Source organism: Kitasatospora sp. NPDC003701 (genome assembly GCF_053587085.1).
The window spans coordinates 1-56074 of the sequence record NZ_JBSFNM010000054.1 but is presented as its reverse complement, the minus strand read 5'-3'; the positions used below and the strand labels follow the sequence as shown (position 1 = coordinate 56074).

54 protein-coding genes (1 of these 54 cut by a window edge) are annotated in these 56074 nt (G+C 75.3%); 28 read left to right on the top strand and 26 right to left on the bottom strand.

Annotation, left to right across the window (positions count from 1 at the left end; genetic code table 11):
- A protein-coding gene (locus ACWDRR_RS34525; protein ID WP_449776212.1) for an acyltransferase crosses the window boundary here: on the top strand, positions 1-1234 show its 3' portion. It extends 116 nt beyond the left edge of the window; 1234 of the gene's 1350 nt are visible here — the last part of the coding sequence; its start codon lies off the left edge, out of view; its stop codon occupies positions 1232-1234.
- 81 nt (positions 1235-1315) lie between these two features.
- On the opposite strand, the gene ACWDRR_RS34520 is transcribed toward ACWDRR_RS34525, so the two are convergent.
- From ACWDRR_RS34520 to ACWDRR_RS34465, 12 genes are all read right to left on the bottom strand, one after another.
- Positions 1316-2107 carry a DUF3050 domain-containing protein gene (locus ACWDRR_RS34520; protein ID WP_449776211.1) on the bottom strand — a complete coding sequence of 264 codons (792 nt, stop codon included), beginning with the start codon at positions 2105-2107 and terminating at the stop codon, positions 1316-1318.
- Positions 2108-2201: 94 nt separating this feature from the next.
- Positions 2202-3182, bottom strand: coding sequence for an alpha-ketoacid dehydrogenase subunit beta (locus ACWDRR_RS34515; protein WP_449776210.1), 981 nt, complete (start codon positions 3180-3182; stop codon positions 2202-2204).
- Positions 3179-4189, bottom strand: coding sequence for a thiamine pyrophosphate-dependent dehydrogenase E1 component subunit alpha (locus ACWDRR_RS34510; RefSeq protein WP_449776209.1), 1011 nt, complete (start codon positions 4187-4189; stop codon positions 3179-3181). The genes ACWDRR_RS34515 and ACWDRR_RS34510 overlap by 4 nt, the downstream gene beginning before the upstream one ends.
- Positions 4186-5100, bottom strand: a complete 915-nt coding sequence (locus tag ACWDRR_RS34505) for a phytanoyl-CoA dioxygenase family protein (protein WP_449776208.1) — start codon at positions 5098-5100, stop codon at positions 4186-4188. The genes ACWDRR_RS34510 and ACWDRR_RS34505 overlap by 4 nt, the downstream gene beginning before the upstream one ends.
- A gap of 32 nt (positions 5101-5132) precedes the next feature.
- Positions 5133-6221, bottom strand: coding sequence for a VOC family protein (locus ACWDRR_RS34500; protein ID WP_449776207.1), 1089 nt, complete (start codon positions 6219-6221; stop codon positions 5133-5135).
- A gap of 130 nt (positions 6222-6351) precedes the next feature.
- Positions 6352-7617, bottom strand: coding sequence for a beta-ketoacyl-[acyl-carrier-protein] synthase family protein (locus ACWDRR_RS34495; RefSeq protein WP_449776206.1), 1266 nt, complete (start codon positions 7615-7617; stop codon positions 6352-6354).
- Complete coding sequence (locus tag ACWDRR_RS34490; RefSeq protein ID WP_449776205.1) at positions 7614-9233, bottom strand: AMP-binding protein; 1620 nt, start codon at positions 9231-9233, stop codon at positions 7614-7616. The genes ACWDRR_RS34495 and ACWDRR_RS34490 overlap by 4 nt, the downstream gene beginning before the upstream one ends.
- Positions 9234-9416: 183 nt before the next feature.
- Positions 9417-9926, bottom strand: a complete 510-nt coding sequence (locus ACWDRR_RS34485; RefSeq protein ID WP_449776204.1) for a beta-ketoacyl synthase N-terminal-like domain-containing protein — start codon at positions 9924-9926, stop codon at positions 9417-9419.
- Positions 9923-11107, bottom strand: coding sequence for a beta-ketoacyl synthase N-terminal-like domain-containing protein (locus ACWDRR_RS34480; protein WP_449776203.1), 1185 nt, complete (start codon positions 11105-11107; stop codon positions 9923-9925). Before ACWDRR_RS34480 ends, ACWDRR_RS34485 begins: the two co-directional genes overlap by 4 nt.
- Positions 11104-11388 carry an acyl carrier protein gene (locus tag ACWDRR_RS34475; RefSeq protein ID WP_449776202.1) on the bottom strand — a complete coding sequence of 95 codons (285 nt, stop codon included), beginning with the start codon at positions 11386-11388 and terminating at the stop codon, positions 11104-11106. The genes ACWDRR_RS34480 and ACWDRR_RS34475 overlap by 4 nt, the downstream gene beginning before the upstream one ends.
- Complete coding sequence (locus tag ACWDRR_RS34470) at positions 11385-11657, bottom strand: phosphopantetheine-binding protein (RefSeq protein ID WP_449776201.1); 273 nt, start codon at positions 11655-11657, stop codon at positions 11385-11387. Before ACWDRR_RS34470 ends, ACWDRR_RS34475 begins: the two co-directional genes overlap by 4 nt.
- 112 nt (positions 11658-11769) lie before the next feature.
- Complete coding sequence (locus tag ACWDRR_RS34465; RefSeq protein ID WP_449776200.1) at positions 11770-13206, bottom strand: class I adenylate-forming enzyme family protein; 1437 nt, start codon at positions 13204-13206, stop codon at positions 11770-11772.
- A 175-nt stretch (positions 13207-13381) separates the two neighbouring features.
- Between ACWDRR_RS34465 and ACWDRR_RS34460 the strand changes: the two genes are divergently transcribed.
- From ACWDRR_RS34460 to ACWDRR_RS34445, 4 genes are all read left to right on the top strand, one after another.
- A complete protein-coding gene (locus tag ACWDRR_RS34460) occupies positions 13382-14497 on the top strand; it encodes an alpha-hydroxy acid oxidase (RefSeq protein WP_449776199.1) in 1116 nt (371 codons plus the stop codon).
- A 113-nt stretch (positions 14498-14610) separates the two neighbouring features.
- Positions 14611-15384, top strand: a complete 774-nt coding sequence (locus tag ACWDRR_RS34455) for a class I SAM-dependent methyltransferase (protein ID WP_449776198.1) — start codon at positions 14611-14613, stop codon at positions 15382-15384.
- A 38-nt stretch (positions 15385-15422) separates the two neighbouring features.
- The gene (locus ACWDRR_RS34450; protein WP_449776197.1) at positions 15423-16361 is read left to right on the top strand and encodes an alpha/beta hydrolase; all 939 of its coding nucleotides are present in this window, start codon (positions 15423-15425) and stop codon (positions 16359-16361) included.
- On the top strand, positions 16358-17728 hold the full coding sequence (locus tag ACWDRR_RS34445; RefSeq protein WP_449776196.1) for an aminotransferase-like domain-containing protein: 1371 nt from the start codon (positions 16358-16360) through the stop codon (positions 17726-17728). The genes ACWDRR_RS34450 and ACWDRR_RS34445 overlap by 4 nt, the downstream gene beginning before the upstream one ends.
- A gap of 76 nt (positions 17729-17804) precedes the next feature.
- Here ACWDRR_RS34445 and ACWDRR_RS34440 read toward each other — a convergent pair whose 3' ends face one another.
- From ACWDRR_RS34440 to ACWDRR_RS34425, 4 genes are all read right to left on the bottom strand, one after another.
- Positions 17805-18569 (bottom strand): ABC transporter permease, encoded by a 765-nt coding sequence (locus ACWDRR_RS34440; RefSeq protein ID WP_449776195.1) that lies wholly within the window; start codon positions 18567-18569, stop codon positions 17805-17807.
- Between the two features lie 23 nt (positions 18570-18592).
- The gene (locus ACWDRR_RS34435) at positions 18593-19549 is read right to left on the bottom strand and encodes an ATP-binding cassette domain-containing protein (RefSeq protein ID WP_449776194.1); all 957 of its coding nucleotides are present in this window, start codon (positions 19547-19549) and stop codon (positions 18593-18595) included.
- 148 nt (positions 19550-19697) lie between these two features.
- Complete coding sequence (locus ACWDRR_RS34430) at positions 19698-20879, bottom strand: glycosyltransferase (protein WP_449776193.1); 1182 nt, start codon at positions 20877-20879, stop codon at positions 19698-19700.
- The gene (locus ACWDRR_RS34425) at positions 20876-21178 is read right to left on the bottom strand and encodes a hypothetical protein (RefSeq protein ID WP_449776192.1); all 303 of its coding nucleotides are present in this window, start codon (positions 21176-21178) and stop codon (positions 20876-20878) included. The genes ACWDRR_RS34430 and ACWDRR_RS34425 overlap by 4 nt, the downstream gene beginning before the upstream one ends.
- 96 nt (positions 21179-21274) lie before the next feature.
- On the opposite strand from ACWDRR_RS34425, the gene ACWDRR_RS34420 reads away from it, so the two are divergent.
- From ACWDRR_RS34420 to ACWDRR_RS34400, 5 genes are all read left to right on the top strand, one after another.
- Complete coding sequence (locus tag ACWDRR_RS34420) at positions 21275-22207, top strand: 3-oxoacyl-[acyl-carrier-protein] synthase III C-terminal domain-containing protein (protein ID WP_449776191.1); 933 nt, start codon at positions 21275-21277, stop codon at positions 22205-22207.
- A gap of 110 nt (positions 22208-22317) precedes the next feature.
- Positions 22318-22608: an acyl carrier protein gene (locus ACWDRR_RS34415; RefSeq protein ID WP_449776190.1), complete on the top strand. Its 291-nt coding sequence runs from the start codon at positions 22318-22320 to the stop codon at positions 22606-22608.
- Between the two features lie 4 nt (positions 22609-22612).
- On the top strand, positions 22613-23446 hold the full coding sequence (locus ACWDRR_RS34410) for a hypothetical protein (protein WP_449776189.1): 834 nt from the start codon (positions 22613-22615) through the stop codon (positions 23444-23446).
- Positions 23443-24210: a 4'-phosphopantetheinyl transferase family protein gene (locus tag ACWDRR_RS34405; RefSeq protein ID WP_449776188.1), complete on the top strand. Its 768-nt coding sequence runs from the start codon at positions 23443-23445 to the stop codon at positions 24208-24210. The genes ACWDRR_RS34410 and ACWDRR_RS34405 overlap by 4 nt, the downstream gene beginning before the upstream one ends.
- Positions 24211-24321: 111 nt before the next feature.
- Complete coding sequence (locus ACWDRR_RS34400; protein ID WP_449776187.1) at positions 24322-26064, top strand: condensation domain-containing protein; 1743 nt, start codon at positions 24322-24324, stop codon at positions 26062-26064.
- Positions 26065-26175: 111 nt separating this feature from the next.
- Here ACWDRR_RS34400 and ACWDRR_RS34395 read toward each other — a convergent pair whose 3' ends face one another.
- The gene (locus tag ACWDRR_RS34395; RefSeq protein WP_449776186.1) at positions 26176-26922 is read right to left on the bottom strand and encodes a hypothetical protein; all 747 of its coding nucleotides are present in this window, start codon (positions 26920-26922) and stop codon (positions 26176-26178) included.
- Positions 26919-27596, bottom strand: a complete 678-nt coding sequence (locus ACWDRR_RS34390; RefSeq protein ID WP_449776185.1) for an RNA polymerase sigma factor — start codon at positions 27594-27596, stop codon at positions 26919-26921. The genes ACWDRR_RS34395 and ACWDRR_RS34390 overlap by 4 nt, the downstream gene beginning before the upstream one ends.
- A gap of 232 nt (positions 27597-27828) precedes the next feature.
- Between ACWDRR_RS34390 and ACWDRR_RS34385 the strand changes: the two genes are divergently transcribed.
- From ACWDRR_RS34385 to ACWDRR_RS34370, 4 genes are all read left to right on the top strand, one after another.
- Positions 27829-28701, top strand: coding sequence for an SAM-dependent methyltransferase (locus ACWDRR_RS34385; RefSeq protein WP_449776184.1), 873 nt, complete (start codon positions 27829-27831; stop codon positions 28699-28701).
- A gap of 99 nt (positions 28702-28800) precedes the next feature.
- Positions 28801-29688 (top strand): hypothetical protein, encoded by an 888-nt coding sequence (locus ACWDRR_RS34380; protein WP_449776183.1) that lies wholly within the window; start codon positions 28801-28803, stop codon positions 29686-29688.
- Positions 29689-29762: 74 nt separating this feature from the next.
- The gene (locus tag ACWDRR_RS34375) at positions 29763-30566 is read left to right on the top strand and encodes an SDR family NAD(P)-dependent oxidoreductase (RefSeq protein WP_449776182.1); all 804 of its coding nucleotides are present in this window, start codon (positions 29763-29765) and stop codon (positions 30564-30566) included.
- A gap of 16 nt (positions 30567-30582) precedes the next feature.
- Complete coding sequence (locus ACWDRR_RS34370) at positions 30583-31332, top strand: polysaccharide deacetylase family protein (RefSeq protein WP_449776181.1); 750 nt, start codon at positions 30583-30585, stop codon at positions 31330-31332.
- 50 nt (positions 31333-31382) lie between these two features.
- On the opposite strand, the gene ACWDRR_RS34365 is transcribed toward ACWDRR_RS34370, so the two are convergent.
- The 3 genes from ACWDRR_RS34365 to ACWDRR_RS34355 all read right to left on the bottom strand — a co-directional run bounded on the left by ACWDRR_RS34365 (position 31383) and on the right by ACWDRR_RS34355 (position 34735).
- Positions 31383-32474 carry an MGDG synthase family glycosyltransferase gene (locus ACWDRR_RS34365; protein ID WP_449776180.1) on the bottom strand — a complete coding sequence of 364 codons (1092 nt, stop codon included), beginning with the start codon at positions 32472-32474 and terminating at the stop codon, positions 31383-31385.
- Between the two features lie 13 nt (positions 32475-32487).
- On the bottom strand, positions 32488-33447 hold the full coding sequence (locus ACWDRR_RS34360) for an NAD-dependent epimerase/dehydratase family protein (RefSeq protein ID WP_449776179.1): 960 nt from the start codon (positions 33445-33447) through the stop codon (positions 32488-32490).
- A gap of 163 nt (positions 33448-33610) precedes the next feature.
- Positions 33611-34735 carry a DegT/DnrJ/EryC1/StrS family aminotransferase gene (locus tag ACWDRR_RS34355; RefSeq protein WP_449776178.1) on the bottom strand — a complete coding sequence of 375 codons (1125 nt, stop codon included), beginning with the start codon at positions 34733-34735 and terminating at the stop codon, positions 33611-33613.
- Positions 34736-35112: 377 nt separating this feature from the next.
- Between ACWDRR_RS34355 and ACWDRR_RS34350 the strand changes: the two genes are divergently transcribed.
- From ACWDRR_RS34350 to ACWDRR_RS34330, 5 genes are all read left to right on the top strand, one after another.
- Entirely contained in the window at positions 35113-37398 is a 2286-nt protein-coding gene (locus ACWDRR_RS34350) for an MMPL family transporter (RefSeq protein ID WP_449776177.1), read from the top strand.
- Positions 37399-37543: 145 nt separating this feature from the next.
- On the top strand, positions 37544-38770 hold the full coding sequence (locus ACWDRR_RS34345) for a sensor histidine kinase (protein ID WP_449776176.1): 1227 nt from the start codon (positions 37544-37546) through the stop codon (positions 38768-38770).
- On the top strand, positions 38767-39444 hold the full coding sequence (locus tag ACWDRR_RS34340; protein ID WP_449776175.1) for a response regulator transcription factor: 678 nt from the start codon (positions 38767-38769) through the stop codon (positions 39442-39444). The genes ACWDRR_RS34345 and ACWDRR_RS34340 overlap by 4 nt, the downstream gene beginning before the upstream one ends.
- 374 nt (positions 39445-39818) lie before the next feature.
- Complete coding sequence (locus ACWDRR_RS34335; protein WP_449776174.1) at positions 39819-40664, top strand: SAM-dependent methyltransferase; 846 nt, start codon at positions 39819-39821, stop codon at positions 40662-40664.
- A gap of 389 nt (positions 40665-41053) precedes the next feature.
- A complete protein-coding gene (locus ACWDRR_RS34330; protein ID WP_449776173.1) occupies positions 41054-42073 on the top strand; it encodes an N-acetylglucosamine kinase in 1020 nt (339 codons plus the stop codon).
- 37 nt (positions 42074-42110) lie between these two features.
- On the opposite strand, the gene ACWDRR_RS34325 is transcribed toward ACWDRR_RS34330, so the two are convergent.
- Positions 42111-42833, bottom strand: coding sequence for a DUF4097 family beta strand repeat-containing protein (locus ACWDRR_RS34325; protein ID WP_449776172.1), 723 nt, complete (start codon positions 42831-42833; stop codon positions 42111-42113).
- A gap of 354 nt (positions 42834-43187) precedes the next feature.
- Between ACWDRR_RS34325 and ACWDRR_RS34320 the strand changes: the two genes are divergently transcribed.
- The 6 genes from ACWDRR_RS34320 to ACWDRR_RS34295 all read left to right on the top strand — a co-directional run bounded on the left by ACWDRR_RS34320 (position 43188) and on the right by ACWDRR_RS34295 (position 49797).
- Positions 43188-44966 (top strand): serine/threonine-protein kinase, encoded by a 1779-nt coding sequence (locus ACWDRR_RS34320; protein ID WP_449776171.1) that lies wholly within the window; start codon positions 43188-43190, stop codon positions 44964-44966.
- A gap of 442 nt (positions 44967-45408) precedes the next feature.
- A complete protein-coding gene (locus tag ACWDRR_RS34315) occupies positions 45409-45756 on the top strand; it encodes a PRC-barrel domain-containing protein (RefSeq protein ID WP_449776170.1) in 348 nt (115 codons plus the stop codon).
- A gap of 96 nt (positions 45757-45852) precedes the next feature.
- The gene (locus tag ACWDRR_RS34310) at positions 45853-46119 is read left to right on the top strand and encodes a metal-sensitive transcriptional regulator (protein WP_449776169.1); all 267 of its coding nucleotides are present in this window, start codon (positions 45853-45855) and stop codon (positions 46117-46119) included.
- A gap of 124 nt (positions 46120-46243) precedes the next feature.
- A complete protein-coding gene (locus ACWDRR_RS34305; protein ID WP_449776168.1) occupies positions 46244-47521 on the top strand; it encodes a PP2C family protein-serine/threonine phosphatase in 1278 nt (425 codons plus the stop codon).
- Positions 47522-47880: 359 nt separating this feature from the next.
- Positions 47881-49209 (top strand): cryptochrome/photolyase family protein, encoded by a 1329-nt coding sequence (locus ACWDRR_RS34300; protein ID WP_449776167.1) that lies wholly within the window; start codon positions 47881-47883, stop codon positions 49207-49209.
- A 174-nt stretch (positions 49210-49383) separates the two neighbouring features.
- Positions 49384-49797 (top strand): SsgA family sporulation/cell division regulator, encoded by a 414-nt coding sequence (locus tag ACWDRR_RS34295; protein WP_449776166.1) that lies wholly within the window; start codon positions 49384-49386, stop codon positions 49795-49797.
- A 205-nt stretch (positions 49798-50002) separates the two neighbouring features.
- Here ACWDRR_RS34295 and ACWDRR_RS34290 read toward each other — a convergent pair whose 3' ends face one another.
- From ACWDRR_RS34290 to ACWDRR_RS34275, 4 genes are all read right to left on the bottom strand, one after another.
- A complete protein-coding gene (locus ACWDRR_RS34290) occupies positions 50003-50479 on the bottom strand; it encodes an ATP-binding protein (RefSeq protein WP_449776165.1) in 477 nt (158 codons plus the stop codon).
- A gap of 143 nt (positions 50480-50622) precedes the next feature.
- Positions 50623-51015, bottom strand: coding sequence for an STAS domain-containing protein (locus ACWDRR_RS34285; protein ID WP_449776164.1), 393 nt, complete (start codon positions 51013-51015; stop codon positions 50623-50625).
- A gap of 114 nt (positions 51016-51129) precedes the next feature.
- Positions 51130-52122: a SigB/SigF/SigG family RNA polymerase sigma factor gene (locus ACWDRR_RS34280; RefSeq protein ID WP_449776163.1), complete on the bottom strand. Its 993-nt coding sequence runs from the start codon at positions 52120-52122 to the stop codon at positions 51130-51132.
- A 137-nt stretch (positions 52123-52259) separates the two neighbouring features.
- Positions 52260-53324 carry a mechanosensitive ion channel family protein gene (locus ACWDRR_RS34275; RefSeq protein ID WP_449776162.1) on the bottom strand — a complete coding sequence of 355 codons (1065 nt, stop codon included), beginning with the start codon at positions 53322-53324 and terminating at the stop codon, positions 52260-52262.
- Between the two features lie 265 nt (positions 53325-53589).
- Here ACWDRR_RS34275 and ACWDRR_RS34270 point away from each other — a divergent pair, with 265 nt between their 5' ends.
- The 3 genes from ACWDRR_RS34270 to ACWDRR_RS34260 form a co-directional block, all read left to right on the top strand.
- A complete protein-coding gene (locus ACWDRR_RS34270; protein ID WP_449776161.1) occupies positions 53590-54075 on the top strand; it encodes an SRPBCC family protein in 486 nt (161 codons plus the stop codon).
- A 290-nt stretch (positions 54076-54365) separates the two neighbouring features.
- Positions 54366-55811, top strand: a complete 1446-nt coding sequence (locus ACWDRR_RS34265; protein WP_449776160.1) for an endonuclease/exonuclease/phosphatase family protein — start codon at positions 54366-54368, stop codon at positions 55809-55811.
- Positions 55812-55864: 53 nt separating this feature from the next.
- A partial coding sequence (locus ACWDRR_RS34260) for an alkaline phosphatase family protein (RefSeq protein WP_449776159.1) occupies positions 55865-56074 on the top strand: 210 nt, incomplete at its 3' end.

Here is a 56074-nt window from a genome sequence, read left to right as displayed (position 1 = left end):
GGTCCTCTTCTTCGAGCGGACCCTGGACGAGGACCGGCTCGCCGCCGGCCTCGCCCGGGCGCTGGCGCAGGTCCCGGTCTTCGCCGGCCGACTGCGCACCGTCGGCGACGAGTTGACCGCCGTCTGCGACGACTCCGGTGTGCCGATGGACAGTTACGACGTCGACGGCACGCTCGCGGAGGCGATGGGCCGGGTCACCTCGGCCGGCGCCGCCCTGGTCGACCCGGTGGACGCCCCGGCCGCCCGCACCGGCGGCGTCCCGCTGCTCACCGTCCGGATCACCCGGCCCTCGGCCGGCGGCACGGTGCTGGGCTGCTCCTGGCACCACGCGATCGGGGACCTGCAGAGCTTCATGCTGCTGATGCGGGCCTGGTCCGCCGCGGTGGAGGGCGAGGAGCTGCCCGAGGCCGAACTGGTCGAGGACCAGGACGCCCTGCTGGACAAAGTGCTGCCCGCCGAGGACTGCGGGCGGCCCGGGTTCCGGCTGCCCGGCCCGGGCGAGGCCGCCGTGCTGGCCCGCGAGGTGGCGGCCGGGCCGCGCGCCAACCGGACCGTCCAGCTGTACTTCGGCGAGGCCGAGCTCGCCCGGATGCGCGAGGAGTTCAGCGCGCAGGCGGGCCGAAGACTCTCCGCCGGCGATGTGCTCTGCGCCCATGTCGTCGGCACCATCAGGGCGTTGGACGAGGACGGCGAGACCCGCTGGCTGACCGTCCCGGTCAACGCGCGCCGCCCGCTCGGCCTGCCGCCGACCCTGGTCGGCAACCTGCTGGGGGACATCCACCTGCCGCACGCACCGCAGGACGGCCCGGCGGCCCTGGCGGCCGCGCTCCGGTCGGCGCTGGAGGGCTTCGCGGGCGAACACCTCAACCTCCGCTCCAACCTGGGCTTCCTGGAGGCGATCGGGCGGGCCCGGCTGCGCGACTGCGTACCGCTCGGCTTCGACCCGGAGCACCGCCGGTTCAGCTTCTCCAACTGGAGCCGGTTCGGCGCGTACGAGGTCTCCTTCCAGGGGCACCGGCCGGTGTTCTTCAGCCCGGCCGCCAACTACCCGCTGCCGTGGGTCTCCTGGACGGTCGAGGGCTTCCACGGGGCCGGCTCGCTCACCACCGTGGTGCTGCCGGCGCGGCTGGCCGCCCGGCTGCGCGGCGCCGAGGGGCGGGCGGCGCTGCACCGCTTCCGCGACCCGGCCGACGTCCTGCCCGCGCTGGCCGCCGCCGTTCCGAAGGTGCTCTGAGGCACCGGCCGCACGGCGTGCCCACGCCGATGGGGGAGAGGGCCGTCGGGCCGTCTCCCCCGGATCGCCGCGCGGTGCCGGTCAGACCGGGAAGGCCTCCTCGATCGCCGTCCAGAGCTGCACCCGGGCCTGCAGCGCGAGCCGGACGGTGTCGGCGCAGGCGGTCCACTTGGCGTCGTCCTCGCCGCAGAGGTCGATCAGCATCTGCATCGCCATCGGGGTGTGCTGCTCGCCGTCGACCTCGATGTGCCGGGCCAGGTAGTCCTTGAAGACGGTGAGCGCGCCGTCCGGGTCGTCGATCTTGATGACCTGGGCGAACATGTCGGGGATGAGGTCCTCGCGGCCGAAGGCGAACGCGGCCGCGCGGCAGTGCACCGGCGCGTTCTCGATGATCTCCCAGGTGGTCGTCGTGAAGTCGACGGCGGCCTGCGGCACCCCGGCGGTCTTCAGTGCCTCGGGCACCGGGGTGCCCGCGCGGAGCAGCTCCAGGAAGGCCTCGACCGGTGCCGGGTCGGCGCCGGCCTGCCGCATGCCCTCGACGTACAGCTCGAAGTGGCTGGTGAAGCCCTCGCCGAGCTCGTCGCTCTCCTCCACCAGCACGATGTCGTTGATCAGCCGGCGGCTGGCGGTCGGTCCGTTCGGGACCCAGGGCACGTCGACGCAGGTCAGCTCGCGCTGCAGGCTCTTCAGCAGCGACATGAAGTCCCACACGGCGAAGACGTGCCGGTCCAGGAAGGTGCGCACGTGCCCGATGCTGGTCAGGCCGCCGTAGACGGTGTGGCCGACCACCTCGCGGCGCAGCGGGTCGATGGCCTCCTGCAGACCGGTCAGGCCGGGGTGCGAACGGTCCCAGTGGTAACGGTTGTTGGACATGTGAAGCTCCTTCACGGGGGGAACGGGATTCTGCCACGAGGGGTGCGCGCCGGACAGGGGTCGCGCAGTCGCGGGGCAGCTTCCTGACAGGGGGTTACTTCGTGGTACCGGGCTGCTTCATGACGGCGCGCAGGGCGTGCCGCAGCTGCTCCCGGCCGGGCTGGAGGGCGCGGTCGAGGGCGGGGGCGAAGGGCAGCACCGCGCCGTCGGGGCGGGTGATCCGCCGGGGCGGGGCGATCAGCCGCATCTCCTCGGCGGCGGTGGCCAGCACCTCGGCGCCGATGCCGCAGCTGCGGTTGGAGTCGTCGACGACCACCAGCCGGCCGGTGCGCTCCAACGAGGCGGCGAGTGCCGCCCAGTCGAAGGGGTGCAGCGTGCGCGGGTCCAGGACCTCGACCGAGATCTCGTCGGCGAGCTCCGCCGCGACGGCCAGCGCGTCGTGCACCAGGTGGCCCACGGCGACCAGGGTGACGTCGGTGCCGGGCCGGTGCACGCGCGCCGAGCCGAGCGGGATCGGCTCCAGCGCCCAGGTCACGGTCTCGCGCACCGGCAGTGCGGCGGCCGGCGCGAACACCACCACCGGATCCGGGTCGCGCACGGCCGAACGCAGCAGGCCGTACGCGTCGGTCGGCGTGGCGGGCACCACGGTCTTCACCCCGGCGTGCGCGAACAGGCTGTACGGGTGGTCGGAGTGCTGGCCCGCCCAGCCGTCCCGGGAGCCGGAGCCGGGGACGACGCAGGTCAGCGGGACACCCGCCTGGCCGCCGGTCATCAGGGAGAACTTGTGGGCCTGGTTGACGAGTTGCTCGAAGACCAGGAACAGCAGCGAGGGGATCTGGAACTCGATGACCGGCCGCCGCCCGGACAGGGCCGCGCCGATCGCCATCGCGGTGAAGGCCTGCTCGGAGAGCGGGGTGTCGACGATCCGCTCCGGCCCGAACCGGTCGAGCAGCCCGAGGGTCGGGCCGGCCAGGCCGGCGCCGATGTCCTCGCCGAACACGCAGACGGCGGGGTCGGCGGCCAACTCATCGGCCAGCGCCCGGTTGAGCGCCTTGGTGTAGGAGAGCCTGGTCACAGCGTGGCCCCCGCCCGCGGTCGCCGTCCGTCGGCGTACAGGTAGTTCAACGCGCCCTCCGGGTCCGGGAGTTCGGAGGCGAGTGCGAATCGCTCGGCCTCCGCCAGCTCGGCCGCCACCGCCGCGTCGAGCTCGGCGGCGCCGGCCTCGCCGATCGCCGCGGCGGCGCGCGGCAGCGGGTCGCGGGCCCGCCAGTCGGCCACCTCCTCCGGGGTGCGGTAGCGCAGCTTCATCCGGCGCTCCATGGTGTGGTGGCCCTCGAAACGGTAGGTGCGGCACTCCAGGAAGCCCGGACCGCCGCCGGACCGCGCCCGGGCGACGGCCTCCTCCGCCGCGGTCCGGACGGCCTCGGTGTCCATCCCGTCGACGGTGACGGCGGGGATGCCGAAGGCGGCCGCCCGGCCGACCGCGGTGCCCGCGACGGCGGTGGCGGCGGGCAGCGTGGTCGCGTAGCCGTTGTTCTCGCAGACGAAGACCACCGGCAGCCGCCACATCGCGGCCAGGTTGAACGACTCCAGCAGGACGCCCTGGTTGAGCGCGCCGTCCCCGAAGAAGGAGACCGCCACCCGGTCGTCGCCGGCCTGCCGGGCGGCCCAGGCGGCGCCGACCGCGATCGGCGCACCGGCGCCGACGATGCCGTTGGCGCCCAGGATGCCCAGCGAGAGGTCGGCGGCGTGCATCGAGCCGCCCCGGCCGCGGTTCAACCCGTCGACGCGGCCGGCCAGTTCGGCGAGCAGCCGGCGGGGGTCGACGCCCCGGGCGAGCACGTGGCCGTGCCCGCGGTGGGTGGAGGTGAGCCGGTCGCCCGGGCCCAGCGCGGCGCACACGCCGACCGCGACCGCCTCCTGGCCGATGTAGGGGTGGATACCGCCGGTGATCACTCCGGACTTCACCAGGCCGAGCGCCAGCTCCTCGAAACCGCGGATCAGCCGGAGCATCCGGTACCGCTGCGCGGGCGTGCCGAGCGGAGCGGCCGCGGCGGCGTCGGTGCCGGCCGCCGCCGTCACGGGGCGCCCCGCCAGAGCGTCGGGCAGATCTCCGGGTCGGCGTAGTCCGGCCGGTCGTCGGCGGTGCGGCGGACCACCACGTCGTGGTTGTAGACCACCGTGCCGCCGTCCGGCCTGATGTGGCGGCGGTACTCGTTCGCCCCGTCCTGCAGGTGCAGCGAGACGGCGCGGCGCGGGGCGTCCGACAGGTTGGCGCCGCTGCCGTGGTAGGTGCGGCAGTGGTGGAAGCTGACGTGCCCGCGCGGGATCTCCATCGGGACCTTGCGCACCTGCTGCCCGTTGTGGTGCGCGTTGGCGGTCAGGATCGACTCCAGCTCGGAGCGGTCCCGGTGCGCGAAGTGGCGGGTGGAGTCCTCGCCGGAGTCCAGCTCGCGCCAGCGGTGGCTGCCGTCGATCATGGTGATGGTGCCGTTCTCCTCCCGGCAGTCGTGGAACGGGAGGAAGGCGGTGAGCATCCGGTCGGAGCTGGACGTCTGCCAGTAGTGCTTGTCGAAGTGCCAGGGCACCTGGTTGGTCGGCTCCCCGGGCACCGGCGGCTTGTAGATCAGTGTCGCCTGGAAGACCCGGATCTCCTCGGCCTCGGCGAGCAGCGCGGCGACGGCGCCCAGCAGCGGCTTGCGCAGGATCGCGCCGATGGCGTCGCTCTCGTAGTGCACGTAGTCGTTGTGCCGCTGGACCGGCCCGTGCGCGGGCTCCCAGGCGGCGAGGTTCGGCGGGCGGACGGGCAGTTCGCGGTCCCGGTGGCCCTCGTAGTACTTCTCGGTGGCGGCCTGCAGGGTGTCCAGCTCCTCGTCGCTGAACAGCCGGCGGGAGAGGTACCAGCCGTGTTCGAGGTAGCCGGCCACCTCCTCGGGGGTGGGCAGCAGTGCGCGCTCGGCGTCGGTCAGTCGGAACTCGGGTGCGGTGGTCATACCGTGGCCTCCTTCTGCGGGGCGGGAGTTGCTCAGACGGAGGCGGTGGAGTTCTGCCGCTCGACGGCCTCGTACAGGGCCTTGATGTTGGCGGTCCCGAAGGTGCCCGCGCCCTGGCGCTCGATCAGCTCCAGGAAGTAGGTGCGGCGCAGGTGGGTCGAGCGGAGGAAGATCTGGAACAGCTGCCCGCCGTGGTCCTGGTCGACCAGGACGTCGAGTTCGCGCAGCGTGTCCACCGGGATGGCCGTCCCGCCGAACCGCTCGGCCAGCGCGTCGTAGTAGGCGCCCGGGGTGGTGAGGAACTCCACCCCGCGGCCGCGGATGGTGCGCACGGCGGTGGCGATGTCGCCGGTGCGGAAGGCCAGGTGCTGGACGCCCGCGCCCTGGTTGTCGGCCAGGAAGGTGTCGATCTGGCCGGGGCGGCGGGTGGTGTCGGGCTCGATCAGGGTGAAGGTGACCTCGCCGGAGGCGCTCTGCACCACGCTGGAGTCCATCGCCTGCTCGCCGACCTCGATGTACTCGCCGAAGATCCGGTGGAGGCCGAGCGCGGCCTCGCAGAACTTGACGGCGGGGGCGAGCTCCCCGGCCGGGACGCAGATCGCGGCGTGGTCGAGGGCGTCCAGCAGGGCGCCGGCGGCGGGCGCCGCGGCGCTCTGCGCGGAGGTGTCGCGGACGAACCGCAGGGCGACGTCGCCGAAGCCGGCCACCAGCCCGCCGGCCCGGTCGAGGACCCGGGCGCCGTGCCGCTCGGCGCGCTCCAGCGAGGCCTGCGGGTCGGTGCAGCCGAGTGCGATGACCCCGACGCCGTCGCCGTGCACGGCCACGAACCGGGCGACCGGGTGGGCGGGGTCGGCGGCGGAGACGAGGTGCAGCCGGATGGCGCCCTGGCGCAGCCGGACGGTGCGCACGCCGTGCGGGCCGGCGAGCGCCCGGTCCCCGAGCGCCTGGTCTCCGAGCGGCCGTTCTCCGAACGCCCGTTCCTCGGGGCCCTGTTCGTCGGGGCCCTGTTCCTCGGGCTGCTGTTCCTCGGGGACGAAGCCGAAGTCGGCGCGGAGGCCGGCCGCAGTCGTGTCGGCGTCCGCGCAGTGGAACTCGACATGGGTGATGGACTGGATGGACAACGGGTACTCCCCGGGGGTGGCGAATGGTGGGTGGCCGGGGCTCGGCCCGGCCCGGGCGCCCCGCCGGTCCGGTCCGGCTCCGGCGGGGCGCCGCGTGGCAGGCGGGGGCGAGACCCCCGGCGGCCGGCCGCTACTTGGCGGACCGGGTGGATGCCGGGCCGAAGACCAGGCTGAGGTTGTGTCCGCCGAAGGCGAAGGCATTGCTCAGCGCGGCGCCCAGCGGTGCGGACCGGGCCGCGCCGCGCACGTGGTCGAGCGCGCAGGCCGGGTCGGGGTCGGTCAGGTTGAGCGTCGGCGGCAGCGTCCCCCGGGCCACCGCGAGTGCGGTCACCGCTGCCTCCAACGCCCCTGCAGCGCCGAGCAGATGGCCGGTCGCCCCCTTGGTCGAGCTGACCGCCGGCCCCTGCTCGCCGAAGACGGCGCGCAGGGCGGCGGTCTCGGCCACGTCGCCCAGTTTGGTACCGGTGCCGTGGGCGTTGACGTAGCCGATGTCGGACGGCGCCAGGCCCGCGTTGGCGATCGCGGCGCGCATCGCGTCGGCCGCGCCCGAGCCGTCCGGGCGGGGCATGGTCGGGTGGTGGGCGTCGGTCGAGGCGCCCCAGCCGGTCAGGTCGGCGTAGCCGGCCGCGCCGCGGGCGTCCGCGTGCTCGGCCCGCTCCAGCACCAGGACGGCGCTGCCCTCGCCGAGCACGAAGCCGTTGCGGCGGGCGTCGAACGGCCGGCTGGCCTGCGCCGGATCGTCCCAACCCTGCGCCAGGGCGCGGGCGTTGGTGAAGGCGGCGGCGATCGTCGGGTGCAGCGAGGACTCGCTGCCGCCACAGACCACCACATCGGCGTCGCCGGCCCGGATCAGCCGCAGCCCCTCGGCGACGGCCTGGGCGCCGGCCGCGCAGGCGGTCACGATCGCCGAACTGAAGCCCCGGATCCCGTGCTTGATGGCGATCCGGGCGGTGGCCATGTTGGAGAGCATGCCAGGCAGCAGATACGGGCTGACGCCGGGCCGGCCGCGCTCCAGCCGCTTGTGCGACTGCTGCTCGAAGGTCTCCAGCCCGCCGCCGCCGGTGGCCAGCACCACGGCGGTGCGGTGCGGGTCGGCGTCCCGCCCGACCACCAGGCCCGCGTCGGCGAGCGCGTCGTCGGCGGCGGCCAGGGCGAGCAGGACGAACCGGTCCACGCACCGGGTCTCGGTCGGCAGCAGCACCTCGCGGCCGTCGACGGCGGGTGCCAGGCCGGCGGCGGTGAGCCAGCCGTGCGCGGCGTGGCCCTCGGGCAGCGCGCGGATGCCGGAGCGGCCGGCGGTGAGCGCCTCGAAGACCTCGGCCGGCTTCTGGCCCACCGGTGTGACCAGGCCGATGCCGGTGACCACCGCTCCCGGTCGGCCGGCGGCCGCGCTCATCGGGCGGCCACCGAGTCGAGATAGCGCTGGCGCAGCAGCACCTTGCGGACCTTGCCGGTCGGCCCGAGCGGGATGTCCTCGCCGGCCACCACCAGGACCTGGCGGACGGTGGCCGCCGCGGCCTCGTCGAGGGCGGCTGTGACCGCCTTGGTGCGGTCGGCGGCCGGATCGGCGTCGGCGGCCAGGAGCAGCAGGACGTCGGTGACCACGCGCTCGCCGTCCCGGACGGCGACGACCGTGCAGTCCGCCACGTCGGGGCAGGCGGCCAGCACCCGCTCCTCCGACATCGCGGTGAACAGCCGCTTGCCGTCGCCGAGTTCGACCGAGTCGACGGCCCGGTCGACGTGGTAGTAGTAGCCCTCCTCGTCCCGGTACATCAGGTCCCCGGTGAGGAAGCGGCCGCGGATCCGGGTGCGGAAGGTGGTCGCCGAGTCGTTCCAGTAGCCGAGCGCCAGGGTGGGGGAGGAGGTGGCGAGTTCGCCGACCTCGCCGGGCCCCAGCGGCTCGCCGTCCGGGCCGACCACCTCGCAGTCGACGAAGGCGTGCGGGCGGCCGACGCAGCGGCCGTACCGCTCGGTGCCCGGGCCGTGGGTGATGAAGAAGTGCGAGTGGCCCATCTCGGTGGAGCCGAGGCCGTCCACGAACAGCGAACCGGGCACCCGGACCCGGCCCTCGCGGGTGACGGACTCGCGGCTGCCGGTGGCGATCAGCCGGCGGATGTGCACCTCGTGCGCGCAGTCCCCGGTGTTCCACCAGAGGGCGACGGAGGACAACTCGCGCTCGGCCAGGTCGTGGTGGGCCAGCTCGGCCCAGGTGGCGGCGAAGCCGATCACGCCGGTGGGCCGCCGGCTCTCGATGGCGTCCAGCACACCGGCGCCGGCCTGCCGGGAGAGCAGGTCGAGCCGGGTGTGCGAGCTGAGCGCGAGGTTGACCGCGATCAGGGTGGCGGCGTGCGGCGCGGGCAGCGCGCTGAGCATCCGGTCCTGGCCCTGCGGGCGGGGCAGTCGCAGACGGTGGCGGATCGCCGCGTACAGGCTCGCGTGCGAGTGGACCACGGCCTTGGGCATCCCGGTGGTGCCGGAGGAGTGGGTGATCGCCACCGGGTCGCCCGACCAGTGCCGGTAGGGCGCGGGGGCGGCGTCCGGGTCGCCGGAGCCGAGCGTGCCGATCTCCGGGAACAGCGGGGCGCCGGGGTCGTGGCCGGCCAGGGCGGCCAGGTGCGCGGCGTCGGCGAGGACGCCGACGGCGCCGAGCCGGGCGATGTAGCGGGCGGCGCGCTCACCGTCCACGTTCGGGTTCAGCAGCGCCGGGATCGCGCCGAGCCGGGCCAGCGCGAGGAAGGAGAGCACGTGGTCGGCGGCGTCCGTCGCGTAGACCACCACCGGGTCGCGGCGGGTGACGCCGAGGCCGTGCAGGGCCGCGGCCCGGGCCCGGACGGCGCGGTCGAGCTCGCGCAGGGTGAAGGACTGCCAGGCGGCATGGTCGTCCACCGGGGTGTCGAAGGTCAGCAGCGGCTCGTCCAGTCCGAGGCCGAGGGCCAGCCGGCTGGTGAGGACGTTGCCGGCGCCGACGTCGGGGTCGTCCGCGAGAAGGGTGCGGATACTGCGGATGCTCACGGTGGTGAATCCCTCCCATGGTGCTGGGCGTACTTCGGCGGGGCACGGCGTGTGGCGCCGCCCGCTCGATGGCGGTGCAAGCTCGATGGCGGTGCTCGTTCGATGGCGGTGCTTGTTCGATGGCGGTGCGGGGAGCGCGGAGGCGGTGGGGTGCGTGGGTGTGCGTGCGGGTCGCGGGGCGGGTCAGCCGGTCGTGACCAGGACGGCGGCGGCCCGGTCGGTGTCGTCGGCGGACTCCGCCTGCTCGGCGGCGATGACGAGGACCTGGTCCGCGTCGCCGTCCGCGAGGAGCAGCGCCGCCAGGTCGAGCGCGTCCTGCGGCACCCGGCCCGGTACCGATTCGGCCGGGCTGATCGCCACCACCGGGCCGGTCAGGCCCCAGCGGGCGGCGATGTGGCCGAGGACGGCGTTCGGGTTGGACTGGAAGAACAGCAGGGGCGGCACCCGCTGTCCGGAGGCGGCGGCGTCGTCGATGGCGCGCGCCGTGGCCCGGTCGCCCCCGGCGCTGGCCAGCAGCAGGGCGGTCCGACCGGGGGCCGGAGCGGTGCCGTGGTGGGCGCGCAGGCAGCGTTCGGCGGTCTCGGCCACCAGCGGATTGAAGGAGGAGGCGGTGAAGCCGGGGATCGGCGGGAGCGGCTCGTGCCGGCCCGGCTCCGGCCAGTGGGCTTCGGCGAGGACGCGCGGCCCGGTCATCGGGCCGCCACCAGGAGTGCGGTGTTGGCGCCGCCGAACGCGGAGTTGAGCGTCAGCGCGTAGCGCGGCCGGTCGGTGCGCGGGCCGTCCAGGACGAGGTCCAGCCCGACGTCCGGGTCCGGACCGAGCCAGCCGGCGTTGACCGGCAGCCGACCGTCGCGCAACGCGCCGATGGTGACGGCGAGTTCGAGCAGGGCGGAGGCCTCCAGGGCATGGCCGTGGACGGCCTTGCTGGAGCTCACCGGCAGCCGCCCGGCGTGGGTGCCGAACACCCGGTGCAGCGCGCTCGCCTCGGCCCGGTCGGCCAGCGGCGAGCCGGTGCCGTTGGCGTTGACGTAGCCGACCTCGGCCGGCGCGACGCCGCCCCGGGCGAGCGCGGCCTCGACGGCCCGGGCCACGCCGTCCCCGCCCGGCTCCGGGCGGCAGACGTGGTGGGCGTCCCCGGCCCGGCCCCAGCCGGCCAGCCGGGCGAGCACCGGCGCGCCGCGCCGCCCGGCCTGCGGCTCGGCCTCGACGATCACGGCGGCGGCCGCGTCGCCGAGCAGGGTGCCGGTCCGTCCGGCGCTGAACGGGCGCAGCTCGCCGTCGCGGGCCAGCGCCCGGCCGGCGTCGAAGGCGGCGAAGACGCCCGGCTCCACCAGGTGGCCGGCGGCGACCAGCACCCGGTGGTGGCGGCCGGCGGCCACCACCGCGGCGGCGTCGGCCACGGCGGTGCCGGCGGCGACGCAGGCGCCGGTGTAGACCCGGGTGACGCCCGCGACGTTCCAGGCGGCGGCCGCCCCGGCGGCCACGGCGGCGGTGACGGCCCGGGTGTTGAGGTCGCTGTGCAGGGCGAGCAGGACGGGCATGCCGTCCGGGTCGGTCGGGGGCCGGTCGTCCCGGTCCGCCGCCGCCCGGCCGTCGCCACCGCTGCCGGCTCCGTCGCCGCCCGCGGGCAGGCCGGCCTGCCGGCAGGCCTGGTCCACGGCGGCGAGCACGGCGTCGGCGAGCGACACCGGCTCGGCCAGCAGCGCGGCCCGGGTGGCCCGGCGTGCGGAGACGTCGAACCTGGTCACCGTGGTGAAGGCGGTCTTGCCGTGGGCGGTCGCGTCGGCGAGCGCGTCGAGCCCGGTGCCGGCCGCGCTGAGCACGCCGACGCCGGTCACCACGGGCCGGACGGCGGGCGGGGCGTGGCCGGTCATGACTGCGCGGCCCCTGCGGTCCGCGGCGCCGAGGCGGCGCCGCCGGCCGCCGTGAGGACGGCCGAGCGAAGCACCTCGACCGCGTCGTCCACGGTCCGGATCGCCTCGAAGCGTTCGTCGTCGAGGTCCGGCTCGATGCCGTATCGCTGCTCGAACTCGGCGATCAGCCAGGTGAGTTCGAGGGAGCCGAGCTCCTCGGGGACGCTCTCGGCGGCGCGCTGCCCGAACGCCGCCAGGATCGCCAGGACCTCGGCCCGGTCGGGGAGGACGGGCTCGGTCACGCCGGGCTGCCCGCAGTGGCGGTGGCGGCGATGCGCTTGGCGACGTCGCCGGTGAACTCGTCGAGCGTCATCAGCGCGGTGCTCTCCATCTCGTCGAAGTCGAACTTGATCCCGAACTCGTCCTCGACCTGCACCGAGAGGTCGGCCAGGGCGAGCGACTCCAGGTCGAGCCCGGCCGGGCCGAGGTCGGTGTCGCCGGTGACCTCGGAGACGTCGTACTGCATCTCGGTCAGCGCGGCGAGGACGAACTCGCGGATGCGGTCCTGCATGGTGTGCTCCTGTACTCGCGCACGCTGCGGCGCGCGGATCGTCGGGGGAGGAGGGGGACGGTGGGAGGCGGGGGTTCGGCCGGGGGGTCCAGCAGTTCGGTGGTGCCGCGGCTCAGTGCGGTGCGTCGGCGGCGGTCGCCCGCAGGGCGGCCGGGTCGCGCAGCAGCTTTCCGGTGGCGGTGCGCGGGAGTTGCGGGAGGAAGGAGAGCCGGCGGGGCCGCTTGTAGGCGGCGAGCTGCCGGGCCAGCCCCTCGCGGACCAGCGCGTGGTCGGCGTCCTCGTCGGCGGCGAGGTACGCCTCGATGGCGCCCTCGTCGAAGACCACGACGGCCTCGCGGACCCGGGGCAGGGCGGCCAGGATCAGTTCGACCTCGGTGAGGTCCACCTTCAGCCCGCCGATCGAGACCTGGGAGTCCCGCCGGCCGAGGACGGTGACCAGTCCGGTGGCCCGGTCCAGCTCGGCGGCGTCGCGGGTGTGCAGCCAGCCGTCCGACCAGCGGGTCGGGTCGTCCAGCCCCGGGTACGGCGAGGCGGCCGTCCTCAGCTGCAACTCACCCGCCATCAGTCGTAGTTCCATTCCGTGCACGGGCCGCTTCGCCGGGTGCAGGCCGCCGTCCAGGTCGGTGGCGATGACGCCGAGCTCGGTCATTCCGTACATGGTGCCCAACGGCACGCCGTACTTGGCGGTGAAGGCGGCCGGCAGGCCCGGGCGGACCAGCTCCCCGGCCACCACCATCCGGCGCAGTCGCGGCAGCGCCGGGGGCGCGGCCGCACCGGCCAGCAGTTCGGCGTGGAAGGGGACACCGATCACGGTGGTGGGCCGTTGGTCCTCGTCCGCGACGGCGGCCAGGATGCCCGCCGCCGTCATCCGCTCCGGCACGGTCAGCGGTGCGCGGGCGTGCAGGCTGTTCAGCAGTCCGCCGACCAGTCCGAGCACATGCACCACCGAGGAGAGCAGCACCACCCGCTCGCCCTCGCCGGGGAAGTCCACCAGCTGCTGGTAGCAGCCGAGTTCGCGGATCAGATCACCGGCGGTACGGGCGATGACCTTGGCCGGGCCGGTGGACCCGGAGCTGAGCTGGACCAGCGCGTGGCCGGTCCGGGCAGGCCGCCCGTCCGGTAGCCGGACGGCCACCGGCTCGATCTCGGAGAAGCCTCGCAGCGCCGCCGAGGGCCGATGCTCGGACCCTACCAGCACCTGCGGGGCCAGCCGGTCGACCGCGAGGCCGATCTCGTGGTCGGTCAGCCGGTGGTCCAACAGGGCCACCTGGGCGCGCAGTTGCCAGCAGGCGAGCAGCACGGTGACGAAGCCCAGGGAGGGCGGCAGCCGCAACGCCGCCGTGCCGCCCGGGCCGAGGCCGGCCGCGGCCAGCCGTGCGGCCTGCTCGTCGACCAGCGCGCGCAGGGTGGCGCGGTCGACGGGTGTGCCGAAGCGCAGGCACTCCTCGCCCTCCGGACCGGCCAGCAGGAACCGTGCCACCCAGTCGTCCGGGGCGTCGGCGTGCGGCGGTGAAGAGGGCGGAAGCGAAGAGAGGGAAATGCCGGTCAACGCCACTCCACACAGAGGAGATTTGACATGGACGCCGTTCTCAACCAATACGGTCAATTCCGTTGCCAGACCTTTGCACAGACGTTTGGTCAAATCAAGGTCTATACCAATCCGGCTCGCACCTCCTACGCTGCCGAAGCGGGACTGGTCCGAGCGCGGCCGTCCGGGAACGAGGATGCCCGTGGGACTAACCACGCTGGCCGGCACGGAGCGCGCGGCGCGCGCCCAACTGCCACCGGAAATATGGGACTTCATCGAGGGTGGCAGCGGAGCCGAACGCACCCTGGCGGGCAACCGGGAAATGTTCGGCCACTATGCACTGCGGCCCCGCACGCTCGTCGACGTGTCGACCTGCTCGACCGCCGTCCCGCTGCTCGGAACGGAGCTGGGACTGCCGGTCGGAATTGCCCCGATGGCCTACCACCGGCTGGTCCATTCGGACGGGGAAACCGCGACCGCCCGGGCAGCCGGCCGGGCCGGGGCACTCCTGGTCGCCGGAATCTTCGCCAGCCGGACCCTGGAGTCCATCGCGGCCGCGGCCACCGGCCCGCTCTGGCTGCAGCTCTACTGGCTGCGCCGCCGCGACGCGCTCGCCGCGCTGATCGAACGGGCCGAGGCGGCCGGCTTCGGCGCGCTGATGCTGACCGTGGACGCGCCCCGGATCGGCCGCCGGCTGCGCGACCTGCGCAACGGCTTCGCCGTCCCGCCGCAGATCCGCGCCGTCAACCTCGACCCCGCGCTGATGGCCGCCAGCCACCGCTCCGACGCGGGCTCCTCCGGCATCGCCGACCACGCGCTGGAGCAGTTCGACCCCACCCTGACCTGGTCCGACCTGGCCTGGCTGCGGGAGCGCAGCCGCCTCCCGCTGGTCCTCAAGGGCATCCTGACCGCCGAGGACGCCAGGCTCGCCGCCGAACACGGGGTGGACGCCGTGGTGGTCTCCAACCACGGCGGCCGCCAGCTGGACGGCGCGCTGCCCGCCCTCGCGGCACTTCCCGAGGTGGTCGCCGCCCTCCCGCCGGACGTTCCGGCGCTGCTCGACGGCGGCGTCCGCACCGGCACCGACATCGCCGTCGCCCTCGCGCTCGGCGCCCGCGCCGTGCTGGTCGGCCGACCCGTCCTCTGGGGCCTCGCCACCGAGGGCGAGGCCGGCGTGGTCCGGGTGCTCGACCTGCTCCGGGACGAACTGGAGCACACCCTCGCCCTGCTGGGCTGCCCCACGCCCGCCGACCTGGACCGCACCGCCCTCGCGCCCTGGCCCACCGCCCGCGCGCCCCGGCCCACCGCCTGACCGCGACCCTCCTGCCGGACGCTCCGCACCGGCACTCCGTACGGAGGTCCCGCACCGGAGCGCCACGAGGGTCCGGACCGACGTTCCGCACGCCCGACAGAAAGACCGACGACATGAAGAACCAGGACGCCTTCCCCGGCTGGGACTGGGACGACCCGGAGGACCTCGCCGTCCGCCTCGACGCGTTCAGCGGCGACGTCGCGACCTGCCAGAAGCTCGAACCGGCCGCCGGCGGCCTCCCGCAGGACCACCGGGGCTTCCGTGACCTCGGCCTCACCGGTATCGAGTTCGCCGCCTTCCGGACGGCCCACCCGGAGGGCCTCGGCACCGACCTGACCGCGCTGCGCAGCCCCGACGCCACCACCGAACCCGGCACCCTCTACCGCGTCGACGGCGACCGCTGGTTCACCCAGCTCGACATCGGCCGGCCGCTGCCCTTCGCCGACGCCAGCGTCGACTGGGTCTACGCCGAGCACCTGATCGAGCACGTCACCATGCCGGTCGCGGTCGGCTGGCTGCGCGAGGCCCGGCGCGTGCTGCGCCCCGGCGGCGTCCTGCGGATCACCACCCCCGACCTGGCCCGATACCTGGTCGGCTACGCGACGGACGACGGCTTCCTCGCCAAGCACCGCCGGCGCCTCGGCACCATGGGGTTCGGCCCGCCGATGCCGCAGCGCCCGGCCTTCCTGGTCAACCAGATCTTCCGGTACTACGGCCACCAGTGGATCTACGACCTGGACGAGCTGCGGCACGTCCTCACCCGGGCCGGCTTCGAGGCCGACCGGATCCGCCACTGCGCCTACCGGCAGGGCGCCCGCGCCGACGTCGCCGACCTCGACACCGCGTTCCGCACCGACGAGACGATCTACGTCGAGGCCGACCGCTGAGCCGGATCGCCCGACCCCCGCTGTCCGATGGGATGACCATGCCGCTGCACCCCCAGGCCCAGGCCCTGCGCGAGCGCCGCGCACGGGCCGGCACACCCCCGCTCTACAGCCTCACCCCGGCCCAGGCCCGCGCCGCCGACCTCGCCGACATCCGGGCCGCCGCCGGCACCCCCGAGCCGGTCGCGGCCGTCGAGGAGCACCGGATCGCCGGCCCGGGCGGCGAACTCGCCCTGCGGCTCTACCGCCCCGAGCCGGCCGGCCGGAGACTCCCGGCACTGCTCTACCTCTTCGGCGGCGGCTGGACGCTCGGCTCGCCCGACACCAGCGACGCGATCTGCCGCCGGCTGACCAACGCCGTCGGCTGCGTCACCGCCTCCGTCGGCTACCGCCTCGCTCCCGAACACCCCTTCCCCGCCGCCGTCCACGACTGCCGCGCCGCCGCCCGGTGGCTGGCCGACCACGCCGACGCCCTCGGCGTCGACCCGGCCCGGCTGGCCGTCGGCGGCGACAGCGCCGGGGGCAACCTCGCCGCCGCCCTCACCCTGCTCGCCCGCGACGAGGGCGGCCCGGCCCTGCGCCACCAGCTGCTGGTCTACCCCAACACCGACCACCGGGCGGCCGCCGCGGCACCGGGGGACCGGTTCGACGACCCGCTGCTCTTCAACCGCCGTTCGGTGGCGTGGTACTGGGGGCACTACCTGGCCGACCCCGCCGACGGCGACCACCCGCACGCCTCCCCGCTGCGCGCCCCGAGCCTGGCCGGACTGCCGCCCGCGACCGTGATCACCGCCGAGTACGACCCGCTGTGCGAGGAGGGCGAGCGCTACGCCGAGGCGCTGCGGGCGGCCGGCGTCCCGGTCGGTTCGCGCCGGTACGCGGGCATGCCGCACGGCTTCTTCGCCATGACGGGCGTGCTGGACGCGGCCGGGGAGGCCCAGCGGTACGCCGCCGAGCGGCTGCGCGAGGCGCTGCGATGACCGCCGTCCGGCCGCTCGCCGCGCCCGCCGCCGGCTCCACCGGACCGGGGGTCGAACCCCTCGCGCTGGCCGGGCTGCACGCCTCGCTGTCCGATCCGCTGCTGGACGCGATGACCTTCCTCAACGAGGTCACCACCCGCTACCCCCGGGCCGTCTCCTTCGCCCCCGGCCGCCCCTACGAGGGCTTCTTCGAGCCGGAGGACGTCCACGGCCACCTGGACGCCTATCTGGACCACCTGGCCGCCCAGGGCCTGGACCGGGACGCCGTCCGCACCACGCTGTTCCAGTACGGCCCGACCAAGGGCGTCATCGCCGGCCTGGTCGCCCGCACCCTGGCCAACGACGAGGGCCTCGCCGTCGCCCCCGAGTCCCTGGTGCTCACCGTCGGCGCCCAGGAGGGCATGCTGCTGACGCTGCGCGCGCTCTGCGCCGGCCCGGACGACGTCCTGCTGGTCAGCTCGCCCTGCTACGTCGGCGTCACCGGCGCCGCCCGGCTGCTCGACCTGACCACCGTCCCGGTGCCCGAGGGCCCCGACGGCGGGCCCGACCCGCGGGCCGTCCGCGCCGCGGCCCGGGCCGTCCGGGCCGAGGGGCGCCGCCCGCGGGCGCTCTACGTCGTCCCCGACTTCGCCAACCCCTCCGGCACCAGCATGTCCGTGCCCGCCCGGACCGCGCTGCTGGACACCGCCGCGCAGGAGGGCCTGCTGGTCGTCGAGGACAACCCGTACGGCTTCTTCGCCCGCGACCCCGCCGAGCGACCCACCCTGAAGGCGCTGGACCGCCGCCGCCAGGTCGTCTACCTCGGCTCCTTCGCCAAGACCTGCTTCCCCGGCGCCCGGCTGGGCTACGTGGTCGCGGACCAGGAGGTGGCCGGGCCCGGCGGCCGGCGCTCGCTGCTGGCGGACGAGCTGGCGAAGCTGAAGAGCATGACGACGGTCAACACACCGGCGCTCAGCCAGGCCGTCATCGGCGGCATGCTGCTGCGGTACGACTGCCGGCTGCGGGCCGCCAACGCCGGTGCGACGGCCTACTACGCGGCCAACATGGCGGCGTTGCTGGGCGCGCTGGAGCGGCACTTCCCCGAGGCCGAGCGCCGGCGGCTGGGCCTGTCCTGGAACGAGCCGGAGGGCGGCTTCTTCGCCGTGCTGACGGTGCCCTTCAGGGCCGACGAGGCCGCCATGGAGCGGTGCGCGCGGGACCACGGCGTGCTCTGGACGCCGATGGCGCCGTTCTACCCGGCGGGCGGGGGAGAGCGCCGGCTCCGGCTCTCCGTCAGTTCACTGACGCAGCGTCAGATCGTCGACGGGGTGGCCGAGCTGGCCCGCTTCATCCACGCCGAGGCCCGGTCGGCGGCCGGGGCGCGGTAGCGACGGCAGCAGGGCGGGGCCGGGGCTTCTCCAAGCCCCGGCCCCGCCCTCGTTGTCGTTCTTGTTGCTGTGCGGCTCAGCGCACCCGGGTGGAGAACAGCCGGGCCGAGCAGTACACGGACGCCACCGTCATCAGGACGACCACCAGCAGCCCCTGCCAGACCGCGCTGTCCCCGACATGGCCGGAGAACAGCGCCCGCATGCCCTCCACGGCCCAGTAGAAGGGGTTCCACTTGGCCATGGACTGCAGCCACACCGGCGCCAGCGCCAGCGGCAGCAGGACCCCGGAGAGCAGCGCGATCGGCTGCGCGAGGGTGTTCACCACCGGGGCCATCGCCTCGTCCGCCGGGAGCACCAGTGCGATGCCGTAGGAGATGGCCGAGGTCATCAGGGCCAGCAGGCCGAGCAGCAGATAGGCCAGCAGCAGGTCCAGCGGCGCCACCCGCAGCCCGAAGGGCAGCGCGATCAGCGTGATCAGGACCGCCTGGACGAGCAGCGCCACCGTCTCGCGCAGCGCCCGGCCGAGCAGCAGGGCCAGCCGGCTCACCGGGGTCACCCGGGACCGCTCGATGATGCCGGCCTTCAGCTCGCCGAGCAGGGTGAAGCCGGTGTACAGGCCGCCGAAGATGCAGAGCACCGCCAACAGGCCGGGCACGTAGACCTGGTAGGCCTCGGCGTAGGTGGTCGCGCCCATCGGCGCCAGCACCTTCTTGAGCAGCGGTGCGAACAGCAGCAGGTAGAAGACGGGCTGGATCAGCCCGACGGCGATCCAGATCGGGGTTCGCCACATGAGCAGCAGCTGTCGCTGGAAGACCAGCCAGGTGTCGCGGGCGAGCTTCATGAGGGCCTCTCGGGGATCAGTGCTCAGGACTGGTCGATGGAGCGGCCCGTCCGGGCCAGGAACACGTCGTCCAGGCTGGGCCGTTGCAGCTGCACGGTGCCGGGCACGACGCCCGCCCCGTCCAGGGCGCGCAGCAACCGCGGGATCGCGGCCGCGCCGTCGTCGAGGTAGAGCCGCAGGCCGTCGTCGCCCTGCTCCTCCAGCCGGCGCAGGTACGGCTGCTCGCGCAGTGCCTTGGCGGCGCGTTCGGCCTCGCCGGCGGCGAGGCCGACCAGCACGACGTCCCCGGAGATCTCCCGCTTCAGGGCCTCGGGCGTGCCCTCGGCGACGATCTCGCCGTGGTCGACGATCGCCACCCGGTCGCAGAGCGCGTCGGCCTCCTCCAGGTAGTGCGTGGTCACCACCACGGTCAGGCCTTCGGCGTTCAGGCGGCGGATCTCGGTCCACACCTGCGCCCGGCTGGCCGGGTCGAGGCCGACCGTGGGCTCGTCGAGGAAGAGCACCTCGGGCGCGTGGATGACGCCGAGCGCGATGTCCAGCCGGCGGCGCTGGCCGCCGGAGTAGGTGCGGCACGCGCGGTCGCCGAACTCGGTGAGCCCGAAGGCTTTCAGGGCCACCTCGGCCTGCTGCCGGGCCAGGGCCTTGCGGGTGCCGTGCATCCGGGCCTGCAGCACCAGCTCCTCGCGGGCGGTGACGGTGTCGGCGGTGCCGCCGCCCTGGGCGACGTAGCCGATCCGTCGGCGGACTCCGGCCGGGTCGGCGAGCAGGTCGGCGCCGGCGATCCGGGCCGCGCCGCCGTCCGGGCGGATGAGCGTGGCGAGCATGCGCAGGGTGGTCGTCTTGCCGGCGCCGTTGGGCCCGAGGAAGCCGAAGATCTCACCTGCGGCCACCTCCAGATCGATGCCGCGGACGGCGTCGACGGCGGCCTGGCCGCGTTGTTTGGACGGATAGGACTTGCGAAGTCCCTTGGTCTCGATCAACCAGAACTCCCGTGCGGGGATGGGTTGCCACGTCGAAGACGGCCAGCGCACACAGGGCTGGCCGGTCCGTGCGGGGATGGTGGCCGGGGCACCTGGGAAGCGGTGCTTCGCGCCACACTAGGGTCTGCGGCGCCCCGGATACAATGGCCTAGACCAATGGATTCGATCGTCCGGCCCCGGCTCCGACCAGCGCCTCCAGGCGGTCGGCCGCCGTCACCGCCCCGCCACCGGCACGCAGCGCCGCACCCACCCGGACGGCGGCCTCGCGGTGCTCCGGCGCGTCAAGAACCGTGCGCAGCGCGGCCGCCAGCCCCGGTGGCGTGACACGGGCGAACGGCACCCGCAGCCCGGCGCCGGCCGCCGCCACCTGCGCCGCGACGAACGGCTGGTCGTGCCGGATGGGCGCCGCCACCAGCGGCAGCCCGTGCGCCAGCGCCTCGCCGACGGTGTTCATCCCGCCGTGGCACAGCACCGCGTCCAGCGCGCCGCGCGCCATCAGCTCCAGCACCGGGGCCCGGTCCACGGCCACCGCGTGGCGGGGCAGTTCGGGCAGCAGGGCGGCGGGTGCCGCGATCACCGGCTGCACGTCGTCGCCGCACAGCTCCAGGGCCCGGACGGCCCGGGCGTGGAAGTCCGCGCCGAGGTCGCCGGCCAGCGTCCCCATGGTGACCAGCACCCGCCGCCGGCCCGGCTCCAGCCGCTCCCAGGGGAATCGCGGATCGGCCGGCCGCTCGGCGAGCACCGGTCCGACCAGCGCGTAGTGCGCCGGGAAGGCCGTCGGACCGGTCAGCGCGGGCCCGGTCGGCGCCAGGACCAGGGCGGGGGAGAAGCGCGGGTCGGTGTACTCCTCCTCCGGCAGCCCGGCGCGCCGCCAGAGCCCGGTGAGCAGCCCGGTCATCCAGGCCTCCACCTGCGGCAGCGCCCGGAACGGCCGCCCCAGCTCCATCGCGCCCGGCGCCAGGCTGGCCCACGGCAGGCCGTGCCGGTGCGCGACCAGTGCGCCCGCCGGTGTGTGCTGGTCGACCAGCAGTGCGTCCGGCCGGAACTCCCGCACCGCCGCGTCCAGCGGCTTCGCGGTGAACCGCGCGTACGGGACGATGAAGCCCTCCCAGAGCGAGCGCAGGGCGGCCAGCCCGTGCCCGCCCTGCGCCCGGAACGCCCGGGTGCCCGTCCCCAGCACGAGGGCCTCGGGCCCGAGCAGCGGCCGCAGCACCGACTCGGTGCCGGTCCAGGCGACTTCGTGGCCGCGCGCGGCCAGCTCGCGGGCGATCCCCACGACCGGATTGACGTGTCCCGTCAACGGCGGCACCACCAGCAGGAATCGGCTCATCGGGCGGGCTCCTCGGCGGGCAGCAGGCGCTGCACCTCGGCGACGGTCAGGGCTTCCAGTGCGGTCAGGTCCAGCCGGGCGCGCAGGGCGGCGAGGCCCACCGGTGCCCCGAAGTACCCGCACAGAAGGGCATCGAGCGTGGTGAGTTCGTACTCGTCCAGCATCAGATCGGCGTCCAGCCGGGCCTGCGGGGTGACCCGTGCGGCCCATTCGGGCGGCGCGCCGGCGGCTTCGACCAGCAGTGCGACCAGCTCCGGACGCACCGGGGCAGCGGAATCGGGGGGTTCACGATCGGTCATGGGGGGCTCCACCTGCTCGACGGCACGGGGCGGATGAGTCTGCGAAGGGCCCGAGATCACTTGTGCGACCCGTCGGGCGTCGGAATACTAGCCCGCGTGACCGCACTGGAGGCAGTGGCCGTTCACCTCCCCCACCACACCGTGCCCATTGAGGCAGTGGGCGAGCGAATCGGCCTGACCCCACGTCAACTTCGACTCTTCCGCCGCTTCCACGGCCTGGACCAGCTGCGCCTGGATCCGGACGGGAAGCTGCCCGACCTGCTCGGCGCCGCCGTCGAGGCCTTACCGGAGCTGCACGGGCGCGAACGGCACGTCCGTTTCGTGATCCACGCGCGCAGCATGCCGGTGGCGGTGCCGTACCCGCTCAACCCGCTGCACGACCTGCTCGGCCGCTACGGCCTCGGGCACGCCGCGGCCTTCACGGTGACCCACCACGCCTGCGCGGTGGGCCTGCTGGCCGTCGACCTGGCCGGCCGGCTGCTGGCCGGGCTGGCCGACCCGGAGGCCCTGGCGCTGGTCCTGGCCGGGGAGAAGACCTTCACCAAGGATGCCCAGGTGGTGCCCGAGACCGGGATCTTCGCCGAGGGCGCGGCCGCCTGCCTGGTCCGGGCGACCGGCGAGCGCAACCGCGTGCTCTCCTACGCCGTCCGCCACCGGCCCGAGTTCGACGGCCGTCTCGCCGAGGACGCGGAGCTGCTGGCCCGCTACCAGCGCGAGTACCCGGTGGTGATGATCGAGGCGATCGAGGCCGCCCTCGACCAGGCAGGTCTGGACCTCTCGGACCTCGCCCTGGTGCTTCCGCACAACGTCAACCAGGCCTCCTGGCGGATGATCTGCCGCCGGATCGGCTTCCCGGTGGAAAAGGTGGTGCTGGACAACGTGCGCTCGGTCGGGCACAGTTTCGCTGCAGACAGCCTCATCAATCTCCACACCGCCACCACGCGGGGGCTGCTCCGCCGCGGCGACCGCTACCTGATCGCCGCCGCCGGTGTCGGAGCCACCTTCTCCGCCATGGCCGTCGAGCACTGACGCATCGTCGGCCCGGCGCACACCGGCCGCGTACCGGCATGGCGAGGACGACCACGCCTCCGCCCGCCGCACCCATTCACCTCTCATGCACGACGGGACGGGACACATCCATGTCAGAACCCGCGGTCCAGACCACTGACACCGAGCTGCGCGACCGGATCCTGCGGAGCATCGGCGAGCTGCTGCCGCGCGTCCTCAAGCGCGACCTCCCCGAGATCCCCGAGAACGCCTGCCTCTTCGACGACCTCGGCCTCACCTCGGCCGGCACCATCGAGCTGATCCTCGAGGTCGAGGAGACGCTGGACATCCAGGTCGACGTCGAGCAGATCAGCGAGGACGACCTGCGCTCGGTGAACAACCTGGCCGACTACGTCGCCGGGCACATCATCCCGGAGGACTGACCGGGTGGCCGCCGCTCCCGCGTCGCCCCCGACTGCCCTCGGCATCACCCGGATCCTCGCCCGGTCCTTCGACGGCAGGTCGGAGACCTCGCTCGACCCGGACCTCCGGGTGTTCGTCACGGACCTCGTCCGGCCGTACGGCCTGCCGGTGCGGGAGGACCTCCTGGCCGAGGGCGTCGGCCACTCCTACGCCGAGCTGGCCGAGGGCCTGCTGGCCGAGGCGCTCGCCGACGGCGTGCCGGTGGACCTGCTGATCCTGGCGTTCGACTCACCGGACGTGCGCCCGGGCGCGCCCAGCTCGCTGGCGATGAGCCGGTCCTGCCCGGGCTCGCCGCTGGCCTTCGCCCTCTGCGACCAGGGGTCGGCGGTGGCCTTCAGCGCACTGCGGGTGGCCGCCGAGTACCAGCGCACCGGTGCCTGCCGGCGCGCGGTGGTGGTGCTGGCCGAGCAGACCGCGCTGCACTACCGGCCGGCGGCGCCGGTGGAGCTGCCCGAGCGGCACAGCGTCGTCGTCCTGGTCCTCGACGAGACCGCCGGAGCAGAATTGACGATCCGTCAGGTCTCCTCCCTGGACGACGAGCTGGCGTCCAAGGAGATCGACGGCGAGGTGCGCTCCCTGGAGTCGGGCGCCGCCGTCCTGCTGGACTCCGGCCTGGCGGTCGAGCAGGGCCGCGAAGCGGTGGTCACCGCCGCGCCCGGCCGGCCGTTCACCGGTCTCTGGGCGGAGCTGGCCGAGCGGCTGCCCGACTGGCAGGCGCAGCGGCGGCCGGTGCTGGCCGTCGGCCTGGACCGCAGGCTGGGGGTCCTGAGCGCGCTGAGCCTCCGGGTCGGACCGTGACCGCCGATCCGGCCGCCACCGCGGAGCCGGCCGACCCGGTCGACCCGGTCGACCTCTGGATCATCCCCGCCGACCAGCCGGACGACGTCGTCCGGGAGCTCCGCGGCCTGCTGGACCCCGCCGAACTCGCCCGCGCCACCGGCCGCGGCCCCGCCCGTGACCCCGTGCTCGGGCGTCGGTTCACCGTGGTGCACGGCATCGTCCGGCTGCTGGTGGCCGAACGCCTCGGCCTGCACCCCGCCGGGCTCACCTGGCGGTACGGCCCGCACGGCAAACCCGGGCCGGTGGTGGGGGGCGAGCGGCTCGGCGTCAGCTACTCCGAGTCCGGCGGCCTGGCGGTCGTGGCGCTGACCGAGGGGCGGCCGGTCGGCGTCGACGTCGAGGAGATCCATGACGCGCGGGTGGCCACCAGGGTCGCCGAGCGCTACTTCCCGGGCGCCGAGGCCGAGTTCCTCGCCGGGTCGGCCACGCCCGCCGTGCTGGCCGAGCGCTTCACCACCCTCTGGTGTCGCCGCGAGGCCTGCGTCAAGGCCTACGGCGGGCGGCTGGTGCAGGGGTTCGGGCTGCCGTTGGCGGGCTCGGCGCCCGTGCGCCTGTCCCGCCCGGGCGCCCTCGGCGAAGGCCCCTGCCTGCTCGACGACGTTCCGGTGCCGGGGCCGTTCCGCGCCGCCGTGGCGCTGCTCGGAGACCGGCCGTTCCGGCTCCGGCGTCACCACTGGTCGCCCCTGACATGCACCAAACAGACTGTACCGCACCGGAGTTGATGGATCGTCGGAATCCCAGAACTCTGGTCTGTACCACCTCGTCGGGCCGCTGGTAGCGTCCCGACCCGCACTCCGCTGAAAACCCCAGGCCGGCCGAAGGGCGCGTACGACGTGACAGAGACCAGCCGGCGGATCACCGTCCGGTACGGCGGCGCGAGCAGTGGCTTCGGGCCGCTGACCCTCGGCCAGGACAACATGATCCGCTGCATCCGGCGCGACAGGCCCGAGCAGATCAACAAGGAGTCCGTCTGGCCGGTCCCCGACGGGACGACCCTGCCGGCCGCGCTCGACGCCCTGCGCCGGCTCGTCGAGCGGCACGACTCGCTACGGACGGCCTTCCCGCCCGGGCCGGGCGCGGACGCCTTCCCCGAGCGCCAACTGGTCTCCGGTGAGGGCGAGTTCGCCGTCACCGTGCGCGCGGTGGACGGCCCGCCGGCCGACCGTGCCGACGGGCGCCACGCGCTCGACGCGCTCGCCGACGAGGTGGGCCGGGCCGATGTCGCCGTCCCGTTCGACCTGGCGGCCGGCCCCCGGCTCCGGTTCACCCTGCTGACCGACGGCGACCGGGTGCTCCGGCTGGTCGTGGTCGTCTGCCACGCCGGCGCGGACGGCGTCGCGACGACCCTGCTCATCCAGGACTGGCTCGCCCTCGCCGCGGGCAAGGAGCTCCCGCCCGCCACCGCCCGGACCCCGCTGGAGGTGGCGGCGCTGGAGCAGAGCGACCAGGGCCGCCGCAGGACCGCCGCCGCGCTCAAGCACTGGCGGAAGGTCCTGACCACCGCGCCGGCGGCCGTCTTCGCCGACTCCCGGATCACCGGCCCGCCGAACGGCGTCGCCGCGGTCGTGCTGCGCTCGCGGACGGCGGCCGCCGACCTGGCCGCCACCTCGCGGCGCACCGGCGCCAGCCCCTCCGTCGTCCTGCTCGCCGTCTTCGCGGCCCTGGTGGCCCGGCGGGCCGGCCGGACGGGGCTGGTCGTGTCGGCGCTCTCCGCCAACCGGCAGCGCGCCGTGATGGCCGACCACATCGGCACCCTCGCCCAGGACGCCCTGCTCGCCCTGGACACCGACGCGGGCGACCTCGACGAGCTGATCGGCCGTGCCAAGGCGGCCTCGCTCGCCGGGTACTGGCACAGCACCCTCCAGGCGGGCAAGGTCTGGCAGCTGATCGAGGACCTCGCCCACCTGCGCGGCTCCCGCTTCGCCCGCCACGTCGTGGTCAACGACCTCAGTCTGACCATCCCCGAGGCGATGTCGGACGCCCGCCCGGCGCCGACGAGCGACCCGGAGCTGACCTGGCTGCCCGACCAGCCGGTGGCGGTCCGGGTGATGCTCAACATCCTGCGGACCTCCGGCAGTCTGGAGTTCGCGCTGGTCGCCTGCCCGCAGGTGCTCGACCGCGAGCAGACCGGCCGCTTCGCACGCGCGGTGCCCGCCGTGCTCGAAGCCGCCGCGCGCGGGCCGGTCCCGCTCGCCGGACTGCCCGGGCTGACCGGTCTGGGCGGCGCCGTCCGGGAGGGCGAGTGGCGGCTGATCGACAACTCCTGGGTCGACCTGGTCGCCGTCCGGGCGCTGGTCACCGACGTCCTCGGCGCCGCCACCCGGGTCGAGTTCGACGACGGCCGCCTGGTCGCCCGGATCGCCACCGCCGACCCGGAGCTCACCCCGCTGGTCGCCCACCGCGCGGTGGTCGGGGCCCTGCCCGGCCGCGACACCGCGATGGCCCCGCAGCACTACGTCGTCCACGCCGCCGCGGCCGACCCGGCCGGGCCGCCGTCCTGGGGCGAGCTGCCGGTGGTCGCCGAGGGCACCGGCAGGTCCCCGGACGTCGTCGGCCGCCTCGCCCCGCCCGGCTGAGCGCCCGGGCGCCGGCGTAGCGGCGTGCCCCGGCCACCGAGGGCGCCGGGGGGCGGGGCACGGCCACGGGCGACTCACCCGAACGGGGGTGTCGCGTCTCCGTCGCCCGGTTCACCCCTGCGCGCCGTCCCAGGAGCAGACGGAGGTCGCACCCGAGGTCAGCCCCCACGGGCTGGGCACGTCCTCCGGGTCCTCCGGGTCGCTCTGCCGCGGCAGGCGGTCGACCACGTCGACCAGCGCCGGCGGCAGTTGCGGTGCCAGTCCCCGGTGGCAGCGCGAGAGGATGTCCCGCCGTACGTCGTCCGGCAGCAGCGGCCGGTCCGATCGCAGGACCGTTCGGTCGGCCGGCTGCGGGCGCGGTCGCGGCGGGCCCTCGGCGGTGGCGAGCTGGTCCGACCAGGCCCGCCAGTAGTCGGCGTCGTCCGTCTCGCCGAACCGGAGGTGGTACAGGTGCAGGCAGTACGCCGCCGTGCCGCTGCCGGACCCGGCCGCGAAGCGCCACCAGAACTCGGCGCCCTCCTCGCGGCCGCCGGCGTAGAGCAGCGCGGCGAACACCTCCGCCCCCTCCGGCTGGATCCGCCGCTCGTTGACCAGCAGGTCCAGGCCCCGGGAGGCGTTCGGGGCGCCGAGCACCAGGGCGACCACCAGACCCAGCTCGAAGGCGGCCTGCTCGTGCTCGGAGGGCAGGTGCACCGGGGCCGCCGTCACCCTGGCCTGGCGCAGCACGGCGATCCGCTCGGCGTGCGCCCGTTCGGGCCGCGGGACGTGCAGCGCCGCCGTCCGGCCGGCGGCCGGCGGGTCGGCGCCCGGGGGCGCGGGCGGTCCGGCGGGCGCCCCGGCCCGGTGCCGGGGGATCACTGTTCGCCTCCCCGGTCCGGCAGTTCGCGCACACCGAGCCGCTTGGCCAGCCGTTCCCGGGCGTGCCGGAGGTTGGAGTGGACGGTGGCGACGGGCCGGCCCAGGTAGGCCCCGATCACCTTGACGTGCAGGCCGAGCAGGTACCGCAGGACGACCACGTCCCGCTGCCGGTCCGGGAGTTCGAGGATCGCCGCGTACAACCGGACTTCGTCCGACTCGCTGTGCAGCAGTCCGTTCGCGACCTCCTTGAACGCCCCGATCACCGCCGCGAAGGTGACGGCCTCCACCTCGACCTGTTCCTCGCCGGCCACCCAGTCGGCGACGTGCCGGTTGGCCAACCGCCAGGCGTACGCGGCCGGTTCCTCGAACCGGAGGACGTGGGCCCAGTACCGGGCGAGGTCCTCCTTCACCGCGTCGACGACCAGGGCCACGTCCGCACGGTTGCCTATCCGGGTGAGCGCGAGGGCCCGCCAGGCCGGCTCGTGGGTCTCGCAGAACGCCGAATAGGCGAGCTCCAGACGGATGTTGGCGTTCTCCGGGCCGGTGTAGCCGTCGCCCTCGGGGTCGTCGCGGCCGGGGCCCGGACCGTCCCCCCACCCGCCGCCTCCGCCGGGGCCCGCCACCGCAGGCCCTCCCCGGTGCCCGAGTGCGCGGACACCCCTGTCGATCGTCATCGAACCTGCCTTCCGCGGCCGCCGACCGATGGCCGGCCGCCTGAGGGTGCGGACTCCGTCTCTGCCGCCCTCATTCCATCAGTTCCGTCACTCCGGGCTGCAATCCGAATACTGACTGTCATCCCGTCCGATCGGCGAATCATCGGTCCCGTCGAACTCGGCGGGACGGAGCGGTGATTGGTCGCCGGGTAGCGTGGGCAGCAATCGGTGAGTCCTGCGGCGGGGGAGAACGATGAGCCTTTACGACGGGGTCGACCTACGGCTGAACGTGCCGCACTCCGCCCGGATGTACGACTACTTCCTCGGCGGCTTCACCAACTTCGCCGCCGATCGCGAGGCGGCCGGTCAGGCGCTCGCCGCACTGCCCTGGCTGCGCTCGACCGCGCGCGCCAACCGGGCCTTCATGCAGCGCTCGACGCGGGCGCTCGCCGAAGCCGGCCTGGACCAGTTCCTCGACATCGGCACCGGCATCCCCACCTCGCCCAACCTGCACGAGATCGCCCAGCGGGTGAACCCGCGGGCCCGGGTGGTCTACGTCGACAACGACCCGATCGTGCTCTCGCACGCCCAGGCCCTGCTCACCGGGGCCCGCGAGGGCCGCACCGCGTACGTCGAGGCCGAACTGACCGACCCGGTGGCACTGCTCGCCGCGCCCGGCCTCCGGGACACCATCGACCTCGCCCGCCCGGTCGCGCTCTCCCTGAACGCCGTCCTGCACTTCGTCCTCGACGGCCCGGGCGACCCTGACGGCCCGGACGACCGTGTCGGACCGGACGCCCCTGACGGCCGTGTCGGGGGGAACCGCGCCCACGCGATCGTCGAGCACCTGAAGGCCGCCCTCGCCCCCGGCAGCGCGCTGGTGCTCTCCCACGTCACCGCCGAGTTCGCGCCCGAGGAGATCGCCCGCCTGGCCGGCATCTACCGGGCCGCCGGAACCCCCGGCCAGGCCCGTACGCACCACGAGATCGCCCGGTTCCTCGGCGGCTGGACGCTCCTCGCCCCCGGTCTCGTCCCCACCCCGCGCTGGCGCCCGGACGGCCCCGAGGACACCGCCGTGACCGACGTCGAGGCCTCCCTCTACGCGGCCGTGGCCCTCAAGCCGTAGCGGCCCGGCGGGCGCCACCGGCCACCTCGGCGCCCACCCCCGGTGCGGACGGGCCCGCGTCGGCCCAGACTGGTCGTGGAGCCTGCCCCGAGGAGAGTCATGCTGCTCGGACTCACCACCGCCCTGGTCGCGACCGTCTGCTTCGGCTTCGGCTCGGTCTTCCAGGCGCGCGGCGCGCGATCGGCGCCGCGGGCGGACCGGGTGCGGGTCGGACTGCTGGCCGCCCTCGCGCGCTCCTGGCAGTTCCTGCTGGGGACGGCGCTGGACATCGGCGGCTTCGTGCTGAGCGTGGTCGCGCTGCGCAGCCTGCCGCTCTTCCTGGTCCAGGCGGTCACCAACGCGGGCCTCGCGGTGACGGCGCTCGCCGCCGTCTGGCTGCTCGGCGCCCGGCTGCGACGCGGCGACGTGGCCGGGATCGTCGCGGTGGTCGTCGGACTCACCCTGCTGGCCCTGGGCTCCGGGCGCGAGGGCCGAGAGTACGCGCCCCCGGTCTTCCACTGGGCGCTGCTCGCCACCACGGTCCTGATGCTGCTGCTCACCCTGGTGCTGGCCCGCCGGGACGGCAACGCCGCGGCGGCCGGCCTCGGCCTGCTCGCCGGGGTCGGTTTCGGGGTGACCAGCCTGGCCGTCCGCGTCCTCGACGTCGGCGGGGTGGCCGACGTCCTCACCGACCCGGCGGCGTACGGGCTCGCCCTCGGCGGCCTCGGGGGCTATCTGGCGTACGCGCTCGCGCTGCAGCGCGGCACGGTGACGGCGGCCACGGCGGCCGGCACGGTGACCGAGACCTTCGGCCCGGCGCTGATCGGGGTGGTCGCCCTGGGCGACGCGGCGCGCCCGGGCTACGCCTGGTGCGCGCTGGCCGGCTTCGCGGTGGCGGTCGGCGGCACCTTCGTGCTCTCCCGGTTCGGCGAGGTGGAGGCCGAGGTGGGTCCGGCCGCGGCGGGGGCCGAGGACCGGGCCGAGGAGGCGGCGCTGCCACCCCGGTAGCCCGGACGGCGCCCCCGTGCGAAGGTGACTTGCCGGACAAAACGGACGGCCAGGTGCAGAGGACGGGAGCAGCCATGGTGGACGAAGGCCGTCACCGGCCCCGGCGGCCGGACCGGCCCGGGAGCCCCGCCGCCGCGCCGCCGGTGGCGCTGATCACCGGCGCCTCCTCCGGCATCGGCGCCGCCACCGCCGCCCGCCTCGCGCCGGCCGGCTGGCAGCTGCTGCTGTCCGGCACCGACCGCACCCGGCTGGACGGGATCGCCGCCCGCACCGGCGGCCGGGCCCTGCCCGAGGACCTCGCCAAGCCGGACGGCCCGCAACGCCTCGCCGAGGCGGCGCTGGCCGCCGCCGGCCGGGTCGACGTCCTGGTCGCCAGTGCCGGCCTCGGGTGGCGGGGACCCTTCGCCCAGACCCCCACCGACACCCTGGACCGGATGATCGAGGTCAACCTCGCCGCCCCGCTGCGGCTGGTCCGCCTGCTGCTCCCCGGCATGCTGGAGCGCCGGCGCGGCCGGATCGTGCTGCTCGGCTCGATGGCCGGGGAGGTCGGTGTCCGCGACGAGGCCGCCTACGCGGCCACCAAGGCCGCGCTGTCGATGTTCGCCGAGAGCCTCTGGTACGAGCTGCACGGGACCGGCGTCGGCGTCCGGATCGTCCTGCCGGGCCCGGTGGACACCCCCTTCTTCGCCCGTCGCGGCACCCCCTACCAGCGTGAACGCCCCCGCCCGGTGAGCCCCGAGCAGGTCGCCGACGCCGTGCTCGGGTCGATCACCACGGCCCGCGACCGGCCCTTCGTCCCGCGCTGGCTCGGCTTCGCCGCACGCGTCCACGGCGCCGCGCCGGGGGTGTTCCGGCGCATGGCGTCCCGGTTCGGCTGACCGGGGGCGGGCACCGATGGACCGGGCTCGAACGGCCCGCCGGGCGGCCCTCGTCGCGGCGGGCGCCGAGCTGCTCCACCTCGCCCCGGCCGCCGTCCGCCTCCCGGCCGTGCGCCGGACGCTCGCCCGCCGCACGGCCGGGTACGGCGACACCCCCGGTCACATCGCCCTGACCTTCGACGACGGTCCGGACCGGCGCAGCACCCCGTACGTCCTCGACGCCCTGGACGGGCTCGGCGCCCGGGCCACCTTCTTCCTGCTCGGCACCATGCTGGAGCGGGCCCCGGAGCTCGGCCGCGAACTGGTGGCCCGCGGCCACGAGGTGGCCGTGCACGGCTGGTACCACCGCCCCCAGTGGTACCCGGCCCCCGCCCGCGACCTGCGCGAACTGCGCCGCGCCACCGAGGCGGTCACCGACCTCTGCGGGGTGCGCCCGCTCTGGTACCGCCCGCCCTACGGCGTCCTGACGGCCGGCCCGGCGCTGGCCGCCCGCCGGCTCGGCCTGCGCACGGTGCTCTGGACGGCCTGGGGCCGGGACTGGACCGAGGACGCCACCGCCGCCTCCGTCCTCGCCACCGCCCGCCCCGGCCTCGCCGCCGGCGCCACCCTCCTGCTGCACGACTCCGACTGCACCTCCGCCCCCGACTCCTGGCGCGCCACCCTCGCCGCCCTCCCCCTCCTCGCCGCCCACTGCCGGGACCACGGCCTCGTCCTCGGCCCCCTGCGCGACCACGCCGTGCCCGCCCGGCCGGGCCCCGTGCGGTGACGGGCACCCGCGCGGCCGGGCCCCGTGCGGTGACGGTACCCCCGGGGCGGCTACGCCAGGCCGACCCGGGCCAGGGCGGCCGCGAACCCCGTCCGCCAGCCCTCCGGCGAGGCGCCGGCGGACGGGGCCGGCGCCGGGCGGTCCAGTGCGGCGAGCGCGGTGCGGACCACGTCGGCCGGGCGGGCGGAGGTGACGTCGGCGTGGCCCAGCTCCAGTTCGTGCTGGAGGTTGTCCCGGCCGTGGCCCTGGACGACGTCCAGCAGGAGCAGCCGGCGGCCGAGCGCCCGGGCCTCGCTGCAGGTGTCGCCGGAGCTGGTCACCACCAGGTCGGCGGCGGCCATCAGCGCGGGGATCCGCTCGGTGTAGCCGAACGGGTGCAGGCGCGGGCGCCGACCGGCGGCGTGGCGCAGCCGGCGCTCCAGCTCGCCGTTGCGCCCGGCCACGGCGAGCACGTGCGGCCCGGCGTCGGCCAGGTCGGCGGCGGTGCGGGCGAGCGGGCCGAGCCCCCAGGAGCCGGACATCAGCAGCACGCACCGGGCGTCCGGCGGCACGCCGAACTCGCCCCGGGCCGCCGCACGGGCCGGCGGGCGGTAGAACGGCGCCCGCAGCGGCGCCGGCAGCACGGCGATCTCCGCCTCGGGCCGGTAGCGCCGCACCGCGCACGCCGCGACCTCGGAGGTGACCAGGAAGAGGTCGGTGCCCTCCTGCACCCAGAGCCGGTGCGGCGTGACGTCGGTGCAGAGCACCAGGTGCCGGAACGCCGGCCCGCCGGGCCGTCGGGGCAGCCGGTTCACCGCCGAGGTCGCGGTGGCGAACACGGACACCACCAGCTCCGGCCGCTGCCGCGCCACCAGCTCCCGCAGGGCCGGGACCAGCCGGGTGCGGGCCGCGGCGTCGGCGAGCAGGGCCGGGCGGGTGCCGGGCCGCAGCGCCGCGAAGTGGAAGGCGTCGTAGACGCCGGGCAGGTCGAGCAGCCGGCGGAAGACCGCCTCGCCGGCCGCGCCCGCGCGCTGTCCGAGCAGCGCCATCGCGTCCACCGTGGCGGTGGTCCAGCCGCGGGCCCGCAGCGAGTCGGCGCAGGCCTGGGCCATCACGTCGTGGCCCTGCCCGAGCGAGCCGGAGACCAGCAGCGCGTGCGGCACCGGTGGCGCCGCCTCAGGAGGCGCCGGCCGCCGGGCCGGGGGCGCCGCCGCCCTCGTCCCGGTACCAGTCCGCGTACCGCCGCAGGCCGTCCGCGAAGTTGGTCCGCGGCGACCAGCCGAGCAGCCGCTTCGCCTGGGCGGCCGAGATGCGGCGCCCGGCGTAGTCGGCGGTGCGGGCCTCGATGTGCGAGATGGTGACCGGGCCGAGCAACTCGTCGACGGTGTCGGCGATGTCCCGGACGGAGACGGCGGTGGAGCCCTCCAGCGCGAAGGTCTGGTCCTCCGCGGCGGGGGAGAGGGCGCGCACGTGCGCGTCCGCGAGGTCCTCGACGTAGACGAAGTTGCGGCTCTGCCGGCCGTCGCCCGCGATGGTGATCGGCCGACCGGCCAGCGCGGCCTGCACGAACCGGGCGACCACCAGCTCGTCCCGCATCCGCGGCCCGTACGGGATGCCGTAGCGCAGGATGGTGAAGTGCTGCCCGTACAGCTCGCGGTAGCTGTGCACCAGCATCTCGGCGGCCAGCTTGGTGGCGACGTACAGGTGCCCGCTGTGCTCCAGCTCGATGGGCACGTGCTCGTCCAGCTCCTGCTCGCCGCTGTCCAGCTGGTCGTCGGTGAGGGCGGCGCCGTAGACCCAGACGGTGCTCGCCAGCACGGTGCGGCTGAGGCCGCTGCGCCGGGCCGCCTCCAGGACGCTCTCGGTGCCGTCGATGTTGATCCGCACGGCCCGGACGGGGTCGGCGGCGACGTGCTCGACGTCGGCCATCGCGGCGAGGTGGAAGACCACTTCGCAGCCGTCCAGGGCGGCGGTGAGGGCGGGCAGGTCGAGGATGTCGATGCGGGAGTGCTCGGCGTCGGTGTTGAGGTACTTGTCGGTGGTGTCCACCGCGAGCACCTCGTGGCCGGCTGCGAGCAGCCGGTCCACGACGTGTGAGCCGATGAATCCGCATCCCCCGGTGACGGCTACGCGCACGTTCTCTCTCCTTGTCCGGCCTTCTCCCGCGCCGTCCGGGCCGGGCTGGCCGGCCGGGTGGCGGGGACTCTCTGGGCGGTGCGGGCGTTCGGGGCGGTGCCGGTGGTCCTGGTCCTGCCGGTCCTGGTCCTGCTGGTCCTGCCGGTGGTCCCGGCCGTCCCGGTCATCCCGCGAGCCGGTGGTGGACGGCCGAGACCGCCTCGATCACCTGCTCGGTCTCGTCCTCGGTCATGTCGGAGTGCACCGGCAGGCAGATCTGCCGCGCGCAGAGGTCCTCGGCGACCGGCAGCGGCCCGCGCCGGTAGGGGGCCAGCACCGGCTGGAGGTGCAGCGGCAGGTCGTACACCTCACCGGAGAGCCGCACCCCGTACTCCTCGGCCACCGTCCGCTTGAACACCGCGCGGTCGACGCCGGCCGGCAGCAGGGCGACGTACTTGTAGTAGTTGCTGCGGCAACCGACCGGCTCGACCGTCGGCCGGAGGCCGTCGAGCCCGGCGAGCGCCGTGTCGTACCGCTGCGCCACCTGGCGCCTGGTCTCCACGAACTCCTTGAGCCGGCGCAGGTGGACCGCGCCGACGGCGGCGTTCAGCTCGCTCAGCCGCCAGGAGGCGCCGAACCGCACGTGGTGGTTGGTGGTGAACGACCCCTTGCCCTGGTCCCGGTGGATCCGCGCCTCGTCGCGCAGCTCGGGCGACTCGGTGAGGATCATGCCGCCCTCGCCGCTGGTGGTGACCTTGGTCGGGTAGAACGAGAAGGCGCCGGCCAGGCCGAAGGACCCGGCCGCGCGCCCGCCGTAGCTGCTGCCGTGCGCGTGGGCGGCGTCCTCGATCAGCGGGATGCCCCGGCGGTCGCAGACCGCCCGAAGGTCGTCCACCTCGGGGGTGATCAGGCCGCCGATGTGCACCAGCACCACGGCGGCGGTGTCCGGGGTGAGGGCCGCCTCCAGCGTCTCGGGGGAGAGCGCGAACGTCGCCGGGTCCACGTCGGCGATCACCGGGCGGCCGCCGGCGTGCACGATGGCGGCGGCGGTCGCGTAGAAGGTGACCGCCGGGACGACCACGTCGCGGTCGCGGACGTCCACGGTGCGCAGGACGATCTCCAGCGCCGCCGTGCCGCTGGCGACGGCGACGGCGTGCGAGGCGCCGTGCTCGGCCGCGAAGGCCTGCTCGAACCGCTCCGTCCACGGGCCGAGGGTCAGCGCGCCGGTGGCGAGGATCTCCGTCACCGCGTCCGCGACGGCCGTGCGGTCGGTCTCGTCGAACACGATGCGAGCGGCTGGAACGCCCATGAGGCCACCTCCGGCAGCGGGATGAACAGATCATCGAAACGGTCAAGGACGGCCGGACCGGACAAAACGGTCGGGCCAGGCACATCACGCTACTTCGCCGGACCGCTCCCGGCCCGTCGTCACCGCCCGCACGGGTGACCGCGTGGGCGGTGACCCTCCCGGGACGGCCCGACAGCTGCTCCGCACGGCGCAGGACAGCTACTCCGTTCGGGGGAGCGCGCTACTGCGCACGGACTACGTGAACGGCCTGCGCAGCGATGACGACGCGGAGGTCCCCGCCGATCGAGGATGGCCATGCTCCGGGCGACCCGGGCCGTGAGGCGGCCCGGTGCCCGGGCCCGCACCTGTGAACGTCATCCGAAGGAGTCTGCTCTTCCGTGGCCACATTCCTGTACCGCCTGGGCCGATGGGCCTTCCTCCGGCGCCGCTTGATGACCCTGCTCTGGGTCGCCCTGCTGGCGACCGCCGGAGTCCTGGCCGCCAAGGCACCGGCGGCACCCGACGACGGCTTCGCGATGCCGGGCACGGAAGCGCAGCGGGCCTTCGACCTGATGGACGAGCGCTTCCCCGGCAGCACCGCCGAGGGCGCCTCGGCCCGCCTGGTCTTCGTCGCACCGTCCGGGCAGAAGATCACCGCCGGTACCAACCAGCAGGCCGTGGAGCGGACGGTCGCCGAGATCGCCCACGGCGAGCAGGTCACCGGCGCGGTCAGCCCGTTCCAGGCGGGCGCCGTCTCCAAGGACGGCTCGACGGCCTACGCGACGGTCAGCTACGACGCCAAGCCCGGCTCGTTGACCACGGCCGCCACCGACGCCCTCCAACAGGCGGCGCAGCACGGGCGGGACGCCGGTCTCACGGTCGAGATCGGCGGCTCCGCCCTCATGGGCGGAGCGGAGGCCGGCGGCACGGCGGAGGCCATCGGCATGGCGATCTCCGCCGTCGTCCTGGTGATCACCTTCGGATCGCTGGCCGCCGCCGGGCTGCCCCTGCTGACCGCGCTGGTCGGCGTCGGCCTCGGCATCGCCGCCATCACCGCCCTCGGCAGCACCCTCGGCCTCTCCACCACGACCAGCACGCTCGCGATGATGCTCGGCCTCGCGGTCGGGATCGACTACGCCGTCTTCATCGTGTCCCGCTACCGGGCCGAGCTCCTGGAGGGGCACGAGCCCCGGGAGGCCGCCGGCCGGGCCGTCGGCACGGCCGGCTCCGCGGTGGTCTTCGCCGGGCTCACCGTCGTGATCGCGCTGGCCGGGCTCTCCGTGGTCGGCATCCCGATGCTCGCCAAGATGGGCATGGCCGCCGCCGGCACGGTCGTGATCGCGGTCCTGGTCGCCCTCACCCTGGTCCCGGCCCTGCTCGGATTCCTCGGCGGGCGGGTGCTGCCGCGCCGCGCCCGGCGCACCGCCGCCCGCCGGGTCCGCTCCCGCCGGGCACCGGCCGGCCCGGCCGTCGCCGACGGCGCGCCCGGCGCCGGGGTCCCCCCGGTCCTGGCCGTCGTCCCCGCCGGGGAGCAGCCGGCCAACGGCGGCACCCGCTGGGCCCGCCTGGTGCTGCGCCGCCCGGTGGCGGTGCTGCTGAGCGGCGTCATCGGCCTGGGCATCCTCGCCCTGCCCGCCCTCGACCTGCGGCTCGGTCTGCCGGGCGAGGAGTCCAAGCCGACCTCCACCACCCAGCGGCGTGCCTACGACCACCTCTCCGAGGGCTTCGGCCCCGGCTTCAACGGCCCGCTGACCGTCCTGGTGGACGCCAAGGGCGCCGCCGACCCGAAGGCCGCCGCCGAGCGGGTCGGCCAGGAGGTGGCCGGCCTGCCGGGTGTGGTGTCGGTGTCGCCGCCGGTGTTCAACAAGGCCGGCGACACGGCGATGATCAACGCGGTGCCGTCCACCGGACCGAGCGCCGCCGAGACGGTGGAGCTCGTCCACACCATCCGCGACCGCTCGCCGGGCCTGAAGTCCGCGACCGGCGCGACCGTCCTGGTGAGCGGCGCCACGGCGATGAACATCGACGTCTCGCAGAAGCTCAGTGACGCGCTGGTGCCCTACCTCGCCGTCGTCGTCGGCCTGGCGGTCGTCCTGCTGCTGGTGGTGTTCCGCTCCGTCCTCGTCCCGCTCAAGGCGGCACTCGGGTTCCTGCTCTCGGTGGCCGCCGCCCTCGGCGCCGTCGTCGCGGTCTTCCAGTGGGGCTGGCTCGCCGATCTGATCGGCGTGGAGCAGACCGGCCCGGTGATGAGCTTCATGCCGATCTTCATGATCGGGGTGGTCTTCGGCCTGGCCATGGACTACGAGGTCTTCCTGGTCACCCGGATACGCGAGGCCTACGTCCACGGGGAGGAGCCGGGCGAGGCCGTCGTCACCGGGTTCCGGCACAATGCCCGGGTCGTCACGGCCGCCGCGTTGATCATGATCAGCGTCTTCGCGGGCTTCATCGGGATGGCCGAGCCGATGGTCAAGATGATGGGGCTCGGCCTCGCCGCGGCCGTGGCCTTCGACGCCTTCGTGGTCCGGATGGCCATCATCCCGGCCGCCCTGGCGCTGCTCGGCCGCCGGGCGTGGTGGCTGCCGCGCCCGCTGGACCGGATCCTGCCCGACGTCGACGTCGAGGGCACCCGGCTACAGGCCCGCACGCCGGAGCCCGAGCCGGCCAGGCACTTCGTGGGCGTCTGATTCGTTCGTCCTGGTCGGGGCCGCCGTCGTCCGCGCCGGCGGCCCCGACCAGCCCGCCCCCGCCGTCCGGTGGGGGCGGGTGACCGCAGTCGGCAGGAGCCCGCCCGGGGGCGCCGCCACCGCCCCCGGATCCAGAGAGCACGAGATGACCGACACCTGGCTGCGGCGCCACGCCCGCCACCACCCCCGCCTGCTGGACGCGGTGTCCGGGCTCACCCTCTTCCTCCTGACCGCCGCCGGCACCACCGTCGACGGGACGGGCCACTACGGCCACCCCCAACCGCTGCCGCTGGCTCTGGCGGCCCTCTCCAGTGCCGCGCTCTTCGCCCACCGGCGCTACCCGCGCACGGTGGCCGCGGTGACGCTCGGCAGCGGGGTCCTGATCGAGCTGACCGCGATCAAGCCGAGTCCGGCCCTGATCCTGCCGCTGCTGGCCGCGCTCTACTTCCTCGCCGTGCGGACCGACCGGCTCACCGCCCGCGTCGCCACGGCCGTCTCGGCGGTCGCGCTCACCGCCACCGCCCTGGTCGTCGACTCCGACGCGCCGCTGGCCGAGAAGATCGGCGTCGCGACCTGGGTCGTGCTGCCCGGCGCCGTCGGCGACTCGATCCGCAACCGGCGTGCCCACCTGGCCGCGATCGAGGAGCGCGCCGAACGGGCCGAGCGCACCCGGGAGGAGGAGGCCCGCCGCAGGGTCGCCGACGAGCGGATCCGGATCGCCCGCGACCTGCACGACGTCGTCGCCCACCACATCGCGCTGGCCAACGCCCAGGCGGGCATCGCCGTGCACCTGATGGACACCCACCCGGCCGAGGCCCGCGAGATGCTCAGCCACCTCACCGACGCCACCGGCTCCGCGCTCCAGGAGCTCAAGGCCACCGTCGGCCTGCTGCGCCGTGCCGACGACCCCGAGGCGCCGCTGGAGCCCGCCCCCGGGCTGGGGCAACTGACCGACCTGATCAACTCCTTCGAACGCGCCGGCCTGGCGGTCCGCCTCGCCGTCGAGGGCGAGCCGCGCCCGCTCTCCCCGGGCGTCGACCTGACGGCCTACCGGATCGTCCAGGAGTCCCTGACCAATGTGGCCAAGCACGCCCGGGGCGCCGGCGCCGAGGTCACCCTCGCGTACTCCGGCAGCCGGGTCGCACTCACCGTCGCGAACGCCACACCCGCCAGGAACGGGCCCGTGCCGAGCGGGCCCCGCCTCGCCCCGGCGGTGGCCGGCGCCGCCGGCTACGGGCTGATCGGCATGCGCGAGCGCGCCGGCGCCGTGGGCGGCCGGCTCCGGGCCGACCGCCGGCCGGACGGCGGCTTCCTGGTCTCCGCCGAACTCCCCCTGCGCACCGCCGCCCGAGACGACAAGGACCACGCATGACCATTCGCGTACTGCTCGCCGACGACCAGGCGCTGCTGCGCGGCGCCTTCCGGGTGCTCATCGACGCGGCCGAGGACATGGAGGTGGTGGGGGAGGCCGCCGACGGCCGCGAGGCGGTGGAGCTCGCCCGCGCCACCCGCCCCGACGTCGTCCTGATGGACATCCGGATGCCCGGCGTGGACGGCCTCTCCGCGACGGCCGCGATCTGCGCTGACGAGGAGCTCACCGGCACCCGGGTGCTGATCCTCACCACCTTCGAGATCGACGAGTACGTCGCCCAGGCCCTGCGCGCGGGCGCCGGCGGCTTCCTGGGCAAGGGCGCCGACCCGAAGGAACTGCTCGCCGCCCTGCGCACGGTGGCCGCCGGGGACGCCCTGCTCTCGCCCGCGGCCACCCGCGCGGTGATCGACCAGTTCCTCGCCCAGCCCGGGCCCGCCGGTGCGGGCGACCCCGAGCGGCTGTCGGCGCTCACCGCCCGGGAGCGTGAGGTGATGGCGATGGCCGCCACCGGCCTGACCAACGAGGAGATCGCCGAGCGGATGTACGTCAGCCCCTTCACCGTGCGGACTCACGTCCATCGTGCGATGTCCAAGCTCGACGCCCGCGACCGGGCCCAACTGGTGGCCATCGCCTACCAGTCCGGGCTGGTCCCGGCGGCCCGCCCGCCGCGCTGAGCGGGCCGGTCCGTCGGGCGCCCCGCCCCGGGCAACCGCCCGCCCGTCGACCGGGCACCGTCCGGGTCCCGCCCGGGCACCGTCCACGCCCCGTCCGGGCAAACGCCCGGCCCCGACCTGGGCCCCTGGCCGCCCCAGCCAGACCCCAGCCCGACCCCAGCCCGGCCCCTCGCCGCGGCCGGGGCGTCCGCCGCAGGCTGACGGGGTGCCACCGGGGCTGCGACCGCCGGGCGTTGGCCCCGACCTCGGCGGACCGCTCGCCGGACCCCGGCAACCGCGCTGTTCCGCCTGCACCGTTACCATGCGCACCATGGCCCGCCACCGGGGCGGCCGGAGCTGCTTCCCCAGGTGAACGGGGAGCGGGAGGGGCGAGGATGTCAGGCATGGGGTGGATGTCAGGGAACCGGCAGGGGGAGCGCTGGCCGGGGGTGGACCTGCGGATGGACGTCCCGCACTCGGCCCGGGTGTACGACTACCTCATCGGCGGCAAGACCAACTTCGAGGCCGACCGGACCGCGGCCCACGCCTCCGTCAAGGCGTGGCCGGCCCTGCCGATCTCGATGCGCACCACCCGCACCTTCATGCAGCGCGTGGTCCGCCACCTCGCCGAGGAGCACAAGGTCCGCCAGTTCCTGGACATCGGCACCGGGATCCCGACCTCGCCCAACGTGCACGAGATCGCGCAGGGCATCGCACCGGAGGCGCGCGTCGCCTACGTCGACAACGACCCGATCGTGCTGACCCACGCCCGTGCCCTGATGTCGAGCACCGAGGAGGGCCGGACCTCCTACATCGACGCCGACTTCCGCGACGTCGACTCGATCATGGGTGCCCCGCAACTGCGCGAGGTGCTGGACCTGACGCAGCCGGTGGCGCTCTCCCTGATCGCGATCGTGCACTTCGTCCTCGACCAGGACGATCCGCAGGGCATCGTGCGGCGGTTCATGGACCAGCTGGCCCCGGGGAGCTTCCTGGCCCTGACCGTCTTCACGGGGGACACCGACCCGGTGGGCGTGGGCGGCGTCGGCCGCGAGTACAACGCGCGCGGCATCCCCCTGCAGATCCGGGACAAGAAGGAGACGCTCGCCTTCTTCGACGGCTTCGACCTCCTCGACCCGGGCGTGACCCTCGTGCACCACTGGCGGCCGGACGCGGACGCGGCACCGGTGCGCGACCAGGACATCGCGATGTACGGAGGCGTGGCCGTCAAGCGCGGCTGAGCCGCGCGCCGCCGCGCCCGGACGACCCGTGGCGAGCCTGAGCCAACCGCCGCCGCCCGGACGACCCGTCGCTGCGAGGCCGCCGTCCGAGCCCCGACCGGGGAGCGGGCGGCGGCGGGTTCCGGGCCCGCGCCCACCGTCCCGGACGACGACGTGGCGCCCGAACGACTGCTCGCGCACGACGATCACACGCTCCCCGGTCAGGTCCGACGGGTCCTCCCGCCGTTCCACCCGCACGGTTCGACGATCTCGCCCGCCTCGCAAGCCGCCGCCTTCGGGCGTGGCAGTGGCAGAATGCGGACGCAGCAGGGGGTGGCACCGTCGGGAGGCCGAGTTCGCTCGCACCGAGCTCCTGACGGCGGCGGCGCACCGTCGAGCGAGGGAGCACCGTGGACCGGACCGGGCCCACCGACGACCGGGTGGTCGGGATCGATGTCGGCGGCAGCGGAATCCGGCTCGCCCTCGCCCCCGGCGGGTGGCCCGCCGACCTCTCCGGCGCGCGGATCCGCGAACTCGCGGCACCGGCCCGGATCACCGAGGGCGGGCACGACGCCGAGGCACTGCTGACGCGCCTGCTCCCCGCCCTGGACGCGCTGGTCGCAGGCCTGCCGCCCGGTGCGCGGATCGGGGCGGTGGCCGTCGGGGCGACCGGCATGGCACTGCTCGGCCGGCACCTCGCCGCCGCACTCCCCGCCCCGCTGGCCCGGGCGACCGGCGCGGACCGGCTGGTGCTGGCCGGCGACGCCGTCACCGCCCACGTGGGTGCCCTCGGAAGGCGGCCGGGCGTGGCCGTGGCCGGCGGGACGGGCCTGGTCGCGATCGGCCTCCACCCGGACACGGGCTGGTACCGGGCCGACGGGTGGGGCCAGTTGCTCGGCGACTGCGGAAGCGGCGGCTGGATCGGCCGGGCCGGTCTGGAGGCGGCGCTGCGTGCCTTTGACGGCCGGACCGGTGGCTCGACCGCGCTGCTGGCAGCGGCCGAGCACCGCTACGGCCCGGTCACCGGCCTGCCCGCAGCCCTGCAGCCGCGCCCCGACCGCGCCGCCCTGCTCGCCGCCTTCGCGCCCGATGTGGTGGGTGCGGCGGACGGCGGCTGCCCGGTCGCGAGCGCGATCGTGCGGCGGGCGGGGGAGGAGATCGCCGACGCGGCGGCGGCCGCCGCGCGGTCCGCCGCCCTGTCGGCGCCGCAGGTCGCGCTGACCGGCGGCCTGTTCACCCTGGCCCGCCTGCGTGAGGCGGCGCTGGCAGCCCTGGACGACCGTCTCCCGGCGGCCCGCCCGCACCGCCCCGACGGTCCGCCGCTGCTCGGCGCGCTGCGACTGGCGGCCGGCGCGGCCGGTACGGCCGGCACGGCGCTGCCCTGGCCGCTGGATCCGCCACTGCTCGATGTGCGCACCATGCCGGCCTGAGCCCGGCCCGAGCCCGGCCCGACAACGCGTTCGGGCCTCAGCCGGTCCGAACGGTGATCGCGCCGTTGGAGGTGCTCAGATCGAGCCGGAAGCGGCCGTCCGCGTCGGCGGCGACGCCGATGTCCTTGCGGCCGTTGTCGGTACTGGCCGACACCCGGTAGCTCGCGGGCGGCACGGTGAGGGTGATGGCGCCGTTCGACGTCTTGGCCGTGACGTCCTGGGCCTCGGCCGGTGAGAGCTCGATCCGCCCGTTGCCGGTCTGCGCCCGGATGCGGTCGCCGTTCAGTCCCCTGCCGCTGATCGAGCCGTCGGTGGTCCGCACCTCGGTCGGCCCGGCGACGTCGTCCAGCGTGACGCTTCCCGACTCCGTGGACACGTTCACCGCGCCCACCCGGGAGAGCCGGACGGACCCGTCGGTGGTCCTCCCGTCGATCGGGAGGCCGGCCGGTACCTCCACGGTGTAGCTCACCGAGCAGCCTCGGCCGCAGCCGCCGAGGACCAGCACACCGCCCTCCACCCGGGCGGTCTCCCCGGGCCGGTCGGCCTCGTAGTCCACCGATCGGTGCACGGACACCCGGGTGGCGCCCTCCGTACCCCGCACGACGACGCTGCCGGCGCTGCTGTCCAGCCGCACGGCGGTGATCCGCTCCGACCGGACGGAGTCGTCCGTGAAGTGCTCCCCCGGTGCGCAGGCGCCGAGCACACCGACGCCGATCCCGGCGATCACGAGAGCCCCGACCGTGCGGTGCCGCTGACGCATCCTGCTGCCCCCTGCTTGTCCGTTCGCTGCCGCCGGCTGCTTCGCGCAGCCGGCCCGTCGACCGTAACCGGGTGGAGAGGGCGCGAACCATGGGGCTGTCACCCGTCCCGGCCGGGTGCAGGCCACCCGGTGGACCTGGTGCGCAGTACACCCCCGCCGGCCCGGGGCCCGGGCCGTCCGCCGCGGCGAGGGCACCGGCGGTCCGGACTCCCCGGCGGCGGGACGCGGGGCGGCGGCCGTTCCCGTCGCGGCCGTCCGCGCGGCCCGTACCGTTCGCGCAGCCCGGTCGAAGTGATCGCAACGCGGCCTATACTCGGTCTGCTTGACCGACGAACGGCACAACGGGGGGCGTTCATGGAGAGCTACACGGAGACTCCGCTGGGCCTGATCATCCTGATCCTGGGCGGCGTGACGCTGGTTCTGCGGGTGGTGTCACTCCCGCTCCTGATACGCGCTCAGCAGGCCACCCGCTACCGCGCGGCCGCTCGCCTCGGGGGCCCGGCCGGTCGGCCGGCGGTGCCGGCGGGGCTGACGGCGGCGGCGGTCGGTGAGCAGGCGTTCGTCCTGCTGGGCGCGGTCGGTCTGGTGGTCCTGCTGGGCTCGACGGTCGCCGGCAACAACTTCCGGTACATGATGCCGTCGATCGTTTCGGAGAGCCCGCTGACCCCAGCCCGGTTCTTCGATGTCCACTACGTCATGGCGGAGCCGGTCTTCCTCATCCCGGCGGTTGCCACCCTGCTCGGCTGGGTGTTCCTCTGGCTCCTGACGCAGCGCAACCTGCTGACCATCGCCATGCCCCCGGGGGCCGGGACGTCCCCCGGCAGTACCGTCCGGCTGATCGTCGGGTTCGTCCTGCGCGTGGTGGTCGGCGCGCTGGTGCTGCCGATCGGAGTCGTCGAAGGCGCGCTGATGTTCCAGATCATCGCGGTCGTGACCAGCCGTCGCCCCCGGGACGTCGGTGTCGGCGCCGGGGGACACCTCGCGCCCGAGGCTCCGCCCGTCGCTCCGCCCGTCGGTCGGCCCGCGCCCTTCGTGCCGATGCCGGCCGCCCCGGTCGACGCGCCCTGGTCCATGTCGGCCCCACCGGCGCCGCAGGTCCCGCCGGCCGTACCGCTCGGGCGCGTCGCCCCCGCCGGCCACACTCCGCCGCTCGGGCGCGTCGCCCCCGCCGGCCACACCCCACCGGTCGGGCACATCGCTCACCAGGAGCTGTACCCGTACGAGCCGCGGACGATCGGTGGGTACCAGTTGCTCGGCCGGATCGGGTCCGGTGGCATGGGCACGGTCTACCTGGCCCGCCGCGAGGGCTCGGCCACCCAGGTCGCGCTGAAGACGATCAACCCCGAACTCCTCGGCGAAGCCGAGCTGTTGCGGCGCTTCGAGCGCGAGGCGGAGGTGCTGGCGATGGTGTCCGGCGCCTACACCGCCCGGGTGCTCGACGCCGGCGTCGACTCCGGGCGCCCCTACCTGGCCATGGAGTTGCTGGACGGCCGCCCGCTCGACGTCCACCTGCGCGAGCAGGGGCCGATCCGTTCGCCCGAGGCGCTGCGGGCGCTGGCGCTCGCGCTGGCCCTGGCCCTGCGCGGGGTGCACCGGCTGGGGCTGGTGCACCGGGACCTCAAGCCGGCCAACATCATGCTGACGACGGCCGGTCCGCGGCTGCTCGACTTCGGCATCGCGGCGATCGTCGACGGCACCCGGCTGACCCGCACCGGTGGCGGCCCGGGGACGCTGACCTACATGGCGCCCGAGCAGTTCGGCGACGGGCCGGTCGGCCCGGCGGCGGACGTCTGGGCCTGGGCGTGCTGCGTGGTGTGCGCGGCGCACGGGGGGAGCCCGTTCGCGGCTGCCAGTACGGGGGCCGTGATCCGCCGGATCGTCGACACCGGCCCGGAGCCGACGGCCCTGGCGGCCCTCGCGGGGCTCGACCCGGGCCTCGCGGCCGTGGTCGGCCGCGCGCTGACCGCGGACCCGCAGGCCCGGCCCGGCGACGGCGGCGCACTGCTGGAGCTGCTGACCACGCGGCACGGCCCGGGCGGCACCGAGCCCGACGCGGGCGCGCTCCGCGACGAGATCACCCACGGCTGGCGCACCCTGGCGATCCGGACGGACCAGGGCCCGGCTCAGCAGTGACCGGGCGCCCGGGCCTGCCGGTAGGCGAGCCTGACGGCGTCGGGTGCGGGGTACCGGGGTGACCGGCTGGGGGCTGTCCCGCAGCGGCAGGTGGGCGGGACGGTCACGGGAGCGCCCGGTCGCCGGGCACCCGCGTACCTCGCCTTGGGCCGGTCGGTCGCCGCCTTCCTCGCCGTGTGGACCTTGGCGATCCGGGCGGACCGGGGGCGGGCTCGGCAGTGATCGGCTGCCGGCCGTGCGGGCCTGCCGGTACGCGAGCCTGACGGTCACCGGCGTGCCCGGTCGCCGCGTACCCGCGTACTCCTCCGCGGGCCGGTCGGCCGCCGCCGTCCTCGCCGTCCTCGCCGTCCTCGCCGGGCGCCCCGGCGCGTCCCGGCGCAGGATGGAGATCCCGGGCGTCCGACGACGGGACCGGCGACAACGGGAGGCTGTCGTGATCGGAATGGCTGACATCAGGGAGTGGCGCGGCCACGCCGTGGTCGACGAGAAGGACCACCGGATCGGCACACTGGAGTCGGTGTACGTCGAGACGGCCAGTGACCAGCCGTTCTTCGCCACCGTGACGGTCGGCCTGCCGTCCCGGCGACGGCTGGTGTTCGTCCCGCTCGACGGCGCCGTGGTCGGGCCCGGGTACGTGCGGGTCGCGTTCGCCAAGGGCGTGGTCAAGCAGGCCCCCTCGATCGGGACGGACGACGTCCTGCCCGCCGAGGACGAGTCGGCGGTCTTCGCGCACTACGAACTCGCCTACGCCCCCGGTGCCGGCGGCGAACGCCGACTCGCCAGGCGCTGAGGATCCGGCCCCGCCGCCGGCCGGTCGGGCCCGTCGGCTGCCATACCCCACGGGGTACGCTGGAAGCTCGTCGCGACAGCGGAAGGCGGCCCTGGGATGCAGGTGGACGAGGAAGCGGTCGGTGCCGTCCTGAACCGGCTCCGCCGGGCGCAGGGGCAGCTGGCCGGTGTGATCGCGATGATCGAGGCGGGCCGGGACTGCAAGGACGTCGTCACCCAGTTGGCGGCCGTCTCGCGGGCCCTGGACCGGGCCGGGTTCAAGATCGTGGCCAGCGGCATGCGCCAGTGCATGGCCGTCGCCGACGGGGACGCGCCGCCGATGAGCGAGGCGGAGCTGGAGAAGCTCTTCCTGGCCCTCGCCTGACGCCTGACGCCTGACACCAGGCGGCCGAGCGCCGAGGGCCGAGGGCCTGGCGCCGAACGGCGTCGGCCCGACCGGACACCGACCACCGTCGGCGGCAGAATGGTCTCGGCGGAAGGCGGCGGCCATGGACGACATCGGTTTCGGCCGGGCGCTGGCAGGCCTGCTGGAGGCCTCCCACCGGATCGGCCCCGGCGAGCTCGCGACAGCCGTCCGGGACGCGGCCCGCGCGATGGGGCTCACCGACGCGGTGGTCCTGCTGGCCGATGTGCGGCAGGTACGACTCGCGCCGCTGGAGCCAGCGCCCGCCGAGCCACCGCCCGCCGAGCCATCGCCCGCCGAGGAGCCGACCCACCCCGGTCCGCACCGGCACGGCGGCTCCTCGGACGCTGGCAGGCCGACGAGCGGGGCGCTCCCGTTGGAGGGGAGCCCGGCGGGCCGCGCGTACCGCACGGGCGCGGTGCAGTCCGCGCCGGCCGACGGCCGGTCCGGCCGGGTGCTGTGGCTGCCGATGCTCGACGGCGCCGAGCGGATCGGGGTGCTCCGCGTCGAGGCGCCCCCGGGCGGGAGCGTCGACATCGGTCACTGTCAGGCGCTCGCCTCGCTGGCCGGCCTGATCGTGGTGGCCAGGCTGCCCTTCGCGGACGACCTGGTCGACACCGTGCGCGTCGTTCCGATGACCCTCCAGGCCGAGCTGGCTTGGGCGTTCCTGCCGCCGCGCACGGTCGGTACCCGGCACGTGACGTCGACCGCGGTGCTGGAGCCCGCCTACGAGATCGGCGGGGACGCGTTCGACCACAGCTTCAGCGGGGACCGGCTGCGGGTCACCGTCGTCGACGCGATGGGTCACGACCTCGCCTCGGGCGGGTCGTCGGCGCTGGCGATCGCCGCCTGCCGGACCGTCCGCCGGGCCGGCGGCGGGCTCGCGGACATCTCCTCCGTGATCGACCGGGAGTTGGACCGGTGGTTCCCGGAGCGGCTGCTCACGGGCGTCTTCGCCGAGCTCGACACCTCCGACGGTCGGCTGACGTGGGTGAACCGCGGCCACCCGGCACCCCTGCTGATCCGCCGTCAGCACGTGGTGCCGGCCGCGCTCGAACGGACCGCCGAACCCCCGCTCGGGCTCGCCGGCCACGTGCGGACGCCCGGCACCGTCCACGAGGTCCGGCTGGAACCGGGGGACCGCGTGCTCATCCACACCGACGGTGTCACCGAGGCGCGTTCCGTCACCGGTGAGCTGTTCGGCGAGGAGCGGCTGACGGACATGGTCCTCCGCGCCACGGCGGCCGGGGAGGCCGCCCCGGAGGCGCTCCGACGGCTGGTCCACGCGCTGCTGGAGCGCCAGGAGCACCGGCTCTCCGACGATGCCACGATCGTCCTGGTGGAATGGCACCCCGACCGCTGACGGGCAGCCCGACCGCTGACGGGCGGTCCGGCTCGCCCTCCGGGGCCGCCCCGGGGCAGCGGCCCATCCGAAGGCCCGCCGGCTCCGAAGACCCCGTGGTCCGGCCGGAGGAGCCCCCGACTCCGGCCGGCCGCGAGGCCCCGCCCCGGCGCGCCGTGCCCCCGCGCGGAGCGCCGGAGTGGGAGGCTCGCCTGTCCCGCCGGGGCCGGCCGACCCGCCGACCACGGATCCGCCGACCCGCCGACCCGCCGACCCGCCGACCTCCGACCCACCGACCTCCGACCCACCGACCCGCCCGACCGATCCAGACCCGCCGAACCCCGTCCAGACCCACCACCACGACCACCGGGCCACCACTCATGACCGTCTCCATCGCCCTGCTCACCCAGGACCTCCGCCTGCACGACAACCCCGTGCTCCGCGCCGCCGCCGAGGCCGCCGACGAGGTCGTGCCGCTCTTCGTCCTCGACCCGGACGTCGCCGCCGCCGGCTTCGCCGTGCCCAACCGGACGGCCTTCCTCGCCGACTGCCTCACCGACCTCGATGCCGCGCTGCGCCCCCTCGGCGGCCGGCTGGTGCTCCGCCGGGGCGCGGCCGCCACCGAGACCGCCCGGCTGGCCGCCGAGGTGGGCGCCGTCTCGGTCCACGTCGCCGCCGGCGTGAGCGCCTTCGCCCACCGCCGCGAGCAGGCCCTGCGCGACCTCCTCGGTCCCCGCCTGCGCGTCCACGACGCCGTGCTGACCGTGGCCGTCCCCGGCGCCGTCGCCCCGGCCGGCAAGGACCACTACGCCGTCTTCACCCCGTACTTCCGCGCCTGGCAGCAGGCCCCGCGCCGGACGGTGCACCGCGCTCCCCGGGTGCTGCGCACACCCGAGGGCGTCGCGAGCGAGCCCGTCCCCGCCGTCACCCCGGACTCGCCGGGCCTGCCGCCCGGTGGCGAGGGTCCCGGCCGCAAGCTCTGGCAGGGCTACGCCCTGGAACAGTACGAAGCCCTGCACGACGACCTCGCCGCCGACGGTACGTCGCGCCTCTCGCCCTACCTGCACTTCGGCTGCGTCTCCGCCGCCGAACTGGTGGCGTCCGCCGAACGGCGGGGCGGCAGCGGCGCGGAGGCGTTCGTCCGGCAACTGGCCTGGCGGGACTTCCACCACCAGGTGCTGGCCGCCCGCCCGGAGGCGGCCCACCGCGACTACCGGTCCAAGGGGGATGACTGGCTGCCCGACGACGCGGAGTCGGAGGCCTGGCGCCAGGGCCGGACCGGCTTTCCGCTGGTGGACGCGGGCATGCGCCAACTCGCCCACGAGGGCTGGATGCACAACCGGGCCCGGCTGGTGACGGCCTCGTTCCTGACCAAGACCCTCTACAAGGACTGGCGGACGGGCGCCCGCCACTTCCTGCGCCTGCTGGTCGACGGTGATGTGGCCAACAACCAGCTCAACTGGCAGTGGGTGGCCGGGACCGGCACGGACACCCGGCCCAACCGGGTGCTCAACCCGCTCGCCCAGGCGGACCGGCTCGACCCGGACGGCGCCTATGTCCGGCGCTGGGTACCCGAGTTGGCCGGTCTCTCCGGCCGCTCCGCGCACCGCCCCTGGCGGCTGGACCGTCCGCCGGCCGGCTACCCGGCGCCGATCGTCGACCCCGACGCGATCTCCGTCCGGCTCCGCCACGCCCGGGGCCTCGACTGAACCGGTGGCGCCCGGTGGGGCGTCACGTGCGACCGGACGAACCTGACCGGACGAACCTGACCGGGCGTCAAGTCCGGCTGTCCGGGGTGTTCGAACGGTCCGGCCACGCATGGTCCCCGCGGATGGGGGTAGCCGGGCGGGCACCACTGCCGCCAAGAGAAGGGGGGACGTACGGTGCCCCAGATCGTCGAGGACGTCATCGAGGCCTGTCTCGTCGGGCCGGATCCCCGGCCGGTGCTGATGGGGCTGCGCTACGACCCGGCCGACCCGTTCGCGCTGTCGCTCGGTTTCGGGGCCAATGCCTCGCTCGGACTCGATACTTCACTGTCCTGGACGGCGGCCCGCGAGCTGTTCGGCGGCGGGCTGCGCAAGCCGTCCGGGCTGGGGGACCTGCGTGTCCGGCCCTGGGCGCCCGGGGTGATCGCCGTCGAGTTCCACGGGGACGAAGGCTGCGCCGTCCTGGTGCTGGCCGCCCGGGACCTCGTGCAGTTCCTCCGCCGGACGTACGAGGTGGTCGCCCCCGGGACGGAGCACCAGTTGCTCCGCTGGCCCGACACGGTGGCCGGTCTGGTGGACGAGGCCGGCTGAGCGCGGCAGCAGAGCGCGGGACCAGCCGCGGGGCGACGGTGGCGACCTCACCACGAGGGCCCGCCACCGGCCCCCGCCGTCGGGCGGCAGGGCCCTGGCCCACCCCCGAATGACCACCGCGGCGCCGACACCGCCGACACCACGGCCCGGGCGGAGAGACCGCCCGGGCCGTGGTGGTCGCGTTCGGTGAGGTCCGGTGAGCCGTTCAGCGCCCGGGGGCGAGCCGGCTGACGTCGATCTCCACCCAGACCGCCTTGCCCTGCTCGTGCCGCTCGGCGCCCCAGCGATCGGCGGCCCGCTGGATGATGAACAGGCCGTGGCCGCCGGGCAGGCCGGGCAGGTGCGGCAGGCGGGGCTCGGGGAGCACGGACTCTCCGTCGCTCACCTCGACCCGGAGCCGGTCCGCGGACGCGTCCAGGACGAGTTCGAGCGGGCCGCCGCCGTGCATCATCGCGTTGGCCACCAGCTCCGCGACGAGCAGCACGACGTCGTCGGCCACGTCCGGGTCCGCGCCGCTCTCCGGGGTCAGCCACGCCCAGTCGACGAGCGCCTGCTGGGTGAAGGCGCGGGAGCGGGCGACCGGCTTGGGCAGGCCGGCCAGCCGCAGCCGTCGGCGTTGGCCGGCCTCCGGCAGCGTCGCGCCGGACCGGTTGTCGTCCAGGGTGCCCCGGCCCCTCGTCATATGCGGTTCACCCCTTCGTGCGGTTGCTGTGGCACATCGTCCGATCGGATTCCCGGGCAGCGCCGGGTTATTCCTGTGACGGTTGTTCGACTGCCCGCCCGTGGTCGCGGGCGGGCAGAGCGGGCCGGAGCGCACCGTCGAGCTCAACGGACGAGTGCCGCGCCGACCGAGTCGTGGATGGAGAACACCGCGCCGGCTCCGGTCAGCTCCAGCACCCGGGCGACCGGCGCGGCGACCGCCGCGAGGCGGAAGTCGACGCCCGCGGCCGAGGCGGCCAGGCGGGTCTTCAGCAACAGGTTCAGCCCTGAGGAGTCGCAGAACCCGACACCCTCCAGGTCGACCACGACCAGGGGGGTGCGCTGGTCGACCAGCGAGGTCAGCGCCTTCTCGGCGGGGGAGAGGCTGTCGATGTCGAGATCACCCGCCACCGCGCAGACCGCTGCCCCGGCGTCGGCCCGCCGTATGTCCACGGTCAGCGCGTGCGGCATGGTGCTCGCGGCCGCCGCGATCCGGTACTGCTCGTCCTCGACTGGCATCGTGGTTGTCTTTCCCCTCCAGAGAGTGCCCTTCGACCATACGCGGGGGAAAGCCCGAGGCCAAGGCGCACACCCCGCAGAAGGGCTGACGCCCCGGCCGTCGGGGGCGCTCGGTCAGTCCTGGTCCAGGCCGGCGCGGAGCCGGCCCAGGATCCGGCTCAGCAGCCGGGAGACGTGCATCTGGGAGACGCCCAGCCGGGCGCCGATCTCGGACTGCGTGAGCTCCTCGGTGAACCGCATCGACAGGATCAGCCGGTCGCGCTCGGGGAGGGCGGCGATCAGGGGCTTCAGCGAGACGAGGCTCTCGACCTTCTCCAGCCGGCCGTCCTCCCGGCCGAGCCGGTCGACCAGGGCGCCCCTGGAGTCGTCCTCCGAGGAGTCGGCGCCCAGGTCGAGCGAGCCCACGGTGTGGCCGTTGGCCGCGGCGAGCCCCTCGGTCACCTCCTCGGGGGTCAGCGACAGGTGCGCGGCCAGCTCGGCGACGGTCGGGGCCCGGTCGAGCCGCTGGGTGAGCTGCTCCTGCGCCCTGGCCAGGGTCAGCCGGAGCTCCTGGAGCCGGCGCGGCACGTGGACGGCCCAGGTGGTGTCGCGGAAGTGGCGGCGGATCTCCCCGAGCACGGTCGGCACGGCGAAGGTGGTGAACTCCACACCGTGCCGGGGGTCGAAGCGGTCGATCGCCTTGATCAGGCCGACGACGCCCGCCTGGACGAGGTCCTCCTGCGGTTCGCGGCTGGAGTTGAAGCGCCGGGCGGCGTAGCGGACCAGGGAGATGTTCAGCTCGATCAGGGTGGCCCGGACGTAGGAGTACTCCCGGGTGCCCTCCTCCAGTTCCGCGAGGCGGGCCAGCAGGGTCCGGGTCAGTTCGCGCGCGTCGGCCGGAGAGACCTCGCTGGGCTCGGCGATCTCGGGAATGTCGGTGCTCTCGGTGCTCTCGGTACCCACTGCGGTCCCGGTGCTCTCCGCGGTCCCGGGCAGACCGGGCAGACCGGGCAGGCCGGGCCTTCCGGGGGCGGCGGGCGTCGCTCCCGGCCGTACGGCGCTCGGCCGGGCCTGGCCCCGGAGGGAGGGGTACGCCGGGGCGAGGAGAGCATCACTGGACGGAGCCATGTCGGTCCTTTCATCGGTTCCGCGACGGTTCGTCCCCCTGTACCCGGGATCGCCGGGCCGATGCCCCTCGAGTGTGTGGTGATTACGTGAAGAAGGCGTGACGGCTTTCGGGTGGCCAAGTCCCGCACGGCCGAGGCCTACCCGGTCGGGCCCCGCATGTGAGATTCGTCCCGTTCCGCGGCGGGGGCGACCGGCACCCGGGGCAGGGCGTGCGGGTGGGCCTCGGACAGGTAGCCGACGAGGTGTTCGCGGACCTGGCAGCGCAGCTCGAACGCGGCGTCGGCGTCGGGCGCGGTCATCAGGGCGCGCACCACGATGGTGGTCGGTGTGGTGTCGACCACCTGGAGGGCGCTGCCCTCGCCGTCCCACAGCGAACTCTTGGCCAGGAACGCCTCGAACTCCGCCCGGAGCTCGGGTATCGGTGTGCGGTGGTCCAGGTGGAACAGCGCCGTTCCGGTGATCTTGCTGGTGCGGCGCGACCAGTTCTCGAACGGGCGGCCCGCAAAGTAGGACATCGGCATGACCAGCCGCCGCTGGTCCCAGGTGGCGATCACCACCGAGGTGAGCGTGATCTCCTCGACCGTCCCCCACTCGCCGGCGACCACCACGACGTCGCCGATCCGGATCAGGTCGCCGAAGGCCATCTGGATGCCCGCGAACAGGTTGGCGAGGGTGCTCTGCGCCGCGATCCCGGCGACCACGCCGACCAGTCCGGCGGAGGCGAGCAGGCTGGTCCCCAGCCCCCGGACCGCGGGGAACGTCATCAGCATCGCCCCCAGCGCGACCACGGCGACGGCGGCCTGGCAGATCCGGCCGAGCAGGCCGGCCTGGGTCCGGGCCCGGCCCGCCCACGCCGGGTCGCGGCGCCGGCCGGCCAGCTGCATCGCGCCGCTCGTCAGCAGGGCGATCAGTCGGGCGGCCAGCCAGGCGCAGGCGGCGATGGTCGCGAGCACCAGCAGGTGCCGGACGGCGCCGTGCACGGCCGGGGCGGCGCGGGCCCACGGCTCCCCGGCGAGCATCAGCCCGCACGCGGTGGCCGCCAGCAGCGGTGGCCGGCAGCCGCGCAGCAGGGACGGTGTGGCACCGGTGCGCCCGCGCGCGGCGAGGAACCGTGCGACGGCTTCCGAGAGCAGGTTCAGGGCGTACGCGGCGACGGCGGCCGACGCGGCGACGACGATCAGGCGGACGAGGCTCCACCCCACGGTGCGGATCCCTTCTTCGGGCGGTTCCCGCGGGGGCGGTCCGCGGGTCGGGGCTCCGTCTGCCCGCCGGGCCCGCCGTCCACACCCGCCCGGGGCCGCCGTCCACACCCGTCCGGTCCCCGGCGTCCTCCCGCGGCCGGGGCCGGACGGGTGGTGTCCTGACGTTTCGTCCGGAGCGGGGCATACCCGGGCGCGGCCGGGGCAGGCGCCCCGGCGACCGGCCGCCGGCCCGGCGGTCGGCAGCTCGGCGGAGAAGGGGAACGTGATGACACAGATCGAGGAGTCGGTCCTGGTCGACGTGCCGCTCGCGGTGGCGTACGAACAGTGGCGGAAGGTCGAGGACTTCCCGCTCTTCATGCGCGGCGTGGTCAGCATCGAGCGGCGCGGCCGGGAGCTGACCCACTGGGTGGTCGGCGTGGCCGGGGCGCACCGCGAGTTCGACGCCAGGACGACCGAGGTGGTGCCGGACGAGCGGCTGGCCTGGGCGGCGGTGGCCGGCGAGGTCCGGCAGGCGGGCGTGGTGACCTTCCACCGCCTCGGTGAGGACACCACCCGGATCATGCTCCAGCTGGACGTCGAGCCGCAGGGCCTGCTGGAGCGGATCGGGGAGGCCCTCGGCTTCCTCGACCGTCAGGTCATCGACGACCTGCACGACTTCAAGGAGTTCGTCGAAGCGACCCACGGCGGCCCCCCGAGTGGTCCTCCGGGCGCTGCGTCGGGCACTGTTCCGGGCAGTCCCCGGGCGGCCTGACCGCCCGCCGTCCGGACCGTCGCACCGCCGCACCACCCGCCGTCCGGACCGTCCGCCCGCCGGTCCGACCCGCTCCGGCGGGCCGACCCGGGCCGGAGTTCCCGCAGCGCCCGACATCGCGTCATGCGTCGTTCACGTCACGGTCGCCGACCTTGGGATGAATGGGGGCCGCCCGCAGTTGTACAGCCAACTGTCGGCATCCCTCATCCCAACCTCCGTGACCAGCCGCGGACGGACCCGGCCGCTCCCCCCGGCGGACCGGCCTCCCGAGCGCGGCGGACAGGACCACCGTGGCCGCAGGCAGCGCCCTGACGCTCAGCTCATCCGCCAACCCGGTCGAAGGCGACAGGCTCACCTTCCACTGGAGCACCGACGCCCCCGACGCCAAGAACTGGGTCGGCATCTACGACGGCAGCAGGAAGCCCGGCACCGGCAGTTCGCTGGTCTGGAAGTACACCCCGGCCGCCGCCGGTGACGTGCAGCTCGACACCTCGGCGCTCACCGGCGGGCCGTACACCGCGTACCTGCTCGCCAAGGACGGCTACGGCGTCCTGGCGCAGTCCGCGCCCTTCACCTTCCGCCCCAAGCCCGCCGTGGTCCGCCCGCACAGCGCCGTCGACGCGCTGACCACCGCGGCCGTGGCGCCCGGCAGCGCCGTCTCGGTCAAGCTCGGCGGCCTCTGGTCCCGGCCGGCCGGCAACCCGGCGGGCACCGCCGCCTTCCGCAAGATCAGCGGCCCGGCCTGGGCCTCCGTCGGCTCCGACGGCACGCTCACCGGTACCGCGCCCGCCACCGCGCCGAAGAACCCCGAGGTGGTCGTCGTCGGCGTCAAGGACAGCGCGGGCGCCACCGACACCGTCACCGTGCAGATCCCGGTGGCCGACCCGGCCGGCCCGCTGCGGCTGAAGGTGGCGAGCTGGAACCTCGCCGAGGCGGGCGCCGCGTTCACCGACGCCCTGGAGAAGCAGCTGCGCGTGGTGCTGACCCAGGGCCTGGACGTGCTGGCCCTCCAGGAGACCGCCGGCACCGCCGCCCAGGCGCTGGCCACCGCCCTGGGCTGGTACGCCTACCAGAGCGCGGGCAGCGTCGGCATCCTCAGCCGGTACCCGCTCACCGCCGTCACGGCCGCCACCGCCTCGCTGCCCGCCGCCGGGGCCACCCTCCAGCTCCCCGGTGGTCGGAGCGTGCGCTTCTGGGCCGCCCACCTGGACGAGGCGAACTACGGCCCGTACGCCGCCCAGGACGGCCGGAGCGCCGCGGAGATCACGGCCGCCGAGAACGCCTCCGTCCGCCTCCAGCAGGCCACGGCCCTCGCCACCGCCGTCCGGGCCGACGCCGCCGGGCGCACCCCGGTGGTCCTGGCCGGGGCGCTCTCCTCGCCGTCGCACCTGGACTGGACGGCCGCCACCGCCGGACAGCACAGCGGCGTCGGCGCGCTCGACTGGCCGGTCACGGTGGCCCTCCAGGGCGCCGGACTGACCGACAGCTTCCGTGAGGAGAACCGCAACCCGGTCAAGGCGCCCGGAGCCACCTGGTCGCCGGTCCGCAAGCAGCGGGGCAGCAAGCCGGAGCCGCAGGACCGGATCGACTACGTGCTGTACGCCGGCCCGCTGAAGCTGGTCGAGGCCCACACCCTGGTGGCCGACTGGCCCGCCACCGGTGCCGACCCGGCCGCCGTCGCCGCCAACCAGTGGCCCTCCGACACCGCCGCCGCGGTCGCCACCTTCCAGCTCTGACGGCCTCCCGCCCCGCCCCGCTCCCTCCCACCGCCCCGAGAGGCCAGTTCGCCATGTCCGATCTCTCCCGCCGTTCCTTCGTCGGCGCCACCGCGGCCGCCGGCGCCGCCGCCGTGGTCGGCCTGCCGGCCGCGTCCGCGAGCGCCGCTCCCGCCGCCGACCGACCCACCGGCAGCATCGCCGACGTCAAGCACGTCGTGGTGCTGATGCAGGAGAACCGCAGCTTCGACCACTACTTCGGCGCCCTGAACGGCGTCCGGGGC

Bases quoted from the DNA above. Each gene is read 5' to 3' on its own strand.
- ACWDRR_RS34520 (WP_449776211.1), bottom strand. From the start codon at position 2,107: ATGTCCAACAACCGTTACCACTGGGACCGTTCGCACCCCGGCCTGACC.
- ACWDRR_RS34505 (WP_449776208.1), bottom strand. From the start codon at position 5,100: ATGACCACCGCACCCGAGTTCCGACTGACCGACGCCGAGCGCGCACTG.
- ACWDRR_RS34495 (WP_449776206.1), bottom strand. From the start codon at position 7,617: ATGAGCGCGGCCGCCGGCCGACCGGGAGCGGTGGTCACCGGCATCGGC.
- ACWDRR_RS34485 (WP_449776204.1), bottom strand. From the start codon at position 9,926: ATGACCGGGCCGCGCGTCCTCGCCGAAGCCCACTGGCCGGAGCCGGGC.
- ACWDRR_RS34480 (WP_449776203.1), bottom strand. From the start codon at position 11,107: ATGACCGGCCACGCCCCGCCCGCCGTCCGGCCCGTGGTGACCGGCGTC.
- ACWDRR_RS34470 (WP_449776201.1), bottom strand. From the start codon at position 11,657: ATGCAGGACCGCATCCGCGAGTTCGTCCTCGCCGCGCTGACCGAGATG.
- ACWDRR_RS34460 (WP_449776199.1), top strand. From the start codon at position 13,382: ATGCCCGTGGGACTAACCACGCTGGCCGGCACGGAGCGCGCGGCGCGC.
- ACWDRR_RS34455 (WP_449776198.1), top strand. From the start codon at position 14,611: ATGAAGAACCAGGACGCCTTCCCCGGCTGGGACTGGGACGACCCGGAG.
- ACWDRR_RS34450 (WP_449776197.1), top strand. From the start codon at position 15,423: ATGCCGCTGCACCCCCAGGCCCAGGCCCTGCGCGAGCGCCGCGCACGG.
- ACWDRR_RS34445 (WP_449776196.1), top strand. From the start codon at position 16,358: ATGACCGCCGTCCGGCCGCTCGCCGCGCCCGCCGCCGGCTCCACCGGA.
- ACWDRR_RS34440 (WP_449776195.1), bottom strand. From the start codon at position 18,569: ATGAAGCTCGCCCGCGACACCTGGCTGGTCTTCCAGCGACAGCTGCTG.
- ACWDRR_RS34430 (WP_449776193.1), bottom strand. From the start codon at position 20,879: ATGAGCCGATTCCTGCTGGTGGTGCCGCCGTTGACGGGACACGTCAAT.
- ACWDRR_RS34425 (WP_449776192.1), bottom strand. From the start codon at position 21,178: ATGACCGATCGTGAACCCCCCGATTCCGCTGCCCCGGTGCGTCCGGAG.
- ACWDRR_RS34415 (WP_449776190.1), top strand. From the start codon at position 22,318: ATGTCAGAACCCGCGGTCCAGACCACTGACACCGAGCTGCGCGACCGG.
- ACWDRR_RS34390 (WP_449776185.1), bottom strand. From the start codon at position 27,596: ATGACGATCGACAGGGGTGTCCGCGCACTCGGGCACCGGGGAGGGCCT.
- ACWDRR_RS34385 (WP_449776184.1), top strand. From the start codon at position 27,829: ATGAGCCTTTACGACGGGGTCGACCTACGGCTGAACGTGCCGCACTCC.
- ACWDRR_RS34380 (WP_449776183.1), top strand. From the start codon at position 28,801: ATGCTGCTCGGACTCACCACCGCCCTGGTCGCGACCGTCTGCTTCGGC.
- ACWDRR_RS34375 (WP_449776182.1), top strand. From the start codon at position 29,763: ATGGTGGACGAAGGCCGTCACCGGCCCCGGCGGCCGGACCGGCCCGGG.
- ACWDRR_RS34370 (WP_449776181.1), top strand. From the start codon at position 30,583: ATGGACCGGGCTCGAACGGCCCGCCGGGCGGCCCTCGTCGCGGCGGGC.
- ACWDRR_RS34355 (WP_449776178.1), bottom strand. From the start codon at position 34,735: ATGGGCGTTCCAGCCGCTCGCATCGTGTTCGACGAGACCGACCGCACG.
- ACWDRR_RS34345 (WP_449776176.1), top strand. From the start codon at position 37,544: ATGACCGACACCTGGCTGCGGCGCCACGCCCGCCACCACCCCCGCCTG.
- ACWDRR_RS34340 (WP_449776175.1), top strand. From the start codon at position 38,767: ATGACCATTCGCGTACTGCTCGCCGACGACCAGGCGCTGCTGCGCGGC.
- ACWDRR_RS34335 (WP_449776174.1), top strand. From the start codon at position 39,819: ATGTCAGGCATGGGGTGGATGTCAGGGAACCGGCAGGGGGAGCGCTGG.
- ACWDRR_RS34325 (WP_449776172.1), bottom strand. From the start codon at position 42,833: ATGCGTCAGCGGCACCGCACGGTCGGGGCTCTCGTGATCGCCGGGATC.
- ACWDRR_RS34320 (WP_449776171.1), top strand. From the start codon at position 43,188: ATGGAGAGCTACACGGAGACTCCGCTGGGCCTGATCATCCTGATCCTG.
- ACWDRR_RS34315 (WP_449776170.1), top strand. From the start codon at position 45,409: ATGGCTGACATCAGGGAGTGGCGCGGCCACGCCGTGGTCGACGAGAAG.
- ACWDRR_RS34310 (WP_449776169.1), top strand. From the start codon at position 45,853: ATGCAGGTGGACGAGGAAGCGGTCGGTGCCGTCCTGAACCGGCTCCGC.
- ACWDRR_RS34305 (WP_449776168.1), top strand. From the start codon at position 46,244: ATGGACGACATCGGTTTCGGCCGGGCGCTGGCAGGCCTGCTGGAGGCC.
- ACWDRR_RS34300 (WP_449776167.1), top strand. From the start codon at position 47,881: ATGACCGTCTCCATCGCCCTGCTCACCCAGGACCTCCGCCTGCACGAC.
- ACWDRR_RS34290 (WP_449776165.1), bottom strand. From the start codon at position 50,479: ATGACGAGGGGCCGGGGCACCCTGGACGACAACCGGTCCGGCGCGACG.
- ACWDRR_RS34285 (WP_449776164.1), bottom strand. From the start codon at position 51,015: ATGCCAGTCGAGGACGAGCAGTACCGGATCGCGGCGGCCGCGAGCACC.
- ACWDRR_RS34280 (WP_449776163.1), bottom strand. From the start codon at position 52,122: ATGGCTCCGTCCAGTGATGCTCTCCTCGCCCCGGCGTACCCCTCCCTC.
- ACWDRR_RS34270 (WP_449776161.1), top strand. From the start codon at position 53,590: ATGACACAGATCGAGGAGTCGGTCCTGGTCGACGTGCCGCTCGCGGTG.